This window comes from Streptomyces sp. NPDC041814 (genome assembly GCF_055590565.1).
Window position 1 is genome coordinate 339,244 of sequence record NZ_JBVJAM010000007.1, and the last position, 56,176, is coordinate 395,419.

Genomic DNA, 56,176 nt, shown 5'->3' on the forward strand with positions numbered 1-56,176 from the left:
GAGCCCGCCGACGGCGAGCGCGCCACGGACCTCGCGGAGGAACACCGGCTCCACATCTCCACCTGGTTCTACGAGTGCGGCTACGAGATGCACCGGAACCTCGGTGGGATGTACGTCGCCGATCCGCAGTTCAAGGCGTTCTACGACGCCATGCGGCCGGGCCTCGCCGAGCACCTGCGCGACGCGATCGAGGCGAACGCGCGCCGCCGGGCGTAAACGGTCACGGAGGCGGGTGGAACCCGGGGCCGCCCCGAGGCGTTGATAGCTTGGGGCGGCCACGCAGCCGCCTATCGACCTCATCCTGGAGCCCGGACCCTTGAATACGCTTGCGCTCGGACCGAGCTGGCTGGACTCGGACCACCTCATCGGACAGTTCGGGCTGGTCGGTGTGCTGGTCATCGTCTTCGCCGAGTCCGGGCTGCTGATCGGCTTCTTCCTGCCCGGCGACTCGCTCCTGTTCACCACGGGCCTGCTGGTGACGACCGGCCAGCTGGACACCCCGCTCTGGCTGGTCTGCGTCCTGGTCGCGCTGGCCGCGATCATCGGCGACCAGGTGGGCTACCTCTTCGGCCGCAAGGTCGGACCCGCGCTCTTCAACCGGCCCGACTCCCGCCTCTTCAAGCAGGAGAACGTCGAGAAGGCCCACGAGTTCTTCGAGAAGCACGGCCCGAAGTCGCTGATCCTGGCCCGCTTCGTGCCGATCGTGCGGACGTTCACCCCGATCATCGCGGGCGTCAGCCGGATGAACTACCGCTCGTTCATCGTGTTCAACGTGATCGGCGGCGTCCTCTGGGGCGTCGGCGTGACCCTGCTCGGCGCCGCCCTCGGCAACGTCGAGTTCGTCCACAAGAACATCGAGGCGATGCTCATCCTGATCGTGCTGATCTCGGTGGTCCCGATCGCCATCGAGTTCCTGCGCGCCCGGAGCAAGGCCAAGAAGGAGGGCCCCGCCGACGGGAGCGGCGAGGTCCCCCCGCAGGACCCGTCCGCCGGCCGTCGCGGACGCCACGCCAAGCGCTGAGCGCCGTACGCCCCCGAGGTCAGAAGCCGCGCGTCCGCTTGGCCGCGCGGCGGTTCGCCCCGCCCACCGCGCCCGGCACCCGCATGAACAACCGGGAGATCTCGCTCCCCAGGTTCACCCCGATGGCGATGGCCAGCGCCGTCGCCACCGCCGTGGACAGTGAGGCCAGGCCCCGGTCCAGCTCGTTCTGCGCGACGCCCAGCAGCCCGAAGTACGTCGCGGAGCCGGGCAGCAGCGGCCCGATCGCCGCCGTGATGTAGGGCAGCGACGACGTGTAGCGGTAGCGCGAGAACAGCTGCCCGAACAGGCCGACGAGCCCGGCGGCCGCGGCCGTCGCGGCCACCGCCGACAGCTCGCCCGTCCGGGCCATCGCCCCGTAGATGATCCAGGCCACGCCGCCGTTCAGGGTCACCGCGAGCACCGTCGCCCGCTCCTGCTGGAGCAGGATCGCGAACGCCAGGGTCAGCAGCATCGACGCGAAGATCTGGATCACCGGCCGGTCGTGCGTGATGAACCGCGCCTCCGGGTCCAGCTCCGCGCCCAGCTGAAGCCCTCCGTACAGAGCCAGCAGCACCCCGGTGACGATCGCGATGAAGAAGTACATGACCTCCAGGAGCCGCGCCGAGGCCGTGATGTAGTAACCGGTCAGACCGTCCTGCACGCCCGCCACCAGCGCCCGCCCCGGCAGCAGCGCGAACAGCCCACCGGTGATCACCGCCGACGGCCGTACGTCCGACCAGTGCGTCAGCGTCAGGGCCACGCCCATCGCGGCGGGCGGCATCGCCGCGATCACGAACTGGTAGAACTCCGGCAGCCCGCGCCCCGCGCACAGCCAGGCCAGCCGGTCACCGAGCATCGCGCCGAGCGCGGCGATCACGAACACCAAAGGACCACCGCCGACCAGCACGGACGCCGCCCCGGCCAGCCCTCCGGCGGCCAGCGTGAGCACCCAGCCGGGATACGGGTGCCGGTTGCGCCGGATCTCCGCCAGCCGCCGGTACGCCTCCTCCAGCGACACCTCGTCGTCGGCCGTGGTGATGTCGTCGATCAGCCGGAAGACCGCCGCGAGCCGCGTGTAGTCGGTGCCCCGGCGGCGTACCGTACGGCTCGCCGTCACCGGGTCGTCCACCAGCGACGGCTGGTGCGAGATGGACAGCAGGGTGAACGTCACGGTCGGCTCGCAGCGGTCGAGCCCGTAGCTCCGCATCACCGCGAACATCGCCGCCTCGACGTCCTCGGCGCCCTCGCCGCCCGCGAGCAGCAGCTCCCCGATACGCAGCGTCAGGTCGAGCACGCGCGGAACCGGGGGCCCCGCCTCCTCGTCGTGCCGCTGGACCGGCTCCGTGGCCGGGCGCTCGGCCACCGGCATCCGCAGCATCGTGCGCATCCGGTCCTGCCAGGGCGCCTCCTTGGTCAGCCGGACCATCGGCACCCCGTACGCCGGGGTGAACGCGGGCGGGGAGTCCCGGAAGCTGTACGTGCTCGGCGTCGCGAACGCCGAACCGGTCGTCTCGGACCCGGAAGCGGAACCCGTACCGGAACCGGAGCCCGGGGCCGGCGGCTCGGGCGTCACGCCCTCCGGAAGGGCGAACTCCGACGTCGGGTGGTCCTCCTCCGGCGGCGCCGCCGGTTCGGTCCCGACAGGCCACGAGAAGGCGCTGTGCGCCTCGTCGGACTGGGGCTTCTCGTCATCGGGCCCGCCCGGTTCCGCCACCACTCGACCTCGCTCCTCCTCGGCTGCGCGTCCTCGGGCGCACTCCTGCCCAGTATGGCCACGCCCAAGGGAGGGCACACGGAACGGGCGGCACACCCGCGTGGGTGTACCGCCCGTTCTCAGGCCCGCTTACCGGAAGCGGAACGTCAGTGCGCGCCGCCCTGCGCCTCAAGGCGCTTGCGGGAGGCGACGATCTCGGCCTCGGCCTCGGCGCGGCCGACCCAGTCGGCGCCCTCGACGGACTTGCCCGGCTCCAGGTCCTTGTAGACCTCGAAGAAGTGCTGGATCTCCAGGCGGTCGAACTCCGACACGTGCTGGATGTCCTGAAGGTGCTCCACCCGGGGGTCGGACGCCGGGACGCACAGCAGCTTGTCGTCGCCGCCGGCCTCGTCGGTCATCCGGAACATGCCGATCGCGCGGCACTTGATGAGGCAGCCGGGGAACGTCGGCTCCTCCAGGATCACCAGCGCGTCCAGCGGGTCGCCGTCCTCACCGAGGGTGTCCTCGACGAAGCCGTAGTCCGCCGGGTAGCTGGTCGAGGTGAAGAGCCGACGGTCCAGACGAATCCGGCCGGTCTCGTGATCCACCTCGTACTTGTTGCGCGAACCCTTCGGGATCTCGATAACGACGTCGAACTCCACGGGTGGCTCCTCCATGATCAACACATACGACTGGTGGTTAAGTGTCCCTCACGCAGATGTGTGCTCGCGAAAGGGGCTGGTCAACGGTGGCCGAGCCGGTGGAAAGACCGTCGACGGAACCGCCCGGCACGCCCGGCGGCAGTATCGCGGCCCGCCTGGGCGTACGCGGCGGAGTGAACGACTGGCGGTTCACGGCCGTGTCCGCCGTCGTCGGACTGGCCCTCGCGGCCGGCGCCGTCCTCGCCGCCGGACCCTGGGACTCGGGTCAGCGTAAGGCCGAGCGGGACCGGGCGACCGCCGCCGAACGCACAGGTGGCGCACATCACGACGCGGGCGACCCCGACGGTCCCGCACCCGCCCCCAGCGCCCCCGCCGTCCTCGCCGCCCTGTCCCCCACCGGCACCGGCACCAAGAACGCCCCCGCCGGCGCCGACCGCGACCTGCGCACCGTCCTGGACCCGCTGCTGAGGAACGACGCGCTGGGCACCCGGCGCGCCGCCGTCGTCATCGACACCGCCACCGGCGAACGGCTCTACGGCAAGGGCGCCGACGCCCCCATGACGCCCGCCTCCACCGTCAAGATCGCCACCACCGTCGCCGCCCTCGGCGCACTCGGCCCCGCCCACCGCATCCCCACCACCGTGCGCGCCTCCGACGACCTGCGCACCGTCACCCTCGTCGGCGGCGGCGACCCCACCCTCGACAAGGCGGCCCTGCGCGCCCTGGCCACCGAGACCGCCCGCGCCCTCAAGACCGCCGACGCCCCCTCCGTACGCCTGCGCTACGACGCCTCCGCCTACTCGGGGCCCACGCACCACCCGATCGGTCCCAACGAGAACATCGCGCCCATGAGCGCCCTGATGCTGAACGAGGGCCGCCAGGACGGCTCCGCCAAGGGCCCCGCCCCGCGCACCGAGGACCCGGCCGGCGACGCCGCCCGCGCCTTCGCCGGCTACCTCGACAAGGCCGGCGTCACCACCAAGGGCGCACCCGCCCCCGGCCGCCCCGCCAAGACGTCCCGCACCGTCGCCACCCACCTCTCCGCCCCCCTCTCCGGCCTGGTCGAACGCGCCCTGACCAACAGCGACAACGACGTCGCCGAGGCGCTGGCCCGGCAGACCGCCATCGCCGCCGGGCAGCCCGCCGACTTCAAGGGCGGCCGACGGGCCGTCACCGCCCGCCTGAAGAAGCTCGGCCTGCCCCTCAAGGGCGTGAACATCGCCGACGGCAGCGGGCTCGACCGCGAGGACAAGGTGACCGCGGCCCTGCTCGCCGGACTCCTCGCCCGGGCGGCCGACCCCGCCCACCCCGAACTGCGGCCCGTCCTCACCGGCCTCCCCGTGGCCGGGTTCAGCGGCACGCTCAGCAGCCGCTACACCAGCGCGACCGGCGGCACCGGCTTCATCCGCGCCAAGACCGGCACCCTCACCGGCGTCAACAGCCTCGCCGGAACGGTCGTGGACACCCGGGGCCGGCTCCTCGCCTTCGCCTTCCTGGCCTCCGGCACCACCGCCCCCACCGAGGCCCAGAAGGCCCTCGACGAACTCGCCACCGCACTCGGCGCCGGGAAGCGGTGAGCCCGTCAACACCGCACCGCATCAAGGACGAAGCACGTACGGTTGACGCATGACGAGCATCGGTGGTGCAGGGATGGTCGACTGGAACCTCGCGGTCGCGACCGCGACCCGGCTTGTGCGGCCGGGCCCCGAGATCAGCCGCGAGGAGGCCCGCGAGGTCGTCGCGGAGCTGCGCAGGCACGCGAAGGCGGCGGAGGAGCACGTCCGCGCCTTCACCCGGATGATCCCCGAAGGCACCGAACCGGAGGACACCCCCGTCCTCGTCGTGGACCGCACCGGCTGGATCAGGGCCAACGTCGCCGGCTTCCGCGAACTGCTGCGCCCCCTCCTGGAGAAGATGGAGGAACGGCGCTCCGGCGGCGCGGGCGGCGCCGTGCTCGGCGCGGTCGGCTCCAAGGTCACCGGCGTCGAGGTCGGCATGCTGCTCTCCTTCCTCGCCTCCCGCGTCCTCGGCCAGTACGAGACCTTCGCCCCCGCCACCCGCGAACTCCCCGCCTCCGCCGACGGCGGCGGCCGCCTCCTGCTCGTCGCGCCGAACATCGTCCACGTCGAACGCGAGCTGGACGCCGACCCGCACGACTTCCGGCTCTGGGTCGCCCTCCACGAGGAGACCCACCGCACCCAGTTCACCGCGGTGCCCTGGCTCCGCGACCACCTCCAGGGCGAGATCCAGTCCTTCCTGGACGAGACCGACGTCGACCCGATGACCTTCCTGGAGCGGCTGCGCGAGGCCGCCCAGGCCCTCGCCGGCGGCCGGCCCGAGGGCGAGTCCGGCGAGGACGGCGGCCGCAGCCTGGTCGAGCTCGTCCAGACACCCGCCCAGCGCGAGATCCTCGGCCGCCTCACCGCCGTGATGTCCCTCCTGGAAGGACACGCCGACTACGTGATGGACGGCGTCGGCCCCGAGGTCGTGTCCTCCGTCGCCGCGATCCGCGAGAAGTTCCAGCAGCGCCGCGCCCAGGGCGCCGGCCGCCTCGACCAGGCCCTGCGCAAGCTGCTCGGCCTCGACGCCAAGCTGCGCCAGTACCGGGACGGCGAACGCTTCGTGCGCGCCGTCGTGGACGAGGTCGGCATGGACGGCTTCAACCGGGTGTGGACCTCGCCCAACACCCTCCCCACCAAGGCGGAGATCGCCCGCCCCGCGGACTGGATCGCGAGGGTGCACCGTAAGGCAGAGTCGTGATCAAGGTCCCCGGTACGAAGGCAACGCGCCGGTAATCACCCATCCGAGGGACCGTAGGGGCATGGGAAGGCGTGCAATGCTCGATGAACGGCATTGCTCTGTCACCATCGACGCACTCTGAGTGACGGCACTCCTTCCCGTCCCGGCACTCCGAGACACCCCTGAAGAACCTCACGAAGGGCACCGGACATGGGTCCCCATCCTGCGGTCGCGGCGATACGCCTGGCGGTCCGCCGCGTACTCCACGACGTCATCGCCGAACACGCCGAACAGACCGAACGCGCCGGGCACGCCCCGCACCCCGAGCTCGCCCGGGCCGGTGCGGGCAGCCGCCTCGGCACGCTCCCCGACCGCCCCGGCACCCCCCTGGTGCTCGTGGCCTGCTCCGGCGGCGCCGACTCCATGGCGCTCGCCTCCGCCCTCGCCTTCGAGGTCCGCAAACTCCCCGTCCGGGCCGGCGGCATCACCGTCGACCACGGCCTCCAGGACGGCTCCGACACCCGCGCCGCCGAGGTCGCCGCCCGGCTCACCGCCATGGACCTCGGACCCGTCGAGGCCGTCGCCGTCCACGTCGGCCGCGACGGCGGACCGGAGGCCGCCGCCCGCGACGCCCGCTATGCCGCGCTCGACGCCGCCGCCGAACGCCACGGCGCCGCCGCCGTCCTCCTCGGCCACACCCGCGACGACCAGGCCGAGACCGTCCTGCTGGGCCTCGCCCGCGGCTCCGGCATCCGCTCCCTGTCCGGCATGGCCGCCTCCTCCGGCCCAGCGGGCCGCTACCGCCGGCCCTTCCTCCAGCTCGACCGCCAGACCGCCCGTACCGCCTGCCTCGCCCAGTCCCTGCCCGTCTGGGACGACCCCCACAACATCGACCCCGCCTACACCCGCTCCCGGCTGCGCCACGAGGGCCTGCCCGCCCTGGAGAAGGCCCTCGGCAAGGGGGTGGTCGAAGCCCTCGCCCGTACGGCCCAGCTCTCCCGTGACGACGCGGACGCGCTCGACACCTGGGCCGCCGCCGCCGACCGTGACGTACGCGACGACGCGGGCCGCCTCGAGTGCGCCAAGCTGTACGCGCTGCCCCCCGCCGTACGGCGCCGGGTGCTGCGCCGGGCCGCCATAGAGGCGGGTTCCCCGGCCGGTTCGCTCTTCGCCCGGCACATCGAGGAAGTCGACCGCCTGGTCACGGGCTGGCGCGGCCAGCAGGCCATCAACCTCCCCGGCCGCGTCGAAGCCCTGCGGCAGGGTGGCAGACTGGTCATCCGGCAGAGCTGACGCACGAGCGGCTGACACGCAGGGCGAGCGGCCGCGCAGGCCCGGGGCTCCACCCCCGGACCCGGCAGGCACAGAAAGAGACGCGGGTGAACGAGAAGGACATGGGCACCGACCTCCAGTCGGTGCTCCTCACCAAGGAAGAGATCGACGCGAAGCTCGTGGAGCTGGCCGCGAAGATCGACGCGGAGTACGCCGGCAAGGACCTGCTCCTCGTCGGCGTCCTCAAGGGCGCCGTCATGGTCATGGCGGACCTGGCGCGCGCGCTGTCCACCCCCGTCACCATGGACTGGATGGCCGTCTCCTCGTACGGCGCGGGCACCCAGTCCTCCGGTGTCGTCCGGATCCTCAAGGACCTGGACACCGACATCAAGGGCAAGCACGTCCTGATCGTCGAGGACATCATCGACTCCGGCCTGACGCTGTCCTGGCTGATGTCGAACCTGGGCTCGCGCGAGCCCGCCTCGCTGGAGATCTGCACCCTCCTGCGCAAGCCGGACGCGGCCAAGGTCGCGCTCGACTGCAAGTGGGTCGGCTTCGACATTCCCAACGAGTTCGTCGTCGGCTACGGCCTCGACTACGCGGAGAAGTACCGCAACCTCCCCTTCGTCGGGACCCTCGCCCCGCACGTATACGGAGGCTGAGGGCCCGCGGACCCGCAGCAGGGCCCGCCGGGAACCCTCACGGGCCGCCCGCCGTTGAGCCTTCGAGGCGCGATTGCCGGACGTCCGAGGCGGACGCCGGTGACCATGCTGGGGTACCGTCCGAAGAACAGTCTTTACTCACAGCAGCATTTACCTACGGGCAGGAGGGACGGGGCGTCTTCGCCTCGTATGGATGGACGTGAAGCGATACTTCCGTGGGCCGGTCATGTGGATCGTGCTGGCCGTCCTCGCCGTGGTCGTGTTGATGAATGTCGTCGGCTCGGGCGGCGGCTACAAGACGGTGGACACCGGACAGGTGATCCAGGCGATCAGCAAGAACCAGGTGGACCAGGCCAAGCTCACCACCGGTGACGATCACATCATCAAGATCGAACTGAAGGACGGTCAGAAGCTGTCCGGCGAGTCCGGCAGCAAGTTCCAGGCGAGCTACATCGGCAACCAGGGCGTCCAGCTCGCCGACATGCTCCAGAAGAAGTACGAGAGCGGCGACATCAAGGACGGGTACACCGTCTCGCCCTCGAAGCAGTCCCCGTTCGTCTCGATCCTCTTCTCGCTGCTGCCGTTCGTCCTCATCGTGGTCGTCTTCCTGTTCCTGATGAATCAGATGCAGGGCGGCGGCTCCAAGGTCATGCAGTTCGGCAAGTCCAAGGCCAAGCTGATCACCAAGGACACCCCGAAGACGACGTTCGCCGACGTGGCGGGCTCGGACGAGGCGGTCGAGGAGCTCCACGAGATCAAGGAGTTCCTCCAGGAGCCGGCCAAGTTCCAGGCCGTCGGCGCCAAGATCCCCAAGGGTGTCCTGCTCTACGGGCCTCCCGGTACGGGCAAGACCCTGCTCGCGCGCGCCGTCGCGGGCGAGGCGGGCGTCCCGTTCTACTCGATCTCCGGCTCCGACTTCGTGGAGATGTTCGTCGGTGTCGGCGCCTCCCGCGTCCGCGACCTCTTCGAGCAGGCCAAGGCGAACGCCCCGGCGATCGTCTTCGTGGACGAGATCGACGCCGTCGGCCGCCACCGCGGCGCCGGCATGGGCGGCGGTCACGACGAGCGCGAGCAGACGCTCAACCAGCTGCTCGTGGAGATGGACGGCTTCGACGTGAAGGGCGGCGTCATCCTGATCGCCGCCACGAACCGCCCGGACATCCTCGACCCGGCGCTGCTGCGCCCGGGCCGCTTCGACCGGCAGATCGCGGTCGACCGGCCGGACATGCAGGGCCGCCTGGAGATCCTGAAGGTCCACCAGAAGGGCAAGCCGGTCGCCCCGGACGTCGACCTCGGCGCCGTCGCCCGCCGCACGCCCGGCTTCACCGGTGCCGACCTGTCGAACGTGCTGAACGAGGCCGCGCTCCTTACGGCGCGCAGCAACCAGAAGCTCATCGACAACGCGATGCTGGACGAGGCCATCGACCGCGTCGTGGCGGGCCCGCAGAAGCGGACCCGGATCATGTCCGAGAAGGAGAAGAAGATCACCGCGTACCACGAGGGCGGACACGCCCTGGTCGCGGCGGCTTCCCCCCAGTCGGACCCGGTCCACAAGATCACGATCCTCTCCCGCGGCCGCGCCCTCGGTTACACGATGGTGCTCCCGGAGGAGGACAAGTACTCCACGACGCGCAACGAGATGCTCGACCAGCTCGCGTACATGCTGGGCGGGCGCGCGGCCGAGGAGCTGGTCTTCCACGACCCGACCACCGGCGCCGCGAACGACATCGAGAAGGCCACGGCGACGGCCCGCGCGATGGTGACGCAGTACGGCATGACCGAGCGGCTCGGCGCGATCAAGTTCGGCGGCGACAACACCGAACCGTTCGTGGGCCGCGAGATGGGCCACCAGCGCGACTACTCGGAAGAGGTCGCCGCGCTGGTGGACGAAGAGGTCAAGAAGCTCATCGAGACCGCGCACAACGACGCGTGGGAGATCCTCGTAGAGAATCGCGACGTGCTGGACACCCTGGTGCTCCGCCTCCTGGAGAAGGAGACCCTGGGCAAGGAGGAGATCGCCGAGATCTTCGCTCCGATCGTCAAGCGCCCGGCCCGCCCCGCGTGGACCGGCTCCGCCCGCCGCACCCCGTCGACCCGCCCGCCGGTCCTCTCCCCGAAGGAGCTCGCCCTCACCAACGGCGCGAGCACGGCCGCCGCCCCGGTCACGGACACCGTCCCGGGCGCGGAGACCCTCCCCGAGGAGCGTCCCGAGAGCTAGTCACCGACCTGGTGTGGCCCCCGTCACGGGGTTCCCACCAGGCCCGGAATGGATGCCGCGTCCCCCAGGTTCTAGCCTGTTGGGGGCGCGGCTTTTCCGTACACCTGCGCGGATGCCCCCGCAGTGACAGCTCAAGGAACGAGGCACACATGACCGACCCGGTGACGCTGGACCCCCAGGGGCCGATCGGCGAGTTCGACGAGAAGCGTGCCGAGGCCGCCGTCCGGGAGCTGCTGCTGGCCGTGGGAGAGGACCCCGACCGCGAGGGCCTGAAGGAGACGCCGGGGCGGGTGGCGCGGGCGTACAAGGAGATATTCGCCGGCCTGTACCAGCAGCCCGAGGACGTTCTGACGACCACGTTCGACCTGGGCCACGACGAGATGGTGCTCGTCAAGGACATCGAAGTGTTCAGTACGTGTGAACACCACCTGGTGCCGTTCCGGGGGGTCGCGCACGTCGGGTACATCCCGGCCACCAGCGGCAAGATCACCGGCCTGTCGAAGCTGGCCCGGCTGGTCGACGTCTACGCCCGTCGGCCGCAGGTGCAGGAGCGGCTGACCACGCAGATCGCCGAGTCCCTGATGGAGATCCTGGAACCGCGGGGCGTCATCGTCGTCATCGAGTGCGAGCACATGTGCATGTCGATGCGCGGCATCCGCAAGCCCGGGGCGAAGACGCTGACCTCCGCGGTCCGCGGGCAGCTGCGCGACCCCGCGACGCGCGCCGAGGCCATGAGCCTCATCATGGCGCGCTGATCCCGGCGCGCTGACGAGCCGGACCCGGCACCGGCCCTACGCCGTCGCCGCGTCCGGCTTGTTGTCGTCCTTGTCGTCCGGGAGCTTGCAGACGTGTTCCAGGAAGAGGGCGGCGGCGATGACCGCGATGCCGGCGAGGACCGCGAAGGCGGCGTAGATGGCCTGGTCGCGACGGGGCGGGTTGTCCAGGGAGCCGAGCAGGAAGACGGCCGTGCCGCCGTACATGCCGGAGACCAGGGCGACGACCAGGGCGCTCGCCTGGGCGAAGACCAGGGCGCGGGCGGCCATCAGGGGCTCGACGCCCTTGGCACCGGGACGGCGTTCGCGCTGGGCGCGCAGGCGGGCGCGGATGGACAGCGCCGTGGCCAGCAGGACGACGGCGATCAGCGCGAGGACGATGGGCGCGAAGAGCGGCACGCTCGGCAGCGTGCCCAGGGAGTCCCAGAGGCGGGCGGCGCCCCAGGAAAGGACTCCGGCGGCGGCGAAGAGGCCGGCCAGGACTCCGAGCCGTAGTTGCTTCACCCCGTGAGCCGCCCTTCGCGCCTGTGTCCGTCGTGCTGTGTTCTGTGAGCCTAACGACTACTCGGGCAGCCGGAGTTCCAGGTCGGCCCGGGGGAGCACGCCGTCGCGCCCGACACCGGTCAGCAGATCGGCGACCGGGCCCGCGCCGGGCAGCTGGGCCTCGGGGTCCACGTCGTGCCAGGGGGCGAGGACGAAGGCGCGCTCGCGGGCCCGGGGGTGGGGGAGGGTGAGCACGGGGTCGTCGGAGACCACATCCGCGTACGAGACGATGTCGACGTCGATGGTGCGCGGGCCCCAGCGCTCCTCGCGGACCCGTTCGAAGGCTTCCTCGATGGCCTGGCCGCGCTCCAGGAGCGAGGACGGGGGCAGCGTCGTCTTCACGACGATCACCGCGTTGAAGTACGACGGCTGGGAGCCCGGGTCGACGCCCCAGGGCTCCGTCTCGTACACCGGGGAGACCGCCTTGACCCGGAGCCCGGGCGTGTCCTCCAGGGCGTCGATGGCGCCCTGGAGCGTCTCCAGGCGGTTGCCCAGGTTGGCGCCGAGCGAGAGCACGGCGAGTTTCGGGTTGGAGAGGGTGATGTCCGCCGCGTCCACCTGCTCGACCACGGAGGCGGGCACCGGCTGTACGGTCGGGTCGCTCTGCCCTTCGGTGGAAAATGCAGTCATGCTCGGCTCCGGGTGATGGTGATGGTGACGTCGTCGAACGGGACGGTGATGGGCGCGTCCGGCTTGTGCACCACGACCTCCACCTCCTCGACGCCGTCGTGCTTGAGGCACTGCTGGGCGATGCGCTCGGCGAGCGTCTCGATCAGGTCGACCGGCTCGCCCTGGACCACCGCGACGACCTCTTCCGCGACCACGCCGTAGTGCACGGTCTTCGTCAGGTCGTCGGTGGCTGCCGCGGGGCGGGTGTCGAGGCCGAGCACCAGGTCCACGATGAACGTCTGTCCCTCTTCCCGTTCCCGGGGGAAGACGCCATGGTGCCCGCGGGCCTTGAGGCCGCGCAGCGCGACACGATCCACGCGAATCACTCCTGCTGTCGTTGGTCCGGGGGGCACGGGGCCGCGTGCGGGCGGCCGGGTGCCCGATTTCGAATCTACCTGCGAGCACCGACAGCCCTCCCCCTTGGGGGCCGGGCCTGCGGGCACGGAACAGATAGCCGCTGATACCCCGATGCCGGCGGTTCCAATCACCCCAGGTCGGCTTTCGTGCCCGGAAGTGGCCCGGACCGGCTCAGGACGCGGGGTCTTCGTCCTCTTCCTCACCGGTTTCGGCCAGTACGGGCGACCCGTGGTGCGACCAGAGCTTCCAGCCGTCCGGAGTGCGGCGGAACACATTCGTGGCGACGACGAGCTGCCCGACGAGCGGGCCGAGCGAGGCGCCCTCCTCGGCGGGACCGCCGCTGAGGATGTTCTCGGTGCACGTCACCAGCGCGGTGTCGGCGGTCATGGAGACGCCGACGTCGGTCAGGAAGAACTGGATGTACTCGGTGTTGGCCATGATCAGCGCGTAACTGCGCAGCACCTCGCGCCGCCCGCTGAGCACCGGCCACCCGGGGTGGACGCAGGAGACCGTCAGCTCCTCGTCCGGCAGCCAGGCCGACGTCAGCGCGTCCAGGTCGCCGCGCTCCACGGCCTCGTAGTACGCGGTGTTGGCCTGCTCGACGGCGGCGATGTCGGCGGCGGCGTCCGCGTGCTCGCCGCCCGGCCCGGCCACCTCGTCGCCCGGCCCGGTCACGCGGCTCCCTCGATGGCGCGGGCGACCCGGACGGCGTCGGCGGTGGCCCGGACCTCGTGGACGCGGACCGCCCAGGCGCCGGCCCGGGCGGAGAGGGCGGAGACGGCGGCCGTGGCGGCGTCGCGCTCGCGGGCGGGCGGCGGGGCGCCGCCCTCGCGGGCCAGGACGTGGCCCAGGAACCGCTTGCGGGACGCCGCGACCAGCAGGGGGCGGCCGAGGGGGCGCAGCGCGTCCAGACCGGCCAGCAGCGCCAGGTCGTGCTGGGCGTCCTTGGCGAAGCCGAGCCCGGGGTCGATCACCAGGCGTTCCGGGGCGATGCCGCCGGCCACCACCGCGTCCATCCGGGCGCGCAGCTCGTCGGTGACCTCGGCGACCACGTCCCCGTACACCGCCCGGCTGTTCATCGACTCGCTGAAGCCCCGCCAGTGCATGACGACGAACGGCGCGCCGGCGGCGGCGACCACGGGGACCATGTCCGGGTCGGCCTGGCCGCCGCTGACGTCGTTGACCAGGACCGCGCCGGCGGCGATCGCCTGCTCGGCGACGCGGGCGCGCATGGTGTCGACGGAGACCGTGACGCCTTCCGAGGCCAGGCCCCGGACGACCGGGATCACCCGGCGCAGCTCCTCGGACTCGTCCACCCGGCTGGCGCCGGGGCGGGTGGACTCGCCGCCGACGTCCACGAGGTCGGCGCCCTCGGCGACCAGGTCGAGGCCGTGCTTGACCGCCCGCGTGGTGTCGAACCAGCGGCCCCCGTCGGAGAAGGAGTCGGGGGTCACGTTGACGACCCCCATGACCGCGCAGCGGTCCCACTCCGGCAGACCCTGGACCGTCCCGCGCAACGTACTCATATGACCAGCGTAGGCCCGTACGGGACGGCGCTATGCCGTGCGGGCGTCCTGCTCGCCCGCCTGGGGCCGCGCGTGGGCGCAGGGGCGGCGCGGGGCCGACCGGAGGGGGCGGGGGAGTGCCAGGTGCACGAAGCCCTCGGCCTGCATCGCGGCGAAGGAGATGCGGGGCAGGTCGCGGGCGGTGCGGTAGACCACGAAACGGGGCTCCCAGCGCGGCCGGAACTTGGCGTTGAACTTGTACAGCGACTCGATCTGGAACCAGCGCGAGAGGAAGATCAGCAGCCCGCACCAGACCCGCAGGACGGGCCCCGCGCCCAGCTTCTCGCCCCGGGCGAGCGCCGAGCGGAACATCGCGAAGTTCAGCGAGACGCGGCTGATGCCGAGCCGGGGCGCGGCCTGGAGGGACGCGACGATCAGCAGCTCGTTCATGCCGGGGTCGGCGGAGCGGTCGCGGCGCATGAGGTCGAGGGACATGCCGTCGGTGCCCCAGGGCACGAAGTGGAGCACGGCCTTCAGGTCGCCGTACGGGGAGTCGGCGGTCTGCTCGTCCGCCTTGTGGGCGGTGGCGACGAAGCAGTCCCGGTCGGCGGTGTCACCGATCCGGCCGAGCGCCATGGAGAAACCGCGTTCGGTGTCGGTGCCGCGCCAGTCGGCGGCGGCCCGGCGGATGCGGGCGAGCTCGGCCTCGCCGATGTCGGCCACGCGCCGGACGCGGGTCTCGTAGCCGTTCCGCTCAATGCGCTTCACCATCTGGCGTACGTTGCGCATCGCCCGCCCGGCGAGGGAGAAATCCGCGACGTCGACCACCGCCTCGTCGCCCAGTTCCAGGGCGGTGAGTCCGGTCTCGCGGGTCCAGACCTCGCCGCCGGTCTCGCCGCACCCCATGACGGCGGGGGTCCAGGAGTGCGCCCGGGCCTCGTCCATGAAGCGTTCGATGGCGCCGGGCCACGCCTCCACGTCACCGATCGGGTCGCCGCTGGCGAGCATCACGCCGGAGACCACGCGGTAGCAGACGGCGGCCTTGCCGCTGGGCGAGAACACGACGGCCTTGTCGCGGCGGAGCGCGAAGTGGCCGAGGGAGTCGCGTCCGCCGTGCCGCTCCAGCAGGGCGCGCAGCCGGGCCTCGTCGTCCTCGGTGAGCCGGGCGGCCGGGTGCTCGGGGCGGAAGGCCAGGTAGATGGTGGTGACGGCGGTCAGCAGGCCGAGGGCGCCGAGCGAGCAGCCGACGGTCCAGGAGGTGTCCCCGGAGTAGTCGACGGGCCCTTCGAAGCCGACCAGGCCGTACAGCACGTGCTGGAGGCGGTCGGCGATGCTCGGGCTGCCGACCATGCGGCGGGGATGGACGCTGACGATGACGAGGCCGAGGCCGAGCGACCCCGCTCCGAGCAGCACGAAGTTGGCCAGGGCCCGCCACCGGCTGCGCGGGTCGGGCAGGGCGGCGAACTCGCTCCGGTGGCGTACGAGCAGGTAGCACAGCGTCAGCGAGACCAGGGCACCGAGAATCGAGTGCCGGTAGCTGAACTGGGCCAGCGCGCCCGCCGGGAGCAGGACGACCGCCGCCCGCCAGGCCCGCCGCTTGTGGCGTTTGAGGCCGTGGGCCAGGAGCAGCAGCAGGACTCCGGCGCTGAGCGAGAGTGCGGCGGCGAACGGGCCGAGGGCCCCGGGAAGGACCTCGGCCAGACTGTGCATGCGGCTGTGCCGGAACCGCGGGAAGACCCCGGCGGCGACGTCGATCAGTCCGACGGCGGTGCAGGCGGTGCCGACGAGCGCGGGCACGGCCTCCGGCCGGGGGCCGCGCAGATACGTGCGTGCGCGAACCGGAACCGATCCTGATTTATCCCCATCTAGCGTGACAGACATCGCTTCCCGTGGTTCCGCGAGAGATTTCCTGGAGTCCGGCGGCCGGAGCCCTGCGGACGATGTGCGACCTCTAGGACGATCCTTCCGGACCGTGGGTTCACCGCTGCCCGGAAATTTCCTGACAGAAAGTTCACCGGTCATGGGCCTTACGGGCAAGCCGCTGCTGATCCTCGCGATCGCACTGGCCGTCGTGCTGTTCACCGTCACCGTCTGGTGCTGGCCGAGGCTCGCCCGGCGCAGTGCGCCCGCGGTGCTCGGCCGGGTGGGCATGCTGCTCGCGACCCAGGTGGCGGTGTTCGCCACGGTCGGCCTGCTGGCCAACAACAGCTTCCTCTTCTACGGCTCCTGGGCCGACCTGTTCGGCCGCAAGCAGGAGCTGGGTGTGGTCACCGACCACGCCGCCGGGACGCTGGCCGCGAAGAACATCGTCCGGGTGGGCTCACAGCGGCCGGACGTGCCGGGCGGATCGCTGCCGAGGGTGGCCGGCCGGATCGACAAGGTCGTGATCGCGGGGAAGCGCTCGGGCATCGAGAGCGCCGCGTACGTGTATCTGCCGCCGGAGTACTTCCAGCCGGCCTTCGCGCGGCGGAAGTTCCCGGCGGTGGTGGTGCTGACCGGTTACCCGGGCACCTCGGAGAACCTCATCAAGGGGCTGCGCTATCCGCGTACGGCACACGAACGGGTGAAGGCCGGACGGGCGCAGCCGATGATCCTGGTGATGCTGCGTCCGACCGTGGCGCCGCCCCGGGACACCGAGTGCGTGGACATAAAGGGCGGTCCGAAGACGGAGACGTTCTTCGCGGACGACGTGCCGCGAGCGGTGTCGGCCGGCTACCGCGTCGGCAAGCGGGCCCGCAACTGGGGCATCATCGGCAACTCGACGGGCGGCTACTGCGCGTTGAAGATCGGGCTGCACCACCCGGGCCGGTACGCCGCGAGCGCGGGGCTCTCCGCGTACTACAAGGCCGCGGAGGACCCGACGACCGGCGACCTCTTCCACGGTGACGAGGCGGCGCGGCGCCGGGCGGACCTGCTGTGGACGCTGGACAACCGGCCGCAGCCGGACTCCTCGTTCCTGGTGACGACCTCGCGCCAGGGCGAGGCGAACTACGCCGGCACGCGGAAGTTCGTGGCCAAGGTGAAGCAGCCGGCGCAGGTCTCCTCGATCGTGCTGGACAGCGGCGGCCACAACTTCAACACGTGGCGCCGGGAGATCCCGGCCGCGCTGGAGTGGCTGAGCAGCCGGCTGAGCGAGAGCTGAGCGTACGGCCCGGCCCTCTCAGAGGCCCGCCGCCCCCGCCACGCTCTCGACCTCGACCTCCGCGCGGGGCACCGCGCGGCCGTCCGCGCCGACCGACCGGCGGAGCGCCTCGTGCAGCCGGGCCGGGGTGAGCACGCCCAGGAAGCGGCCCTCGCCCGCCTCGTCGATGACGGCGATCCAGCCGGCGTCGTGCTGGAGCATGGTGGCGAAGGCCTGTTTGAGCGGGGCGCCGAGCGGAAGCCACGCCTCCATGCGGCGGGCGTGGTCGCGGACGGTGCCCTTGGCGCCGGTGCGCGCGTCGTCGGCGGGGATCCAGCCGTGCAGGTGCTCGTCCCCGTCCAGGACGACGGCCCAGCGGGCGCCCTCCGCGCGGAGGCGTTCGGTCGCGGTGGACAGCGGGTCGTCCAGGTGGACGACGGGCGGGCGGTCGAGGTCGCTCTCCTCGACGGGGGTGACCGAGAGCCGCTTGAGGCCCCGGTCGGCGCCCACGAAGTCCGCGACATAGGCGTTGGCGGGGGCGCCGAGGACGGTGGCGGGGGTGTCGAACTGCTCGATCGAGCCCTGCCCGTAAACGGCGATGCGGTCGCCGAGCCGGACCGCTTCCTCGATGTCGTGGGTGACGAACAGGACGGTTTTGCGGACCTGTTCCTGCAGCTTCAGGAATTCGTTCTGAAGGTGCTCGCGGACCACGGGGTCGACCGCGCCGAACGGCTCGTCCATCAGCAGGACGGGCGGATCGGCGGCCAGCGCCCGTGCGACGCCGACTCGTTGGCGCTGTCCGCCGGAGAGCTGTTCGGGATAGCGGTCGCCATAAACGGAAGGATCGAGTCCGACAAGGTCGAGGAGTTCCGCGGCGCGGGCGCGGCCCTTTTGGCGTTTCCAGCCGAGGAGATGGGGAACGGTGGCGGTGTTCTCCAGGACCGTCTTGTGCGGGAAGAGGCCCACTTGCTGGATCACATAGCCGATGCGGCGGCGCAGTTGGACGGGGTCGATGGCGGATATGTCGTCCCCGTCGAGGAATATCCGGCCCTCGGTCGGTTCGATCAGCCGGTTCACCATCTTCATGGTGGTCGTCTTGCCGCATCCCGACGGTCCGACGAGCGTGACCAGTTCACCCTCGGCGACCTCGAAGGAAAGGCCGTCGACGGCGGTGGTGCCGTCCGCATACCGCTTGGTGACGTGCTCGAAACGGATCATGGTTCCCCATTGTCGCGGGTGTTCTGTGAAGGACATGTTGCTGGAACACAACGGCTCCGGCGATTGTCAGTGGTCGAGGATAGGCTCGCCGGACATCAGTACGAGAAGGCGAACGGGAGGTGGGGGGACGGATGGCCGGACAGAACTGCCTGGTGACGAACGACTGGATCTGCGGGGAGTATCTCCGTTCCCGCAGCCAGGAGTTGACGGACGCCACCGTCCAGCACATCTGGATCACCGCCGTCTCGGTCGCGATCGGTGTCGCCGTCGCCTTCCCGCTGGCGCTCCTCGCACGCCGGGGCCGCGGATTCGCCGGACCGGTCCTCGGGCTGACGACGGTCCTCTACACGGTGCCGTCGCTCGCGATGTTCTCGCTCCTGCTGCCCCTCTTCGGGCTCTCCGCCGCCCTGGTGGTCACGGGGCTCGTGCTGTATTCGCTGACCATCCTCGTGCGCAACATCCTGGCGGGCCTGGAAGCGGTGCCCGAGGAGGCGAAGGAGGCCGCGCACGGCATGGGCTACGGGCCGCTCCGCCTGCTGTGGGAGGTGGAGCTGCCGCTCGCGCTGCCCGCGCTGATGGCGGGGATACGGATCGCCACGGTGTCCACGATCGCGCTGACCACGGTCGGCTCCATCGTCGGCCGGGGCGGCCTGGGCAATCTCATCGAGGACGCGCTGCCGAGCTTCTTCAAGGCCCAGGTGCTGGCCGCCTCGGTGCTCTGCGTGCTGCTCGCGGTCGTCGCGGACCTGATGCTGCTCGGGGTGCAGCGGCTGCTGACGCCCTGGACGCGCCTGCGTGCCGCGGCGGCGCCCGGACGGGCGAAGGCGGAGGCGGTCTGACATGGGAGTTCTCGGGGACGCCTGGACCTGGCTCACCACCGGTGCCAACTGGTCGGGGGAGAGCGGTGCCGCCCACCGGCTGAGCGAGCACCTGTACGTCAGCGGGGTCGCGCTCGCCCTGGCCTGCGCCGTGGCCCTGCCCCTCGCGCTGTACCTGGGCCACATCAGGAAGGGCGGCGCCCTCGCGGTCAACCTGGCCAACGTGGGGCGCGCGGTGCCCGTCTTCGCGGTGCTGGCCCTCTTCATGGTCTCGCCCCTGCGCAACGCGGGGTACATACCGACGATCATCGCCCTGGTGCTGTTCGCCGTGCCGCCGCTGCTGACCAACGCCTACGTGGGCATGACCGAGGTGGACCGCTCGGTGGCGGAGGCGGCGCGCGGGATGGGCATGTCGGGCGGTCAGCTCTTCCTGCGCGTCGAGCTGCCCCTCGCGTACCCGCTGATCATGACCGGGCTGCGGTCGGCCGCCGTCCAGGTCGTGGCCACGGCGACCATCGCGGCCATGGTCGGGCAGGGCGGCCTCGGCCGGATCATCACCGCCGGTTTCAACACGTACGACACCGCGCAGGTGGTGGCGGGGGCCCTGCTGGTCGCCGTGCTCGCCCTGCTCGTGGAAGCGGTCCTGGTGGCCGTCGACCGCCTGCTGTCCCCGCTGCGCCGCCGCCGGCCGGCCTGAGCCCCGGCCCACCCGACTCGTCACACCTGTCGCACATCCACCACTTGTCGCATACGGCCTCGCCGCCGTGGACGGAGAAGAACATGACCAGGACCTCACGCGTGGCCGGCGCCGTCATCGGCATCCTCGCGCTGGCGGGCTCGCTCGCCGCGTGCGGCGGCGACAGCCTGGAGGAGGACAAGGGCGCCCCGGCCGGGGGCCAGGACTCCGGCAAGAAGGGCTCGCTCGTCGTCGGCGCCGCCGCCTTCACCGAGTCCAAGGTGCTCGCCGAGCTGTACGCGCAGATCCTCGGGGACGCCGGGTACAGCACCTCGGTCACCACCGTGAAGAACCGCGAACTGTACGAACCCTCCCTGGAGAAGGGCGAGATCGACGTCGTACCGGAATACGCGGCGACGATCGCCGAATTCCTCAACGCGAAGGTGAACGGGGCGAAGAAGGCCGAGGCGGATCCGGTCGCCTCGGGCGACGCCGCCGCCACCGTCGCCGCCCTGAAGAAGCTCGCCGAGCCGCGCGGACTGAAGATCCTTCCGGCGGGGAAGGCCGTCGACCAGAACGCGTTCGCGGTGACCAAGGAATTCGCCGGCAAGCACAAGCTGAAGACCCTTTCCGATCTCGGCGCCGCGAAGATCGGCGTCAAGGTCGCGGCGGGCGACGAGTGCGAGGTGCGGCCCTTCTGCGCACCCGGACTCAAGAAGACGTACGGCATCGACGTCACCGGAATCGACCCCAAGGGCGTCGGCACCCCGCAGTCCAAGCAGGCGGTGAAGGACGGCAAGGACCAGCTCGTCCTGACCACCACCACCGACGCCGTCCTCGACACCTATGACCTGGTGTTCCTGGACGACGACAAGAAGCTCCAGAACGCGGACAACGTCCTGCCCGTCCTGAACGCGAAGGACGCGGGCGACCCGGAGATAGCCGACGCGCTCGGCAAGCTCACCGGCGCACTCACCACCGAGGACCTCGCGCAACTGAACCGCAAGGTCGACGCGGAGCGCGCCAAGCCGGCGGATGTGGCCCGTGAATACCTCCAGTCGAAGGGCCTGATCAAGAAGTAACGGGGCGCCCGGAGAACGGGCAGCGGGAGCCGCCGGGTAACTTGCCGGGCACAGATTGCCGGGCGGCTCCCCAAGTACGCCGCGCACACGGTAAATTTCGGGCCATGCCCCGTGGACGCCATCGCCATTCGCCGCCACTGCACAGAATCCTTCCGCCCTCGGCCGTCGCCGGAGCGTCGGTGGCCTGTGCGGCGGGAGCCTGGCTGCTGACCGAACCCATGGTCCTGCGCGCGCTGGTCGCGGCCGCGGCGGCGGCCGCCGTCACCGGCGCCGTCCTCATGCGCGGCTGGGACCGCGAGGCGGGCCGTCGTGTCGCCGAGCTGACGCGCGCCCGCGCGAGCGACGAGTGGCGCGCCGAGGAGCGCGCGGCGGAGCTCGAAGCGGATCTGGAGGAGGCGCGGGAGATCCGCGCCCGCCTGGAGACCAAGCTGCGCCGCAAGCGCGTCGAACTGGCCGGGCTCCGGGGCGAACACGCCGCCCTGCTGCGGCGGTACGCCAACGCGGAGACCGAGCGCGCCAGCGTCCTGGAGAGCCGGCGGCAGCTCGCGATCGAGGCGTCCGCGCCCGCCCGCGCCCTGCCGCCCGCCCGCTCCACGCCCACCCCGGACTCCTACGCGCGCGCCGCCCGGGCGCTGGCCGACCTCCCGCGCAACGCGGCGCTCCAGAAGGCCCGCCGGATCGCCGAACAGGCGCAGCGGGATCGCGCGGAGCGCGCCCGGGAGGAGGAGCAGGCGCAGGCCGCCCTGCCCGCCACCCGGCCCGCCGTCCAGCCGCCCGCCATGCGCCCGGTCCCGGCCGCCAGCGCGGTCGTCCCGTACGCGGCGTCCCGCCGCCATCCGGTGCCGCAGGGCAGCTTCGACTTCTTCGGTACGCAGAAGGCCGTGCCCGCCGCCGCCGAACGCGCCGCCATCGAGTCCGTGCAGAACGAGGACCTGGCCGACGTGGTGGGCGCGGAGGTCCTGGCGGCGCACCGCCCGGACGCGCCGGAGGACCGCGCCGTCGGCAAGGTCATCGACCTCACCGCGCACGACGAGACGGAGCAGCTGGACGTCGCGGAGCTGCGCAGCGCGATCTCGTAACGCGCCGGCGTCCGCCGGCGCCTACTTGTCGATGTCGCCGACGACGAAGAACAGCGAGCCCAGGATCGCGACCATGTCGGCGACCAGCGTGCCCGGCAGCAGTTCGGTGAGCGCCTGGATGTTGTTGAACGACGCCGAGCGCAGCTTCAGCCGGTACGGGGTCTTCTCGCCCTTGGACACCAGGTAGTAGCCGTTGACGCCGAGCGGATTCTCGGTCCAGGCGTACGTGTGGCCCTCGGGGGCCTTGAGGACCTTCGGCAGCCGCTGGTTGACGGGCCCCGGCACGAGGTCCGCCATCCGGTCCAGGCAGGCGTCGGCGAGGTCCAGGGAGTTGTGCGTCTGCTCCAGCAGGCACTCGAACCGGGCCAGGCAGTCGCCCTCGGTCCGGGTGACGACCTTCAGCGTCTCCGCCAGCTCCCCGTACGCGAGATACGGCTCGTCGCGCCGCAGGTCGAAGTCGACTCCCGAGGCGCGGGCGATCGGCCCGGACACCCCGTACGCGTGCACCGCGTCGGCCGACAGCACGCCGACGCCCCGGGTGCGTCCGCGGAAGATCTCGTTGCCGAGGACCAGTTCGTCGTACACGTCCATCCGGGAGCGGACCGAGGCGACGGCGTCCCGGACGCGGCCGAGCCAGCCCGCGGGCAGGTCCTCCTTGAGGCCGCCGACCCGGTTGAACATGTAATGCATACGGCCGCCGGAGATCTCCTCCATGACCGCCTGAAGCTCCTCACGCTCCCGGAACGCGTGGAACACCGGCGTGATCCCGCCGAGTTCCAGTGGGTACGAGCCGAGGAACATCAGGTGGTTGAGGACCCGGTTCAGCTCGGCGAGCAGGGTGCGGGTCCAGACCGCGCGCTCGGGGACCTCCATGCCGAGCATCCGCTCGACGGCCATCACGACGCCCAGCTCGTTCGAGAAGGCGGAGAGCCAGTCGTGGCGGTTGGCCAGCATGATGATCTGGCGGTAGTCGCGGGCCTCGAACAGCTTCTCCGCACCGCGGTGCATGTAGCCGACGACCGGTTCGGCCTGCTGGACGCGCTCGCCGTCCAGCACGATGCGGAGGCGGAGCACGCCGTGGGTGGAGGGGTGCTGGGGGCCGATGTTGAGCACCATGTCGGTGCTTTCGGCTGCGCCGCCGATGCCGATGGTCGTCTCCGTCATGGGGCCAGTATTCCTTGCGCGCCGCTGCTGCGGGGCGCTGCCCCGGACCCCGCTCCTCAATCGCCGGAGGGGCTCAGAACCGGCCGCCGGAGGGGCTCACCGCGTGTTCCAGCCAGCCGAAGTCGCCCAGGCCGCCCCGGGCCGTCAGTTCCGCCGCCTCGCCTGCCGTCGAGAGGGCGCGGAGGTACGCGGTCGGGTCGGTCGACGCCAGGGCCAGGGGCGGGCGTCCGCCCGTGATGCCGAGGGCTGCCAGGGCCTCGCGCTGGGTACGCAGGCGCCCGCCCGGGACCGCCGCCGCGCACGCGTCCAGCGCCACGTGGGCCGTCAGGTCGCGGCTCCCGTCCGGCACGGGCCGGACCTCGCGGCCCGCGCGGAAGCCGGTGAGGGTGCCGAAGGGCGGGCGTTCCCCGCGTACGTGCGCGTAGTCCACCGCCACCGCGAGCCCGGCGGACAGCGTGGAGACCGCCGCCGCCCATGCCTCGTCGCGCGGGCGGCCGATCTCCGCCCGGCTGCCCGGGCCCGCCGACGGCCACCAGCGGCGCAGCCATTCCGCGTCCGCCCCGGTCACCGGAGCGCCCAGCCGCTCCGCGCCGTCGGCGGTGCGGACCTCGACGTACCGTTCGACGCCCTCGGCGTCCGTCTCCGCGACGGGGAGCGGCACGTTGTCCAGCCACTCGTTGGCGAAGAGCAGCCCGCGCGTCCCGGCCGGCGGCCGCGCGCACCATTCCACCCGGGGGTCCAGCCCCTCGGGGCGGTCGGCGAGCTCCACCGCGTACGCCCGCACCGCGAGGTCCGCCCCGCCCTCGGCGGGCAGCGCGGCGAGGACGCCGGTGACGAGTTCCCCGCGCCCGGCGCCCATGTCGACCAGGTCCACCCGCGCGGTGCCGAGGTCTGCCGCCGTACGGACCAGGAGCCGGGCGACGGCGGCGGCGAAAAGGGGAGAGGCGTGCACAGAGGTACGGAAGTGTCCCGCGGGGCCTTCGGGGCGCCGGTAGAAGCCCTCGTCGCCGTAGAGAGCGGTCTCCGCCGCCTCCTGCCACCCGCGCCACTCATCCGTCACGGGCCCAGTCTCCACCTTGGGGAGTATGGTCCGGGGACCCGGATCGGCCCTTCGGCTGACCCGGCAGCCCTCGGCCTTCTTTACGCTGGGTTACGTGCAGCGCCTCTACGATTTCATCCGCAGACACCCGACGGGCGTCGACAGCTTCTGGGCTGTCTTCCTCCTCGGGCTCTCCGGCATGACCATCGTGGTGGGCGACGTCGGGCACGGCGGGCGTCTCGAACGGGTCGCGGTCGTGCCGGTCGTCCTCGGCCTCTGCCTCGTCGTCGCGCTGCGCCGCCGCGCGCCGGAGAAGATGCTGCTGCTCGCCATCGCGATGGGCGTCGTCCAGCTGATCTGCGGCGTCCGGCCGACCGTCGCGAACTTCGCGATGCTCGTCATCACCTTCACCGTGGCGACCGTCGGTGAGCGCTGGGCCTCCCGGCTCGCCCTGGCGTGCAGCCTGACCGCGGCCACGATGTCCCAGCTCCGCTGGCCGACCGAAGCGGGCACGCCGCGCAACTGGGCGCAGACGCTGTTCGTCGTCGCCGTGCTGACGGTGCCCTTCGTGCTGGCCTGGGTGCTCGGCGACTCGATGCGGACCCGGCGGGCCTACTTCGACCAGCTGGAGGAGCGGGCGGCCCGTCTGGAGCGGGAGCGCGAGGCCCAGTCGAAGGTCGCGGTGGCCGCCGAGCGGGCCCGGATCGCCCGCGAACTGCACGACGTCGTCGCGCACAACGTCTCCGTGATGGTGGTGCAGGCCGACGGCGCCGCCTACGTCATGGACGCGGCGCCCGACCAGGCCCGGCAGGCGCTGGAGACCATCTCCAGCACCGGCCGCCAGGCGCTCGCGGAGATGCGGCGGCTGCTCGGGGTGCTGCGGACGGGCGATGCGCAGGAGAGCGGGGAGTACGTCCCGCAGCCCGACGTCGAGCAGATCGAGGAGCTGGTCGAACAGGTCCGCAAGGCCGGTCTGGCGGTGGACTTCAAGGTCGAGGGGACCGCCCGCCCGCTGCCCAGCGGCGTCGAGCTGACCGCGTACCGCATCGTGCAGGAGGCCCTGACCAACACCCGCAAGCACGGCGGCCCGCACGCCGGGGCCAGTGTGCGACTGGTCTACTTCGACGACGGGCTCGGCCTGCTGGTCGAGGACGACGGGCGCGGTGCCGCGCACGAGCTGTACGAGGACGGGGGCGCCGACGGCGCCGGCCACGGCATGATCGGCATGCGGGAACGGGTCGGCATGGTCGGCGGCACACTGGACGCCGGGCCGCGCCCGGGCGGAGGATTCCGGATCAGCGCGCTGCTGCCGCTCAAGGCCGCCGACCGCTGAACGAACGAGGAGAGAACAGGCCCCCATGGCGATCCGCGTGATGCTCGTCGACGACCAGGTGCTGCTGCGCACCGGCTTCCGGATGGTGCTTGCCGCCCAGCCCGACATGGAGGTGGTCGCCGAGGCCGGGGACGGCGCGGAGGCAATCGACATCCTGCGCGCCACCGCCGTGGACGTGGTGCTGATGGACGTCCGCATGCCGAAGCTGGACGGCGTCGAGGCCACCCGCCGCATCTGCGCGCAGCCCGACCCGCCGAAGGTGCTCATCCTGACCACGTTCGACCTGGACGAGTACGCGTTCTCCGGGCTGAAGGCGGGGGCCAGCGGCTTCATGCTGAAGGACGTCCCGCCGGGCGAACTGCTCGCCGCGATCCGTTCCGTGCACAGCGGGGACGCGGTCGTCGCCCCGTCCACCACCCGCCGGCTGCTCGACCGGTTCTCGCCGATGCTGCCCAGCGGCACCGCGGAGCCGCAGCACAAGGACATCGCCAAGCTCACCGAACGCGAGCGCGAGGTGATGCTGCTCGTCGCCCAGGGCCTGTCGAACGGTGAGATCGCGGGGCGCCTGGTGCTCTCCGAGGCGACCGTGAAGACGCACGTCGGCCGCATCCTGACCAAGCTGTCCCTGCGCGACCGGGTGCAGGTCGTGGTCCTCGCGTACGAGACGGGGCTGGTCCGCGCCGGCGGTGGGGCTTCCTAGCGGAGGATCCCCTCCAGGAAGTCGCTGCCGAGCCGGGCCACCACGGTCAGGTCCAGCTGGTGCAGGACGTACCGGCCCCGCCGCCGGGTCGTGACCAGCCCGGCCTTCTTCAGCACCGCCAGATGGCGGGAGACCTCGGGCGCGGTGATTCCGTTCGTGTCGGCGAGTTCACCGGTGGTGTACGGGGAACGCGCGATGTTCCGGCACAACCGCATCCGCATCGGGTGCGCCAGCGCCTCCAGCCGCAGCTGGAGCAGCTCCACCGAGGCGGGCGCGGGCAGCTCCGGCCGGTGCACCGGGTAGTGGATCACCGGGCGCCAGCCCGGGGCGTGCAGCACCATCAGGTGCGGCCAGCCGAAGCTGGTCGGGATCAGCGTGAGCCCGGGGCCGACGGCGGGGTCCGTCGCGTCGGTCGCCCCCTCGGTCAGCTTGTCGACGCTGATCCGGCCGCCGTCCGCGTCGAGCGAGAGCGCGGGCGAGACCGCCCGTATCGCCTCGGCGACCCCCTTGCGCCGCAGCAGGTCCGTCTTGTGCCGGGCGTCCGCCACCAGTTGGACGCGCGTCCGCTCCCAGGTGTCCGCGAAGAACGCCTGGTCGCAGTCCTCGAACAGGCGGCGCAGCCAGCGGCGTACGGGAGCGGGGTCGGCCAGCAGCCGCTTGGTGAACTCGACCTGGCGCGGGCCTCGCGCCGCCGCCATGTCCAGCGCCCGGGCGCGCGCCTCCGCGTCGCGCAGCGGGGAGGCCGCGCCGGTCCCGTAGAACGTGGCGCAGGTGAACTCCAGGGCGGCCGAGACGAACCGGTCGTCGTCGAGGCGGTCCAGGATGTCCAGGTCGGCGGCCAGGCTGTGGCCCGTCGCGCCGTCGCCGCCGACGACCCCCGCGAACGGCATGAAGATGTCCGAGAAGGTGTTCCGCCAGAGGAACTCCGCCTCGTGCAGCCGGTCGGCGAGATCGGGCTCCAGGGCCGTGGCGGTGGCCGTCGCCCAGCCGTGCAGGCCCGGGTGGTGCCCCGGCTCGGCGAGGGCGTGCAGGGCGACGCCCAGCTCCACGAGCGGGGAGGTCCGGAAGACGATGCGGTCGGGGTCGAGCCCCGCGATGCCGATGGTGACGCTCACCGGTCCATGGTGCCGGGTCGGTGTGACAGCCGGGACGCGGATTGACGGCGGGCGTCAATCCGCGTGCATGACCGGAGCCGTCCGGGGGACGGGCCCGCCTCAGCCCTTCCCGTCCACCCGCTCCAGAAACGCGGCCACCGCGTCCCGTACGTCCTCGGCGCTCCACTCCAGCCCGGCCGCCGTCACCGTCACCTCGGTGAACGCGACCCCCGGCGCTCCGGCGTCCGGCGTGAACCAGCGGCGGAAGAGCACCGTGCCCGTCTCCTCGGCCTGCCGCACCCCCGCCTCTGTCAGCGCGTCGGCGTCGTACGGCAGCCACACCTGGAACTGATGCGTGTGCGGCACCTCCGGATGCACCCGGAACCAGCCCGCGCCGGCCGCGTCGAAGCCCTCGGCCAGCGCCCCGGCGACCACCTTCGCGTGCGCCACGTACGACGGCAGCCCCGGCAGCTCCCGGTCGAGCCCCGCCAGGGCCGCGACCGCCGCCGGGAACTGCTGGAAGAGCTGCCCGCCGTACCGGTGCCGCCAGAGGCGGGCCTCCTCGACCAGCGAGGCGGAACCGGCGAGCACGGCCCCGGAGATCCCGCCCAGGGACTTGTAGAACGACACGTACACGCTGTCCGCGAGCGCGGCGATCTCCGGCAGCCCGCGCCCGAAGTGCGTCGCGCACTCCCACAGCCGGGCCCCGTCGAAGTGGACGACGGCGTCCCGTTCCCGGGCGGCGGCCACCACGGCCTCCAGCTCCTCCCAGGCGGGCAGCACGAAACCGGCGTCCCGCAGCGGCAGCTCCAGCATCAGCGTGCCGAACGGCTCCGGGACGTCGCGGACCTCATCGGCGGTCGGCAGCCTCGGCTCGGTCGTCGGGTGGACCGTGCGCAGTCCGCTCACCGCCCCCAGGGCGCCGCTCTCGTGCACCTCCGGGTGGGCGAGCGGGTGCAGGGCGACGACGGGGTTGCCGGTGCGGGCGGCCCAGCAGCGCAGCGCGACCTGCTGGGCCATCGTCCCGGTCGGGAAGAACACGGCGGCCTCCGTGCCCAGCAGCCCGGCCACCCGCTGTTCCAGCTCGGCGACGACCCCGTCCCCGTAGATGTCCGCCGGGAGCCCCGGGTCGGTGACCGTCCCGGCGTCCGCCGCCAGGGAGGCCAGCTGCTCGCCGAGCGTGCGGTCCTGCGGGACACGGGACAGCGTCCGCGCGGCCCCCCGCCACGCGGTGAGCCTGCGCAGCCGCAGCGCCTCCTCGCTCCCCGGCTCCGCCGTCGCGTCCGTCACCTGCGTGTTCATGTCTGCCATGGGACGATCATCACGCAGAACACCGGACCTGCCCACCGCGTTTCCGGGGCCCGGCCGCAGCGGTATCCACAGGCTGTGGACAAGCCGGGAGGGCGGGGCGGCCGCTGGCGTAGCATGCAAGGGAATCGTCCGGTACCCCCCGCGGACTGGAACGGAAGGCCCGCAGTGTGAACGCAACAGCTCCCAAGGACCCGCTCGACGCCAGGGACCGCCCCGCCCGGCTCACCGTCGGCGTGGTGGGGGCGGGTCGTGTCGGCCCCGCCCTGGCCGCGTCCCTCGCCCTCGCCGGGCACCGCCCGGTCGCCGTCTCCGGGGTCTCCGACGCCTCGCGGCGGCGCGCCGCCGACCTCCTCCCCGACGTACCGCTCATGACGCCCGCCGACGTCCTCGCGCGGGCCGAGCTCGTCCTGCTGACCGTCCCCGACGACGCCCTCCCCGGGCTGGTCGAGGGGCTGGCCGAGACCGGGGCGGTCCGCCCCGGACAGCTCCTCGTCCACACCTCCGGTCGGTACGGGACGAAGGTGCTGGACCCCGCGCGCCGGGCCGGCGCCCTGCCGCTCGCGCTGCACCCCGCGATGACGTTCACCGGCAGCTCCGTGGACGTCCAGCGGCTGGCCGGCTGCTCCTTCGGCGTCACCGCGCCCGACGAGCTGCGGCTCGCCGCGGAGGCGCTGGTCATCGAGATGGGCGGCGAGCCGGAATGGATCGCGGAGGAGTCCCGCCCGCTCTACCACGCGGCCCTCGCCCTCGGCGCGAACCACCTGGTCACCCTGGTCGCCCAGTCGATGGAGCTGCTGCGCACCGCCGGGGTCACCGCCCCCGACCGGATGCTCGGCCCGCTGCTCGGCGCCGCCCTCGACAACGCCCTGCGCTCCGGCGACGCGGCGCTCACCGGCCCGGTCGCGCGCGGCGACGCCGGCACGGTCACCGCGCACCTCGGCGAGCTGCGCGCCCACGCCCCGCAGACGGTCGCCGGTTACGTGGCGATGGCCCGCGCCACGGCGGACCGCGCCCTCGCCCACGGCCTGCTCAAGCCGGAGCTTGCCGAGGACCTGCTCGACGCCCTGGCAGACGGCGGCTCCGGCCCGTCGCGGCCCGGCGGCCCGGACCCTTCCGGCGACACCGGCACCGGACCGGAGGAGTCCCGATGACCACCACATCCACCACGCCGGTCCTGCTCGACACAGCCGCCGAGCTGCACGCGTACGCCCCCGAGGGGCGGCGGGCCGTCGTCATGACGATGGGCGCCCTGCACGAGGGCCACGCCTCGCTCATCCGCGCCGCCCGCGCCCACGCGGGCCCCGCCGGGCAGGTCGTCGTCACCGTCTTCGTCAACCCGCTCCAGTTCGGCGAGGCCGCCGACCTCGACCGCTACCCGCGCACCCTCGACGCCGACCTCGCGGTGGCCGGCGCGGCCGGCGCCGACGTCGTCTTCGCGCCGTCCGTGGACGAGGTCTACCCGGGCGGCGAGCCACAGGTCCGGATCTCGGCGGGCCCGATGGGCGAGCGCCTGGAGGGGGCCTCGCGCCCCGGCCACTTCGACGGCATGCTCACGGTCGTCGCCAAGCTGCTCCACCTCACCCGGCCGGACACCGCGTTCTTCGGGCAGAAGGACGCCCAGCAGCTCGCCCTGATCCGGCGCATGGTGCGCGACCTGAACTTCCCGGTGGAGATCACCGGCGTCGAGACGGTCCGGGAGCCGGACGGCCTCGCGCTGTCCAGCCGCAACCGCTTCCTCGACACGCACGAACGCCGCACCGCACTCGCCCTGTCCCGGGCCCTGTTCGCGGCCCGTGACCGGCTCGCCGCCCAGGCCGCCCTGCACGCCCGCGCGCAGGCCACCGGCGCCACCGAGGACCGGGCCGCCGGGCTCAACCGGCTCGGCGAGGCCCGCCTCGCGGCCGACGCCCAGGCGGTGGCCCGGGCCCGCCCGGACGCCGGACCCGCCGCCGTGCGCGCCGCCGCCCGCACGGTCCTGGAGGAGGCGGAGGCCGCGAACCCGCCGCTCGCCCTGGACTACGTGGCGCTCGTGGACCCGGCCGACTTCACCGAGATCCCCGACGACCGCGCGGCCGGTGAGGCGATCCTCGCCGTCGCCGCCCGGGTCGGCGCCACCCGCCTCATCGACAACATCCCCCTCACCTTCGGAGCGACCCCGTGACCGGTATACGGCTGACAGCCCCCGCACCCGGCTGGTCCATCGACGCCGACGTGGTGGTCGTCGGCTCCGGCGTCGCCGGGCTCACCACCGCCCTGCGCTGCGCCGCGGCGGGCCTCGCCACGGTCGTGGTGACCAAGGCCCGCCTGGACGCGGGCTCCACCCGCTGGGCGCAGGGCGGCATCGCCGCGGCCCTCGGCGAGGGTGACACCCCCGAACAGCACCTGGACGACACCCTGGTCGCCGGGGTCGGCCTCTGCGACGAGTCCGCGGTACGCGCCCTGGTCACCGACGGCCCGGGCGCGGTGCGCCGGCTGATGGAGACCGGCGCCCGCTTCGACACCGACGGGGACGGCTCCGTCGCCCTCACCCGCGAGGGCGGCCACCACCGCCGCCGCATCGTCCACGCGGGCGGCGACGCGACCGGCGCCGAGGTCTCCCGCGCCCTGGTGGAGGCGGTCCGCGCGGCCGCCCTGCACACCATCGAGAACGCCCTCGTGCTCGACCTGCTCACCGACGCCGAAGGCCGTACCGCCGGGGTCACCCTGCACGTCATGGGCGAGGGCCAGCACGACGGCGTCGGCGCGGTCAACGCCCCGGCCGTGGTCCTGGCCACCGGCGGCATGGGCCAGGTCTTCTCCGCCACCACCAACCCCTCGGTCTCCACCGCCGACGGCGTGGCGCTCGCGCTGCGGGCCGGTGCGGAGGTCTCGGACCTGGAGTTCGTCCAGTTCCACCCCACCGTCCTCTTCCTCGGCGCCGGCTCCGAGGGCCAGCAGCCGCTGGTCTCCGAAGCGGTACGGGGCGAGGGCGCCCACCTGGTCGACGCCTCCGGTACGCGCTTCATGCTCGGGCAGCACGAGCTGGCGGAGCTGGCCCCGCGCGACATCGTCGCCAAGGGCATCACGCGCCAGATGCAGCTCAAGGGCACCGACCACATGTACCTCGACGGCCGTCACTTCGGCGCCGAGATGTGGGAGAACCGCTTCCCGACCATCCTGGCCGCCTGCCGCTCCCACGGCATCGACCCCGTCACCGAGCCCATCCCCATCGCCCCCGCCGCGCACTACGCGTCCGGCGGCGTCCGCACCGACCTGCGCGGCCGTACGACCGTCCCCGGCCTGTACGCCTGCGGCGAGGTCGCCTGCACCGGGGTGCACGGCGCGAACCGGCTGGCGTCCAACTCGCTGCTCGAAGGACTCGTCTTCGCCGAGCGCATCGCCGCCGATATCGTCGCCGACCGCCCCCGCGCCGGCGAGTCCGTCGAGTCCGTCGGGGCCCCCGTCCCGCTTCTGGCCCCCGAGACCCGGCTCGCCGTCCAGCGCACCATGACCCGGGGCGCCGGAGTGCTGCGCTCCGCCGAGAGCCTGGCCACCGCCGCAGGGGAGCTGGAGGAGCTGCGGCCCGGCGCCCACGGGGCCGAGGCGAAGCCCGCGGTGCCCGGCGTCGAGGCGTGGGAGGCCACCAACCTGCTGCTCGTCGCCCGGGTCCTGGTCGCCGCCGCCCGCGCCCGCGAGGAGACCCGCGGCTGCCACTGGCGCGAGGACCGGCCCGAGCGCGACGACGCCGAGTGGCGCCGCCACCTCGTCGTACGGCTTGGCCCGGACGGAGGTCTCGTCCTCCGTCGGACGGATACCGAGGCGTTCGGGCCCGTGGACGCGTCCGGGGCACCAGACTTCGCAGCGACGAGCACCACCCACCCCACCCCCGAGGAGCCGTAACCGTGAGCACGCCCGAAGAGAATCCGCGCCCCACTCCCGTGGACGTACCGCTGATCCGGGTCGGCGCGCCCGCCCCCGCCGCGGGCGGCTGCGGGGACGGCTGCGGCTGCGGCGGCGACGAGGAGTACGAGGAGTGCGGGCTCGACCCCGCGCTCGCCCAGCTCCTCGCCGAATCCGGCCTGGACCCCATCCAGGTCGAGGACATCGCGCACCTCGCCATCGCCGAGGACCTGGACGGCGGGGTGGACGTCACGACCGTCGCCACGGTCGCCGAGGACGCCATGGCCACCGGTGATTTCACCGCCCGCGAGGCCGGGGTGGTGGCCGGGCTGCGCGTGGCGGAGGCGGTCCTGTCGATCGTCTGCACCTCCGAGTTCGAGGTCGAGCGGCACGTCGAGGACGGCGACCGCGTCGCCCCCGGCCAGAAGCTGCTGACCGTCACCACCCGCACCCGCGACCTCCTCACCGGCGAGCGCAGCGCCCTCAACCTGCTCTGCCGGCTCTCCGGCATCGCCACCGCCACCCGCGCCTGGGCCGATGTGCTGGAGGGCACCAAGGCCGAGGTCCGGGACACCCGCAAGACGACGCCGGGGCTGCGCGCCCTGGAGAAGTACGCGGTGCGCTGCGGCGGCGGCGTCAACCACCGGTTCTCGCTGTCCGACGCCGCGCTCGTCAAGGACAACCACGTCATCGCGGCGGGCGGGGTCGCCGAGGCGTTCAAGCGGGTCAGGGAGGAGTTCCCGGAGCTGCCGATCGAGGTCGAGGTCGACACGATGGACCAGGTCGCCGAGGTCCTGGAGGCGGGCGCCGACCTGATCCTGCTGGACAACTTCACCCCGGCCGAGACCGCCGAGGCGGTCGCCCTGACCGGCGGGCGCGCCTTCCTGGAGTCCTCCGGCCGGCTCACCCTCGACTCGGCCCGCGCCTACGCGGAGGCCGGGGTCGACTACCTGGCCGTGGGCGCGCTGACCCACTCCTCGCCGATCCTCGACATCGGCCTGGACTTCCGCGACACCGACGGGGCCGGCGCCTGATGCTGCTCACCATCGACGTCGGGAACACCCACACCGTCCTCGGCCTGTTCGACGGCGAGGAGATCGTCGAACACTGGCGGATCTCCACGGACGCCCGACGCACCGCCGACGAGCTCGCCGTGCTGCTCCAGGGCCTCATGGGCATGCACCCGCTGCTCGGCATGGAGCTGGGCGACGGCATCGAGGGCATCGCGATCTGCTCCACCGTCCCGGCCGTGCTGCACGAGCTGCGCGAGGTGACCCGGCGCTACTACGGCGACGTCCCCGCCGTTCTCGTGGAGCCCGGCATCAAGACCGGGGTGCCGATCCTGATGGACAACCCGAAGGAGGTCGGCGCGGACCGCATCATCAACGCGGTCGCCGCCGTCGACCTGTACGGCGGTCCGGCGATCGTGGTCGACTTCGGCACGGCCACCACCTTCGACGCGGTCTCGGCCCGGGGCGAGTACACCGGTGGTGTCATCGCGCCCGGCATCGAGATCTCCGTCGAGGCGCTGGGCGTCAAGGGCGCCCAGCTCCGCAAGATCGAGCTGGCCCGGCCGCGCAGCGTCATCGGCAAGAACACCGTCGAGGCCATGCAGGCGGGCATCATCTACGGCTTCGCGGGCCAGGTCGACGGGGTCGTGGAGCGGATGAAGAAGGAGCTGGCGGCCGACCCGGACGACGTCACCGTCATCGCGACGGGCGGCCTCGCTCCCATGGTGCTGGGCGAGTCCTCCGTCATCGACGAGCACGAGCCCTGGCTGACCCTCATCGGGCTACGCCTGGTGTACGAGCGCAACGTGTCGCGGCTGTAGGGGGGCCTGCCGCTCAGGGCCGGGTCCGCGACGCCTGGCGCGGGACCTCGCCGCGTTGCCGAAACATCGGCACGGCTCCGCCATCGGGGTGCTCCGGCGGCTTGCGATGCACCGCACCGGACGCCGCGGCCCGACCGGCCCTCGGCGGCAGGACACTCCTGGCGCAGGGCCCTGACCGGCGGCTCCGTGGGCGGCGACGCTCCGGGGCCGCCGCGCCACCGACGACCAGTTAAGCCGATTTTGTCCCTTTAGCACGTATTGTCGCGTCATGCCCACGCCCTACGGATCACGCGGCGGTATGGCCTTCAGCGCGGACGAGCTGCGAGTGCTCCGACGCGCCCTCGCCTTCGCGCTGCACCCCGCGCCCCTGCCCGACGAGGATGTCCAGGACTGCCTGCGGCTGGCGGGCAGCGTGGACGAGGCCGTCTCCGAGGCCGGACGGCTGCGCGCCTTCCTCCTCGCCGACCTCGTCCGCTACCGCGACGCCCTCCCCGGCTCCCTCACCGGCTATCTGGAGCTGCTCCAGGACGCCCTGGCCGCCGGATACGACCCGCTCCCCGAGGACCTGGCCGCGCTGCGCGCCCTGCGCGGCGGCCCGGTCGCCGCGGCCCTCCTGGAGCGCTGCCAGATGATCGCGGAGCGCTCGGTGCGCGCCCGGCTCGCCGGACGCGCCGTGCCCGCGACCCGCAGCAGGCTGCTCGCCCTGCCCGGCGGGCGCGCCGCCGAGCCGGACAAACCGAAGGCGCCGCCCGCCCCGGCCCGCCCCGTACCGCCGTCCGAGCGGCCGGCCCCGAAGCCCTCCGAGGTCTTCCCGCCGCGCCGCCCCGCCCCGCAGCCGCCGCAGCGCCGCGCGGGGTAGGGCCTCTCCGGGGGCGGGGAGGCGGCTCGCTACTCTGGAGGGCATGGACTACGTATCCGCGCTCGTGCCCCCCGTGGTGATGGCCGCCTTCTTCATCGGCCTGGTCGTGACGATCGTCAAGAGCCAGGGCGGCCCCAACAAGGCCAAGGAGGACGCGGCCGTGGACGCGGCGATCAGCCGCGCCGAGTCGGTTCAGCAGACCCCGCGCACCGAAGGGGCCTGACCCCCCCGGGGTGCGCCAGGCGCTCCCGTATACGAAAGGGCGTACGACTCCCGAGGAGTCGTACGCCCTTTTGTTGTGTGAATAGCTACGCATTCCAGACATCTGGCACTAAGGTGACGCTGTGCCCCGTCAATTGGGAGAGCTCGAAGACGCCGTGATGACACGGGTCTGGGAATGGAACCGTCCGGTCACTGTGCGGGAAGTCCTGGAGGACCTTCAGCAGGAGCGGTCCATCGCCTACACCACCGTCATGACGGTAATGGACAATCTCCATCAGAAGGGCTGGGTCCGCCGCGAAGTGGAGGGCCGCGCATATCGATATACGGCCGTCTCCACCCGTGCCGCATACGCCGCCGCCCTGATGAACGAAGCCTGGTCGCTCAGCGACAACCCGGCGGCCGCGCTCGTCGCGTTCTTCGGGATGATGTCGGCCGAGCAGCGCGAGGCGCTGCGCGACGCGATGCGGATCGTTCTGCCCGCTCTTCCCGGTGAGGGCGCGGCCCCGGCGGGCGAAGCCGGGGATGCCGAAGCCGGTGAAGCGGCCGATGGAGCGCAGCCGGAGACCGGGCGATAGCGTCTGCGTATGTCCTCAGAGTCTCCGCAAACCGATTCCCAGACCGAACCGTCGGTTATAAACGTGGCCATCACCGTCCGGCGCGCACGGACGAGCGATGTGCCCGCCGTCCGCCGTCTCCTCGACGGCTACGTGCGGGAAGGCATCCTCCTCGACAAAGCGACGGTGACGCTTTACGAGGACATCCAGGAGTTCTGGATCGCCGAACGCGACGAGGACGCCTCGGTCGTCGGCTGCGGCGCGCTGCACGTCATGTGGGAAGACCTCGCCGAAGTCCGTACGCTCGCGGTCGACCACGGCCTCAAGGGCGCCGGAGTGGGCCACCAGGTCCTCGACAAGCTGCTGCGGACCGCCCGCTGGCTGGGCGTCCGCCGGGTTTTCTGTCTCACCTTCGAAGTCGACTTCTTCGCGAAGCACGGGTTCGTGGAGATCGGGGAGACGCCCGTCGACGGAGATGTCTACAGCGAGCTGCTGCGTTCCTATGACGAGGGAGTCGCGGAGTTCCTCGGTCTCGAACGAGTGAAGCCGAACACCTTGGGCAACAGCCGGATGCTTCTGCACCTCTGAGCGTGCGAAGAGCCGGAAGAGGGCGGCGCGCCCCTATGTCCGAATCGCGCACGTTTCCCGTCTCCTTGAGCTGCTGAACCTCTCCCGGGGGTTTGTGTTTTCCGGGGAAAAGCGGTTTCCTTTCCGCGTACTCCATTTTCGATGAAAGGAAATCCGGTGGCACAGAAGGTTCAGGTCCTTCTTGTTGACGACCTCGACGGTGGCGAGGCGGACGAGACGGTGACGTTCGCGCTGGATGGCAAGACGTACGAGATCGACCTCACCACCAGCAACGCGGACAAGCTGCGTTCCCTTCTTGAGCCCTACGCGAAGAACGGCCGGCGCACCGGTGGCCGTGCGGCGTCGGGACGTGGCAAGGGCCGCGCCGTCTCCGGTGGCAACAAGGACACCGCCGAGATCCGTAAGTGGGCCCGCGAGAACGGCCACAATGTGAATGACCGCGGCCGCGTTCCCGCCGAGATCCGCGAGGCCTACGAGAAGGCCAACGGCTGAGTCACGGGCTCTTCGTGGAACAAGCCCGCCCGGGCGCGCGCCAGTCGGGCCCGGTGGCATTCCGTCGCCACGGCGTCCACGAGCCGGACGAGGTCGGGAGCATCACCGCGCTTGCTCCCGAAGCCGGAGAAGGCCGGGAGAACCGGCGCTTCGTCCTGTTCCCGTGACGGCCTGGGGGGCCGCAGCCAGGAGGCGGCCCCCGGCTCCGCCGGACGCCCCGGCGGCGGCGGAGCGGTGATCCGCCCGCCCGCGCCCAGCCCGGTCAGGGAGAGCGCGACCCCGCCCCACTCCAGCCAGTTGAGCAGCCCCGGCAGCTCCTCCGCGCTTCCCGGCGCCACCAGCAGGCTCATCCGCAGCCCCATGAGCGCCACCGGCCCCGTCGGGCCCACCCGCCGCAGCGCCGCGTGTCCGGCCACGGCGGGGACGACGAGCACGTCGAACCGCAGCCCGGTCAGCAGCCGTACCGGCGCACCGCCCGCCGTGGCCCAGCCCAACTCCCGCTCGTACCACCGGGCCCAGCCGTCCCAAGGCTCGCCCCGGGCGTCACCGCCCTGCTCGACGGCGGGCGGGACACGGGGTGGCGGGACGGTGAGGGTCATGACGGAACAACCCCCGACCGGCCCCGCAGGTTACGTACCGCGTACGCGCGACCGCGTAGGGTGTCCGGGTTGGGGGCGTACGGGCGCATTCAGGAGTACGAAGATGTTCGCCCGTAGCGGAGGGAACCCGCGTACGCCGCATGGACTGTCTGTAATTGCGGGTAAGACATCCCTAGTGGGGAGGGGCGACACGCAAGCCATGCATGTCTCACGTTCGCCATCGGCGTACTGGCGACTGGGGTATTGGCCTGGCCTGCGGGAACATCGTCTCGCACCATCGGGTTGGAGCAGTTGTCGGCGTTCGGGGCGGGCGATCCCCCGGGAAGCAGGGCCGGGTGTCGGCAGTTGAAATGAGCGGTCCCCGCTTGCGGGACTAAGCTGCGGAAGGACAGGGAGGGGACCGACCCCTTACTGCCTGACCGCTCTGAGGAGCGATTAACGATGTTCGAGAGGTTCACCGACCGCGCGCGGCGGGTTGTCGTCCTGGCTCAGGAAGAAGCCCGGATGCTCAACCACAACTACATCGGCACCGAGCACATCCTCCTGGGCCTGATCCACGAGGGTGAGGGTGTCGCCGCTAAGGCCCTGGAGAGCCTCGGGATTTCGCTCGAGGCGGTCCGCCAGCAGGTGGAGGAGATCATCGGCCAGGGCCAGCAGGCCCCGTCCGGTCACATCCCCTTCACGCCCCGGGCCAAGAAGGTCCTGGAGCTGTCGCTCCGCGAGGCCCTCCAGCTCGGCCACAACTACATCGGCACGGAGCACATCCTGCTCGGCCTGATCCGCGAGGGCGAGGGCGTCGCCGCCCAGGTCCTCGTGAAGCTCGGCGCCGACCTGAACCGGGTGCGCCAGCAGGTCATCCAGCTGCTGTCCGGTTACTCCGGCGGCAAGGAGGCGGCCACCGCAGGCGGCCCCGCGGAGGGCACGCCCTCCACGTCGCTGGTGCTCGACCAGTTCGGCCGCAACCTCACGCAGGCCGCCCGCGAATCCAAGCTCGACCCGGTCATCGGGCGCGAGAAGGAGATCGAGCGGGTCATGCAGGTGCTCTCCCGCCGGACGAAGAACAACCCGGTGCTCATCGGCGAGCCCGGCGTCGGCAAGACGGCGGTGGTCGAGGGCCTTGCCCAGGCCATCGTCAAGGGCGAGGTGCCCGAGACCCTGAAGGACAAGCACCTCTACACCCTCGACCTCGGCGCCCTGGTCGCCGGCTCCCGCTACCGCGGTGACTTCGAGGAGCGCCTGAAGAAGGTCCTCAAGGAGATCCGCACCCGCGGCGACATCATCCTGTTCATCGACGAGCTCCACACCCTGGTGGGTGCGGGCGCCGCCGAGGGCGCGATCGACGCCGCGAGCATCCTCAAGCCCATGCTGGCGCGAGGCGAGCTGCAGACGATCGGTGCGACCACCCTGGACGAGTACCGCAAGCACCTGGAGAAGGACGCCGCGCTGGAGCGCCGCTTCCAGCCGATCCAGGTCGCGGAGCCGTCGCTGCCGCACACCATCGAGATCCTCAAGGGCCTGCGCGACCGTTACGAGGCCCACCACCGCGTGTCCATCACGGACGAGGCGCTGGTCCAGGCCGCGACGCTGGCCGACCGGTACATCTCGGACCGCTTCCTGCCGGACAAGGCGATCGACCTGATCGACGAGGCCGGATCCCGGATGCGCATCCGCCGGATGACCGCGCCGCCGGACCTCCGCGAGTTCGACGAGAAGATCGCGGGCGTGCGCCGCGACAAGGAGTCGGCCATCGACTCCCAGGACTTCGAGAAGGCGGCCTCTCTCCGCGACAAGGAGAAGCAGCTGCTGGCGGCGAAGGCCAAGCGCGAGAAGGAGTGGAAGGCCGGCGACATGGACGTCGTGGCCGAGGTCGACGGCGAGCTCATCGCCGAGGTCCTCGCCACCGCCACCGGCATCCCGGTCTTCAAGCTGACCGAGGAGGAGTCCTCCCGGCTGCTGCGCATGGAGGACGAGCTCCACAAGCGCGTCATCGGGCAGAAGGACGCCATCAAGGCGCTCTCGCAGGCGATCCGCCGTACGCGGGCCGGTCTGAAGGACCCGAAGCGCCCCGGTGGCTCGTTCATCTTCGCCGGTCCGTCCGGTGTCGGTAAGACCGAGCTGTCCAAGACGCTCGCCGAGTTCCTGTTCGGCGACGAGGACGCGCTGATCTCCCTCGACATGTCGGAGTTCAGCGAGAAGCACACGGTCTCGCGTCTCTTCGGTTCGCCCCCCGGCTACGTGGGCTACGAGGAGGGCGGCCAGCTCACCGAGAAGGTGCGCCGCAAGCCGTTCTCCGTCGTCCTCTTCGACGAGGTCGAGAAGGCCCACCCCGACATCTTCAACTCCCTGCTCCAGATCCTGGAGGACGGTCGCCTGACCGACTCCCAGGGCCGGGTCGTGGACTTCAAGAACACGGTCATCATCATGACGACCAACCTCGGGACCCGGGACATCTCCAAGGGCTTCAACCTGGGCTTCGCCGCCCAGGGCGACGTCAAGACGAACTACGAGCGGATGAAGGTCAAGGTCAACGAAGAGCTCAAGCAGCACTTCCGGCCCGAGTTCCTCAACCGTGTCGATGACACCGTCGTCTTCCACCAGCTCAGCCAGGAAGACATCATCGAGATCGTCGACCTGATGATCGCGAAGGTGGACGAGCGGCTCAAGGACCGTGACATGGGCATCGAGCTCAGCACGGAGGCCAAGAAGCTGCTCGCGAAGAAGGGCTACGACCCCGTGATGGGCGCCCGGCCGCTGCGCCGGACGATCCAGCGCGAGATCGAGGACGTCCTCTCGGAGAAGATCCTCTTCGGCGAGCTGCGCCCCGGCCACATCGTGGTCGTCGGCAGCGAGGGCGAGGGCGACGACGAGAAGTTCACCTTCCGCGGCGAGGAGAAGTCGGCGCTGCCCGACGTCCCGCCGATCGAGCAGGCGGCGGGCGGCGGCCCGAACATGACGAAGGAAGCGTGACAGGCGCCTTCTGCCTCTCCCGGCAGTAGCGTCCGAGGGGCGGCCCCGACCGGTTTCGACCGGCCGGGGCCGCCCCTTTTCGCGCCGCGGACACGGTGACAGCGGCGTCACAGGAACGTTCCGGTCGCGTTCGCTACGCGCGTGGACCAAAAACCCCTGGTTAATCTGGCCCCGCCTCGGGCGATCGGCCCGGGCGGGGCTTCTCGATTGCGAACGAGGGGCCGGGATCGCGCAGTGAAAGAGGGGGACGGGCACGCCATGGGCAGAGGCGATGTGTCGCGCAGGCGGATGATCAGGCTGGCCGGAGCCGGGGCGGGGCTGGCCCTGCTGGGCGCCGGAGCCGCGGCCTGCGGCCCGGTCGAGGAGCCGGTCGAGGGCGGCGGCTCCGGTTCGCCGAAGCCGGGGGAGTCCGGGAAGCCCGGGGGCGACGTCTCCCAGCCGGGCGGGAAGCCGAAGCCGGCCTGGCAGCACGCCACCACGTACGACGGGCTGGCCTGGATATCCGCGGTCGCCGTGGTCGACAACGTGGTGCTGGTCTCCGGTGACCCGCTGGTGGCCCGCGACCTGTCCACCGGCAAGGAGCTCTGGTCGCGCGCCGAGGTGACCACCCCGGGCGCGAGCATGCTGATCGGCGGCGGGACGCTCTACCTGGCCAGCGCCCGCTACGACGGAAACGTCATCGGGCTCGACCCCAAGACGGGCAAGGACACCTGGCGCAGCCGGCTGGGCGACAAGGAGTACTCCCAGCCCCGGGTCATCGCCGCCGACACCAACCACGTCTATGTGGTCGCCGGGATCCTGGACAAGAACTTCCGGACCCCCGACAACGTGATCGCCGCCATCGACACCTCCTCGGGCAAGGTCGTCTGGCGCGAGCAGCGCGACCACGGCACCGAGTCGAACGGCCTCACCGCGCGGGTCTCCGGCAAGCGCCTCGTCTACACGGACTTCCGCGAGAACCTCACGGTCCGCGACACCGCGACCGGCCGCCAGGTCTGGACGAAGAAGATCGGCCGCACCAGCAACCGCGGCTTCGAGGTCCACGAGGGCCTGGTCATCATCGCGACCGGCGACAGGATGCGCGCCTTCGACCTGGAGACGGGCGCCGAGCGCTGGTCCTTCGCGACGGAGAAGTACAGCCGGTTCAACGACCCGGCCGTTCTGGACGGCGTCCTCTACGTGTCGGACACCGTCCACGCCCTGTGGGCGGTCGATCCGGCGACCGGGAAGCGGCACTGGCACAACCCGGAGACGTTGGAGATCGCGGCCCCCTGGCAGTTCGCCAAGGTGGGCGGCGTTCTCTACGGCGCCACCCAGTTCGACAAGAACGGCGGCATCCACGCCTTCGACCCGGCCGACGGCAAGCTGCTCTGGACGTACAACGACGGCTCCGGCGACATCGACCGCTGGTATCTGGCCTCGGGTGGCAGGCAGCTGGTCGCGCTGCACGCCAAGAAGGTGACCGGGCTGCCCGTCGGGTAGTTCGCGGCACCGTGCCGAAGGTCCCGAAACGGACGGCCTTCGGTCCCACCGCCGGTGACAAGGCGCACAGGCCATTCGGGGCCTACTAGCCGCCTTAGGAGCAACGGGCCCGATCCGTCGGGGGCCTTTCGGCCCTGCGGCGGTCGGGCCCTCGGCGCGTGCGGGGACGTATGCCCGTCCAGAGGGCGTATGTCCGGTTAGGGCGGTTTGGAACTGGTCCTAAACCTTGTTCCGCGGAGGACTTTCGAGGGGTTCCGGAGGGGGGCGGGAAAGGGCTCGCCGGGCGAATTCCCGGGGTGCGCTCTACGGCTTTTGATCGTAGATGGGGTGTTTGAGCACCGGCCGGGGTGCGGGTTACCAAGGTATGGCCAGCCCGGCACACCGCCGGGTCCAGTCATCTCCGGAGGATTTCCGCTTATGTCGAAGCGCGTTACGTTCCAGTCCCGCCGCCCGTCCGTGTCCCGTATGCGTGGCGCCGTGGTGGCAGCCGGTCTGGGGACGTCGATGGTTCTCGGTGCGGGTGCTGCGTTCGCGGCCGGCACTGCGGACGCCCCCCAGGCCCCCGCCCTGGTCTCCTCGGCCACCGCGGACTCGGTCGCCCAGCAGGCGACCGCGCAGGGCAAGGCCGCGGCCAAGCACGAGGCCGAGAAGAAGGCCGACGCGGCGAAGAAGAAGGCAGCCGCGAAGAAGAAGGCCGCCGCCAAGAAGAAGGCCATCGCCAAGCTTCCGTGGGAGGCCCCGGTCAGCCACTACGAGCTGAGCGCCAGCTTCGGCAACGACGGCAGCCGCTGGTCCCACAAGCACTCCGGCCAGGACTTCGCCGTGCCGATCGGCACCAAGGTCGACGCCGCCCACAGCGGCACGATCGTGAAGGCCGGCCCGAACGGCGGCGGCGACGGCCCCGCGTACGGCAACGCCATCGTGATCTCGCACGGCAACGGCACGTACTCGCAGTACGCGCACCTGTCCAAGATCGACGTGCACATCGGCCAGCACGTGAAGAAGGGCGAGAAGATCGCCCTGTCCGGCAACACCGGCAACTCCAGCGGCCCGCACCTGCACTTCGAGATCCGGACCACCCCGAACTACGGTTCGGCGGTCAACCCGGTCAACTTCCTGCACAAGCACGGCATCAACGTCTGATCCGGCCCGTGCGTCCCGGCCCCCCGGCCCCCGCTTTCCAGCGGGGTCACCGGGGGGTTTCCGGTTCGTGGGCCCGGGTGACCAGCTCGACGGCGACTTCGAGAGCGGCCTTGCGCTTCTCCTCCGGGTCGCCTTCGACGTCCTTCAGCGCGAGCATCCCGGCGTGCAGGGTGAAGAGCGCGCTGAAGCACCGCACCTGGTCGGTGAGCGGCGCGCCCGGCTCCTTGATCAGGTCCACCAGGCCCAGGACCCGGTGCTTGATGGTCTCGCCGATGCTCAGGTCCCGTACGGTCGCCTGGTTCTCCTGCATGAAGCGGAAGAGCGGGGCCGCGTGTGCCAGCGCGTCGCTGTAGCGGCGGAGAAGCTCCGTCTTCGTCTCCAGGGTGCGCGGCTGCGTCTCACCCCAGGCGATCAGCTCCTCCACCGGGCGGTTCAGGTCCTCGAAGATGCTGACGAGGATGTCTTCCTTCGTCTTGAAGTGGTAGTAGAGCGCCGCCTTGGTGACGTCCAGCTTCTCGGCGATCTCCCGGAGCGAGGTCTTCTCGTAGCCCTGCTCGGCGAAGAGCTCCAGGGCGACGTCCTGGATGCGCTGGCGGGTGTTGCTCCGGCGCGGCTGCGGCGTGCTGCCCATGGTGCTCTCCCAAATTAACTTACTTGACGCCCGGCTAGTTACGGGTCTACCTTCCTCCAGTGTAAGCAACTAGCCGGGCGGCAAGTAAGGGCCCGGTGGCAGGGTTGACTGGGGAGTTGGGGAAGATGGCGGACCTGATCAAGACGGCGGACGGGAAGGCGGGAGGCCCACCGGCCACCAAGGCGGAGCCACCGGCTCCGCCGCAGCGCAGCGTCCGGGTGGTGGTGCTGGCCCTGATGATCGCCATGCTGCTGGCGATGCTGGACAACCTGATCGTCGGCACCGCGATGCCGACCATCGTCGGTGACCTCGGCGGCCTCGAACACCTTTCGTGGGTCGTCACGGCCTACACCCTGGCCACCGCCGCGTCCACGCCCATCTGGGGCAAGCTCGGCGACATGTACGGGCGCAAGGGCATCTTCCTCACGTCCATCGTGATCTTCCTGATCGGCTCGGTCCTCAGCGGCATGGCCCAGGACATGGGCCAGCTGATCGGCTTCCGCGCCGTCCAGGGCCTCGGCGCCGGCGGTCTGATGGTCGGCGTCATGGCGATCATCGGCGACCTCGTGCCGCCCCGCGAGCGCGGCAAGTACCAGGGCATGATGGCCGGCGTGATGGCCATCGCCATGATCGGCGGACCGCTGGTCGGCGGCACCATCACCGACCACCTCGGCTGGCGCTGGAGCTTCTACATCAACCTCCCGCTCGGCGCCGTCGCGCTGATCATGATCACCGCGGTCCTGCACCTGCCCAAGCGGGAGCGGACGAAGCGGAACGTCGACTACCTCGGCGCCGCCCTGCTCACCGTCGGCATCACCGCGATCGTGCTGGTCACCACCTGGGGCGGTTCCGAGTACGACTGGAACTCCGCGGTCATCATGGAGCTCATCGCGATCGGCGTCGCCTCGCTGGCCGGCTTCCTCTTCGTCGAGACGAAGGCAGCCGAGCCGATCATCCCGCTCCACATATTCCGCAACCGCAACTTCACGCTCATGTCCGTGGTCGGCTTCATGGCCGGGTTCGTGATGTTCGGCGCGGTGCTGTTCCTGCCGCTCTACCAGCAGTCCGTGCAGCACGCCTCCGCGACCAACTCGGGGCTGCTGCTCCTGCCGATGCTGCTGTCCATGATGGTCGTCTCGCTCATCGCGGGCCGGGTCACCACCAGCACCGGCAAGTACAAGGTCTTCCCCATCGTGGGATCGATCCTCATGGTCATCGGCCTCTTCCTGCTCGCGCAGATGGACACCGGCACCAGCCGCTTCACCTCCGGGCTGTACATGGCGGTGCTCGGGGCCGGCATGGGCTTCCTGATGCAGATCACCATGCTCGTCGCGCAGAACAGCGTCGAGCTGAAGGACATGGGCGTCGCCTCCTCCTCGACCACCCTGTTCCGTACGCTCGGCAGCTCCTTCGGCGTCGCCATCATGGGCGCGCTGTTCACCGGCAAGGTCCAGGACGAGATGGCTTCCCGCGGCGGCGGCGGGGCCACCGCGCACTCCGCCCAGCTGGACGCGGCGAGCCTGGCCAAGCTGCCGGTGCCGGTGCGCGAGGCGTACGAGTTCGCGGTGTCGTCCGGCACCCACATCGCGTTCCTCGTCGGCGCGTCCGTCGGCCTGGTCGCGGTCGTCGCCTCCTTCTTCGTCAAGGAGGTCCCGCTGCGGGGCGCGGGCCCCGAGGCCAAGCCCGCCCCGGCGGTCGCGGAGGTCTGACCGGCACGGCCGTACGCGGAGGGCTCCGGGGGCACACGCCCCGGGGCCCTCTCCCGCTTTCAGACCCGCTTCCCGTCCTCCGACTCCGCCGGACCGCGCTGCTCGGCGAACTGGAGCATCGGATAGCTGCCCGTGGCCGTCGGCGCGTGCTCGGGCAGCCACAGCACCGCGACCGCCCCGCCGCTGCCCTCCGCCGCGCCCTCCGGCGCCGCGTTCCGGAAGGTCAGCCGGGCCCCGAGCACCCGCGCCTGGCCCGCCGCGATCGTCAGCCCGAGACCATGTCCGTGCCCGGCCCGGTCGGTCGACCCGGTCCGGAACCGGCTCGGCCCCTCCCGCAGCAGCGCCGCCGGGAAACCGGGCCCGTGGTCGCGGACCCGGACCACCCGGCCCTCGACCGTGACCTGCACCGGGGTCGACCCGTGCTTGGCCGCGTTGCCCAGCAGGTTGCCGAGGATGCGCTCCAGTCGTCGCGGGTCCGTATTGACCCACGAGTCGTGGACGACCTGGACCCGGACCTCCGGGTCCAGCAGCGCCACCCGACGGCTGACGAACTCCCCGAGCGCGATCTCCTGGAGCTCGGCCCGCTCCGAGGCGCTGTCCAGCCGGGCCACCTCCAGCACGTCCTCCACCAGCGTGCGCATCGCCTGGGCCCGGTCGCGCACCAGCTCGGTCGGGCGGCCCGGCGGCAGCAGCTCGGCCGCCGTCAGCAGCCCGGTCACCGGCGTACGCAGCTCGTGCGCGATGTCCGCGGTGACCCGGCGCTCCGCCTCGATCCGCCCGTTCAGCGCGTCGGTCAGCGCGTCCACCGCGCCGGCCAGCTCGTCCGTCTCGTCGCGCACGACACCGCCGACCGCGTCCCTGACCCGGACGTCCGTGTTGCCCTGGGCGACCTTCCCCGCCGCCGCGGCGGCCTTGCGCAGCCGGCGCGAGAGCTGGCCGCCGATCAGCACGCCCAGCGCCGAGCCGCCGAGGACCACCGAGACCGAACCGATGATCAGGGCCCGGTCCAGATCGCCCATGATCGTGGTCGAGCGGTCCGCGAACCGGGTGTGCAGCGACAGCACGTTCCCGTTGCCCACCGGCACGGCAGCCCAGACGTCGGGCACCCCGCCGGAGTCGTCCACATGCGTGGCGCGGCGGTTGCGCCGGACCTCCTCGCGCAGGCTCTTCGGCATCGTCGGGTCGTTGAGCTTCGCCCCGAACCGGGGGTCGGCCTTCTTGGTCTTCTTCGCCTCGTACAGCAGCTGCGCGTAGGTCAGCCGCTCCAGCTGGACCTCGCGGGCGTTCTCCAGCATCGAGACGCGGGCCGCGTTGTGCACCACCAGGCTCAGCGCGACCGCGATCAGCGCGCCGACCGCCGCGATGGCGATGCTGATCTTCCAGCGGACGCCCGTCCGCAGGGCGGGCCGCCTCATGCCCGCAACTTGTAGCCGAAGCCGCGGACCGTCTCGATCCGGTCCTGGCCGATCTTCGTGCGCAGCCGCTGCACATGGACGTCCACGACCCGGGTGTCCCCGCCCCAGCCGTAGTCCCAGACCCGTTCGAGCAGCTTGTCGCGGGAGAGCACGGTGCCGGGTGCCGAGGAGAACTCCAGGAGCAGCCGCATCTCGGTCGGCGTCAGCCCCACCTGCGTACCGCCCCTGCGGACCTCCATGCCCTCGGTGTCGACCTCCAGGTCACCGAAGACCAGCACCCCGCCGACGGCCTCAGGCTCCGGCTGCCCGCCGCCGTCCCGGCCGCCCGACGCATGGCCGAAGCGGCGCAGCACCGCCCTGATCCGGGCCACCAGGACCGCCCCGTCGAAGGGCTTGGTGACGTAGTCGTCCGCGCCGGCCTCCAGGCCGAGGACCACGTCGATCGAGTCGGCCCGCGCCGACAGCATGATCACGGGGACCGTCGACTCGTCCCGGATGCGGCGGCACAGGCTGACGCCGTCCAGACCGGGGACCATGACGTCGAGCAGCGCGATGTCGGGCCGGTCGGCCCGGAACGCCTCGAGGCCGGCCAGCCCGTCGGGCACCGCGGTGACCGCGAAGCCGACCCGTTCCAGCGCGAGCTGGGTGGCCTCGCGGATGACGTCGTCGTCCTCGACGAACAGCACATGGGTCTCGGCCATCGGACAGCTCTCAGTTCCTGGACGGTTCCGTGGGCTCGGGAAGGTCCCCGTCGCCCGCGCCCACGGCTCGGTTGAAGTCGTTGCGCACCCGGTCCTCCTCGTTGAACCGGCCGTTCGCCCAGCGGTACGTGATCACCTCGTCGCCCGAGGGATAGGCGACCGAGTCCTTCTTCTCGTACACCTGGGTCGTCACGACCAGGTCGCCCCGGTCGATGGTGCCGTAGACGGCGGGCTGCTCGACGGCGAAGACGTTCTCGTACGTGCCGTCGGTGCGCGGCCGGTAGACGTAGGTGCCGACCCCCACCGAATCGCCGCAGGTCATCACGTTCACCACGACGTCGGCGGACGGGCCGCCGGTGATCCTGCCGTACGAGGTGTCCACCGGGTACTCGTCGCCGCTGCACGCCTTCAGGTCCATGCGGACCCGCCCGCTCACCTTCGGGTCCGCCTTCAGCAGCGCCACGGCGTCCACCCGCGGCGCGGGCTTCGCCGTGGCGGCGGCCGTCGTGCTCGGGGTGACCTGGACGACCGGCTCGGCGCCCGCCGGACCCTCGTCCCGGGTGCCCGTGCCCCCGGTGGAACAGCTGACGGCGAACAGCCCGAAGGCGGCGAGGCCGGCCAGTGCCGCGCTGCTCGCCGCCCAGCCGGTCAGCAGGCGTCTGCTCGCGCCCGGCCTCCCCCCGCCGGTCGTGCCGATGACCGTGTCGTCGTCATCGCTGCCTGTCAGGCCGCGCACCGCTCCCGCCCCCGCTCTTCGGCGAGCCGGGCATCCCGGCTCGCCGCTTCCCTGTTCTCCAGCTCCTGGCGCAGCCGCGCCAGCGCACGGTGCAGCGTGCTCTTCACCGTACCGGCCGACATGCCGAGCGCCGCGGCCGTCTCCTCCGTGCTCATCTGCTCCCAGTGTCGCAGGACGACGACACTGCGCTGCTTGGGAGCGAGCACGCCCAGGATGTCCATCAGCAGGGCGCGGTCGGCGCGCTGCTCGGTGCCGTCCTCGATGCTGGCGTCGGGCAGCTGCTCGGTGGGCACCTCGTCCAGCTTGCGGGCCCGCCACCACTCGGTACGGGTGTTGATCATGACGCGGCGCAGATAGGCGTCGGCGAGGGACTTGTCCTCGATGCGGTCCCAGCGGCCGTAGGTCCGGGCCAGCGCGGTCTGGAGCAGGTCCTGCGCGTCCACGGGGTCCGGGACGAGCCGGCGCGCACTGCGCAGCAGCGCCTCCTGCCGGGTCCGTACGTACTCTTCAAAGCCGAGCACCTCGCCCTGCGCCATCACAACCGCCTCCATCCCCGTGGATCCCCGTGGACCGCTCGTACCGCTGTCCGCCGGTGGTCGTTCCGGCTGACGTCGCAGACGCTACGGAGCGGTTGTCACGAGGCTGTGCGGGGCAGCCGTAGGCGGGCGCACGGCTGTCCATCGGTTGTGTAACAGCGCGGGGAGGAGACCGGACAAACGAGCCCGCGCCGGACGCGCGAAAGGCCCGCCCACTCCGTCATTGTCACGGAGCGGACGGACCTTGTCCGCCGTTGTTACGAAGGCGGGCGGACGCTGTTACGCGGGTGGGACGGCCCGGCCGCTCAGGTCAGCGGCAGCCGGTAGCGGCCGCCGGCCAGCGGCTCGACCAGACCGTCGGCGACCAGCCCGTCCAGAGCCCGGGCGCGCTGCACCGGCTCGTCCCAGACCGTGTCGAGCGCCGCCTGCGGCACCGGGCCGACCGCGTCGCGCAGCACGGCCAGGAGCCTGCCGCGCACCTGCCGGTCCGTGCCGGCGTAGGTCTGGCCCCGGCGCGGCGGCCCCTGGTGCGCGGGCTTCCCGGCCAGCCGCCAGGCGCACTGCTCCGCGATGGGGCAGCGCGAGCAGTCCTCGTTCTTCGCGGTGCAGACGAGGGCGCCCAGCTCCATCGTGGCCGCCGCCCAGCGGGCCGCCCGCTCGTCCTCGTCGGGCAGCAGCTCCCGGGCGAGCCTGCGCTCGGCGGCGGTCGTCGCGTTCGGCGGGTACTGGATGCCGGTCGCGGCCCGTGCGAAGACCCGGCGGACGTTGGTGTCGAGGACGGCGTGACGCTGCCGGTACGCGAACGAGGCCACGGCCGCCGCCGTGTACTCGCCGATGCCGGGCAGGGCGAGGAGCTGGGCGTGCTCGCTCGGTACGTCTCCGCCATGGCGTTCCGTTATCGCCTGGGCGGCCCCGTGCAGGCGCAGCGCGCGGCGCGGGTAGCCGAGCCGGCCCCAGGCGCGGACGGCTTCGCCGGGCGGCTCGGCCGCGAGATCGGCGGGGCGCGGCCAGCGGGCGAGCCACTGCTCGTACACCGGCAGGACCCGGCTGACGGGGGTCTGCTGCAGCATGAACTCGCTCACCATCACGCCCCAGGCGCCCGCTTCGGGGCGGCGCCAGGGCAGATCGCGGGCGTGCTGGTCGAACCAACCGATCACGGGGGCGTGGAGGGAGGCGGGGGGCGTCTGTGTCGCAGTCGTGGCAGTCATCGCACCATCGATCCTGACACGGCGTTCCGGTCACAGGCCCCACGCCCCGCGAGCCGTTGCGGCAACTGGCCGATGGGCCGTTTTCCGCCCGTCCGGAGCCGTTGACCATGAGTAAACGTTTCGTCGCACAAGGTCATTTCGGGCGCGTCCGGTGGCCGAACTGGCCCTCGCGGAATGATGATCCGCAAAACTTGGGGATCAAGGCGGCGGGTGGGGCGGGAGTTGGGCCGGATCTCTCGTACAGTTTGCGCCGTGGGATCTCTGCGCAATCCGATCGGTCCGCTACCCTCCAGCATCTACTGGCGACGGAGGGCGGTCGCGGCGGCCCTGGTCGTGCTGATCGCGCTGCTGATCGCATGGGCCGTCACCTCCGGTGGCGGCAGCGGGGATCACCACGACGACTCCAAACCGCCGGGCTCCGGCCCCGCGGGCTCGATCACGCCCGGACCTTCCGGTTCCGGCCCCGCGATCACCGAACAGCCCGGCGGGGGCGGCGAGTCGGACGGCTCCGGCGGCAGCGGCGGTGACGAGCACGGCAGTTCGGGCGGCGGTTCCGCCGGTACGGGCGGCTCCTCGGACGCCAACGGCGGCGGCCAGGACACCGGTTCGGGTTCTGCTTCCGGTTCCACCGGCTCCGGCACGGGGGAGGGGGTGCAGGCAGCGCGTCCGGTGCCGGCCGGCTCCTCGCTCGCCGACTGCGCCGCGGGGACGATCCGGATCGGCCTGAAGACCGAACTCAGCTACGCCCCGGACGAGAAGCCGAAGTTCCGGCTGTTCGTCACGAACACCTCGTCCACCGCCTGCAAGGCCGACTTCGGGCCGAAGAGCGTGGTGCTCACCGTCACCGAGGCGGGCGGGGAGGACGACGAGGTGTGGTCGTCCAAGGACTGCCCGCGCGACCCGAAGCCCGTACTGATCGAGGTGCCCGCCGGGAAGACCGTCGTGCACACCGTCGAGTGGGACCGCGACCGCAGCGCTCCCAAGTGCGCGACGCCGCCCTCGGGCAAGGCCAAGCCGGGCACGTACCTCGTGGAGGCGAAGGCACCGGGCCGGCCCGTGCAGCGCGCCTCGTTCGTCCTCGCGAAGGACTGACCGCCGGGGCGGCGCCCCGGGGGGAGCGCCTGGGGCCTACACGTACCGTTCGAGGATCGAGGACTCGGCCAGCCGGGACAGGCCCTCGCGCACGCTGCGCGCCCGGGCCTCGCCGACGCCGTCCACCGTCTGGAGGTCGTCCACGCTCGCCGCGAGCAGCTTCTGCAGACCGCCGAAGTGCTCCACGAGCCGGTCGATGATCGCGCCGGGCAGCCGCGGCACCTTCGCCAGCAGCCGGAAACCGCGCGGCGACACCGCCGAGTCCAGCGTCTCGGGCGAGCCGCTGTAGCCCAGCGCCCGCGCCACGACCGGGAGTTCGAGCAGCTCCGTGTGGGTCAGCGAATCCAGCTCGGTCAGCGCCTCCGCCACCGTGCGCGAACGCTTCGCCGTCGGCTCCGGCACGTAGTCCCGCACGACCAGCTCGCGCTCCGGCTCCACGCCCGCGATCAGCTCGTCCAGCTGGAGCGACAGCAGCCGCCCGTCCGTGCCGAGCTCCACCACGTACTCCGCGATCTCCGTCGCGATCCGGCGGACCATCTCCAGGCGCTGGGCCACCGCCGTCACGTCCCGGACGGTCACCAGGTCCTCGATCTCCAGCGCGGAGAGCGTCCCGGCGACCTCGTCCAGCCGGAGCTTGTACCGCTCCAGTGTGGCCAGGGCCTGATTGGCGCGGGAGAGGATCGCCGCCGACTCCTCCAGGACCCGCCGCTCCCCGTTCACGTACAGCGCGATCAGGCGCATCGACTGGGAGACCGAGACCACCGGGAAATTGCACTGCTTGGAGACCCGGTCGGCCGTGCGGTGCCGGGTGCCGGTCTCCTCGGTGGGGATCGACGCGTCCGGGACCAGCTGGACACCGGCGCGCAGGATCTTCGTCATGTCCTTGTCGAGGATCAGGGCACCGTCCAGCTTGGCCAGCTCCCGCAGCCGGGTCGCGGTGAATTCCACGTCCAGCACGAAGCCGCCCGTGCACATCGACTCGACGGTCTTGTCCATGCCGAGCACGATCAGACCCCCGGTGTTGCCGCGGAGAATGCGCTCCAGGCCGTCCCGCAGGGCCATTCCGGGCGCGACGGCGCTCAACGAGGCGCGCATCAGCGCCTCGTTGCCCGTGGTTTGGCCGGACTTTCCGGGCGATGCTGCCCGGTCGCTGGCTGCCACTGCACTCCTCCGGTCACAGGTTTGTGGTGCCCTCGTGGCCTGTCGCTACGGAGCAGGCCCAATCCAATCGAAGGACCCGGGGAGTGTCCGACACATCCCCTGGTCCCTCGTACCGTTCGTACGGACGGGCGAGACCAGGGCAAAGTCTACCGGCGCGCGTCGTCCTCCCGGGGGGCCTGTGCGCGGGTCCGGCGCGGGAGCGCCCTGAGCGCGTCGCCCATGTCGGCCACTTCCGTCACCTTCATACCGGCCGGGACCTTGCCCGGATCCGTCGGGACCAGGGCGTGCGTGAACCCCAGCCGGTGCGCCTCGGCCAGCCGGCGCTGCACCCCCGTGACCCGTCTGACCTCGCCCGCGAGCCCCACCTCGCCGATCGCCACCAGGTTCTTCGGCAGGGGTGTGTCGCTCGCCGCGCTCGCCAGGGCCAGCGCGATCGCCAGGTCGGCGGCCGGCTCCGACAGCTTCACCCCGCCCACCGTCGCGCTGTAGATGTCCCGCTTGCCCAGCGAGCTGATCCGGCCGCGCTGCTCCAGGACCGCGAGCATCATCGACACCCGGGAGGTCTCCAGGCCCGAGGTGGTCCGCCGGGGGGACGGGATCTGCGAGTCCACCGTCAGCGCCTGCACCTCCGCGACCAGGGGCCGCTTCCCCTCCAGCGTCACGGTCAGGCAGGTGCCCGGGACCGGCTCGTCGCGCCGGGTGAGGAACAGCCCGGACGGATCGGCGAGACCCGTGATCCCCTCGTCGTGCAGCTCGAAGCAGCCGACCTCGTCGGTCGCCCCGTACCGGTTCTTGACGCCGCGCACCAGGCGCAGCCGGGCATGGCGGTCGCCCTCGAACGACAGCACCACGTCCACCAGGTGCTCCAGGAGCCTGGGCCCGGCGATCGCGCCCTCCTTGGTGACGTGGCCCACGAGCAGCGTCGACATCCCGCGCTCCTTGGAGGCCCGGATCAGCGCCCCCGCCACCTCGCGGACCTGCGCCATCCCGCCCGGCGCGCCCTCGATCTCCGGCGAGGCCACGGTCTGCACCGAGTCGAGGATCAGCAGCGAGGGCTTGACCGCGTCGAGGTGGGCGAGCACCGCCGACAGATCGGTCTCCGCCGCCAGATACAGGTGGTCGCTGATCGCCCGGATCCGGTCGGCGCGCATCCGGACCTGGGACGCGGACTCCTCGCCCGTCACATACAGGGTGCGGTGCTCGTCGGTCGCCGCCTTGGCCGCGACGTCGAGCAGCAGCGTGGACTTGCCGACGCCGGGCTCGCCCGCGAGCAGCACGACGGCCCCGGGCACCAGACCACCGCCCAGCACCCGGTCCAGCTCGCCGACGCCGGTCGGCCGGGCGGTGGCCTGCCGGCTGTCCACCTGGCCGATGGGCAGGGCGGCGGCGGAGACCCGCCCCGCGGCCGTGGTCCGGATGGCGGGCGCGCCGCCGAACTCCTCGACCGTCCCCCACGCCTGGCACTCGGGGCAGCGGCCGAGCCACTTCGCGGTGGTCCAGCCGCATTCGGTGCAGCGGTAGGACGGCCGGTCCTTCGCGGATTTCGTACGGGCAGCCATGGCGCCACCGTATCGGTGCGGTCTGACAGCGGGGCCGGGAACGCCCGCCCCTTATCGCGCGATACGTTCACCCGTAAGGGTTAAATCCACGCAAGCGGCGCGAGCGGGGGAGGGCGCCGCGCCTACGGTCGCAAGGTGACGAGCAGCAGACTGGAGACTCCGAGAAACACTCCCGGCGCGCACCGGGGACAGCACCGCGCGCCCCACCCCTCGCACACCGCACCGAAGAAGCCGCCCGCCCGTTACGAGCCGCATCTCGACGGCCTCTTCACCTACTGCCTCTCCGTCCTCTGCGACCACGACGCGGCCACCGAGGCGCTGGGCGGCGTCCTGGCCCTGGCCGAACGGCAGGGCTCGCGCTGCCCGGCCGACGAGGAGGAACGTAAAACCTGGCTGTACGCCCTGGCCAGGTGGACGTGTCTGCGCCGGCTCGGCGAGCAGCAGCGGGGCCGCCGCGCCCACCGCCGCCCCGACCCCGCCCGCCCCCCGCACCGCAGGTCCGCCGACGAGGACCGACACGTCCCGGCGACCGCCCGCCAGGCCCGCCGCACGGGTCGCCCCGCGTCGCTCCCGGCCCCGCATCCCGCAGCCGCGCCCGCCGAGAGCCCCGCCCCGGCCGAGAGCGCCCCCGCCGCCGAGGCGCACCGCCGGGAGCTGGCCCAGCTGGCCTGGCCCGAGGCGGCGGGCACCACGCCGGAGCAGCGCGAGGCCCTTGAGCTCGCCGTCCGGCACGGGCTGGCCCCGCGCGCCGTGGCCGCCGTCCTCGGCCTCGACCCCACCGCCGCCCGCGAGCTGCTGGCCGGTGCCGCCTGCGAGGTCGAGCGGACCCGGGCCGCCCTCGCCGTCGTGGAGACGGGCAACTGCCCCACGGCCGGCCGGCTCACCGGCGACCACCGCGCGCTGCTCTCGCCCACGCTCCGCCGCGAGCTCGTCCGGCACGTGGACGACTGCCCGCGCTGCCGCCGCGCCGCCGAGCGCGCCGGTGCCGAGGGGCCGTGGCCCGGGAAGACGGTGGCCCCGGCCGCCGTGCTGCCGGTCGTGGAGGCCCCGAGACCGTCCGCGTACGTGGCCATGCTGCATGCGCAGAAGCACCAGAAGAATCGGTCCGCCACACCGCGCTTCGACCGCACCGGCTTCCCCATGGACCCCAAGGACCACGCCGCGCGCCGCGACCGGCTGCGCTCCCGGGTCATGACGACGACGGTCGTCGCCACCGTGGTCGCCGCCCCGGTCATCGCCCTGTGGTCCGCCTACCGGGGCGCACCCCTGACCGGCGAGGGCCGCGACGGCTCGGCGGTCAGCGCGGCCGACAACGAGACCGGCGGCGCCGAGACCCCGTACGCCCCGTACGAGAACGCCGGCAACGCCCGCCCGGACACCGGCTCCCGCTTCACCGGCAAGGACTCCCTGCCGGAGGTCTCCGCGGAGATCATCAGCAAGGGCGCCGACCCCTCCCGCGACCCCGCCGCACCCGGCGAGGGCCGGCTCACCGTACGGACCAGCACCGTCGGCTCCGCGACCCTGATCACCCTCACCGCGTCGGAGGCCGGACCGGTCTCCTGGTCCGCCGCCACCGACCGGTCCTGGGTCAGCCTGAGCCGTACCTCCGGGAAGCTCCCGGCCGGCGGCAGCGTCACGATCCGCGCTCTCGTGGACCACGCGCGGCAGCCCGCGGGGCCCTGGACCGCCCACCTCACCGTCGCCCCCTCGGGCGCGGTCATCGCCCTGCACGGCTACGGGGCCAAGGCGCCCACTCCCGGCGCCTCGCCGCGCGGTCTCCACCCGCGTCCGGCCAGGCCGAGTGCCGGTTCGCCGGACCCGACGCCCACGCCGGACCCGTCCACGCCGACGCCGGATCCGACGGACCCCACGCCCACACCGACGGAGACCGACCCGGGCCCGACCCCGGACCCGACCGGCTCGTCGGAACCGCCCGCCCCGCCGAAGGGCCCGAGCACCCCGCCCCCCGCGGACTGACCGTGCGGCCGGATCCGGAGAAGGGGCCCTACGCCGGGTCCGCCGGGTGCGGGGCCATCGGCAGCAGCGAGGCGAGCCGCTGCTCG

General features: G+C 72.2%; 54 protein-coding genes (2 of these 54 running past the window's edge). 31 read left to right on the forward strand and 23 right to left on the reverse strand.

The genetic code is table 11. The features are described 5' to 3' along the window. On the forward strand, positions 1-216 hold the 3' portion of the coding sequence (locus ACZ6C6_RS20200) for a MerR family transcriptional regulator (RefSeq protein WP_469204596.1). It extends 543 nt beyond the left edge of the window; the window shows 216 of its 759 coding nt (coding positions 544-759); its start codon lies off the left edge, out of view; its stop codon occupies positions 214-216. Positions 217-316: 100 nt separating this feature from the next. Continuing rightward, the gene (locus tag ACZ6C6_RS20205; protein WP_469204598.1) at positions 317-1,021 is read left to right on the forward strand and encodes a DedA family protein; all 705 of its coding nucleotides are present in this window, start codon (positions 317-319) and stop codon (positions 1,019-1,021) included. 19 nt (positions 1,022-1,040) lie between these two features. Here ACZ6C6_RS20205 and ACZ6C6_RS20210 read toward each other — a convergent pair whose 3' ends face one another. Together ACZ6C6_RS20210 and ACZ6C6_RS20215 are read right to left on the reverse strand one after the other, a co-directional pair. Continuing rightward, on the reverse strand, positions 1,041-2,738 hold the full coding sequence (locus tag ACZ6C6_RS20210) for a threonine/serine exporter family protein (protein ID WP_469204600.1): 1,698 nt from the start codon (positions 2,736-2,738) through the stop codon (positions 1,041-1,043). 143 nt (positions 2,739-2,881) lie between these two features. Beyond that, on the reverse strand, positions 2,882-3,376 hold the full coding sequence (locus ACZ6C6_RS20215; protein WP_018520452.1) for an inorganic diphosphatase: 495 nt from the start codon (positions 3,374-3,376) through the stop codon (positions 2,882-2,884). Positions 3,377-3,462: 86 nt separating this feature from the next. Between ACZ6C6_RS20215 and dacB the strand changes: the two genes are divergently transcribed. From dacB to folE, 6 genes are all read left to right on the forward strand, one after another. Beyond that, on the forward strand, positions 3,463-4,953 hold the full coding sequence (gene dacB / locus ACZ6C6_RS20220) for a D-alanyl-D-alanine carboxypeptidase/D-alanyl-D-alanine endopeptidase (RefSeq protein ID WP_469204602.1): 1,491 nt from the start codon (positions 3,463-3,465) through the stop codon (positions 4,951-4,953). A 49-nt stretch (positions 4,954-5,002) separates the two neighbouring features. Beyond that, the gene (locus ACZ6C6_RS20225; RefSeq protein WP_469204604.1) at positions 5,003-6,136 is read left to right on the forward strand and encodes a zinc-dependent metalloprotease; all 1,134 of its coding nucleotides are present in this window, start codon (positions 5,003-5,005) and stop codon (positions 6,134-6,136) included. Positions 6,137-6,325: 189 nt separating this feature from the next. Next, positions 6,326-7,408, forward strand: coding sequence for a tRNA lysidine(34) synthetase TilS (gene tilS / locus ACZ6C6_RS20230; RefSeq protein WP_469204606.1), 1,083 nt, complete (start codon positions 6,326-6,328; stop codon positions 7,406-7,408). A gap of 101 nt (positions 7,409-7,509) precedes the next feature. Next, positions 7,510-8,049, forward strand: a complete 540-nt coding sequence (hpt, locus tag ACZ6C6_RS20235; protein ID WP_037777945.1) for a hypoxanthine phosphoribosyltransferase — start codon at positions 7,510-7,512, stop codon at positions 8,047-8,049. Positions 8,050-8,242: 193 nt separating this feature from the next. Further along, a complete protein-coding gene (ftsH, locus tag ACZ6C6_RS20240) occupies positions 8,243-10,267 on the forward strand; it encodes an ATP-dependent zinc metalloprotease FtsH (protein WP_469204608.1) in 2,025 nt (674 codons plus the stop codon). A 149-nt stretch (positions 10,268-10,416) separates the two neighbouring features. Next, on the forward strand, positions 10,417-11,022 hold the full coding sequence (gene folE, locus ACZ6C6_RS20245; RefSeq protein WP_073864155.1) for a GTP cyclohydrolase I FolE: 606 nt from the start codon (positions 10,417-10,419) through the stop codon (positions 11,020-11,022). 36 nt (positions 11,023-11,058) lie between these two features. Here folE and ACZ6C6_RS20250 read toward each other — a convergent pair whose 3' ends face one another. The 6 genes from ACZ6C6_RS20250 to ACZ6C6_RS20275 all read right to left on the reverse strand — a co-directional run bounded on the left by ACZ6C6_RS20250 (position 11,059) and on the right by ACZ6C6_RS20275 (position 15,995). Next, a complete protein-coding gene (locus tag ACZ6C6_RS20250) occupies positions 11,059-11,544 on the reverse strand; it encodes a DUF3180 domain-containing protein (protein ID WP_469204612.1) in 486 nt (161 codons plus the stop codon). Positions 11,545-11,601: 57 nt separating this feature from the next. Beyond that, positions 11,602-12,213, reverse strand: coding sequence for a 2-amino-4-hydroxy-6-hydroxymethyldihydropteridine diphosphokinase (gene folK / locus ACZ6C6_RS20255; protein ID WP_073966344.1), 612 nt, complete (start codon positions 12,211-12,213; stop codon positions 11,602-11,604). Continuing rightward, positions 12,210-12,569: a dihydroneopterin aldolase gene (gene folB, locus ACZ6C6_RS20260; protein ID WP_073966343.1), complete on the reverse strand. Its 360-nt coding sequence runs from the start codon at positions 12,567-12,569 to the stop codon at positions 12,210-12,212. The genes folK and folB overlap by 4 nt, the downstream gene beginning before the upstream one ends. Before the next feature lie 211 nt (positions 12,570-12,780). Continuing rightward, on the reverse strand, positions 12,781-13,284 hold the full coding sequence (locus ACZ6C6_RS20265) for a nuclear transport factor 2 family protein (protein WP_469204615.1): 504 nt from the start codon (positions 13,282-13,284) through the stop codon (positions 12,781-12,783). Continuing rightward, a complete protein-coding gene (gene folP, locus ACZ6C6_RS20270; protein ID WP_469204618.1) occupies positions 13,281-14,135 on the reverse strand; it encodes a dihydropteroate synthase in 855 nt (284 codons plus the stop codon). The genes ACZ6C6_RS20265 and folP overlap by 4 nt, the downstream gene beginning before the upstream one ends. Before the next feature lie 30 nt (positions 14,136-14,165). Further along, positions 14,166-15,995 (reverse strand): phosphatidylglycerol lysyltransferase domain-containing protein, encoded by a 1,830-nt coding sequence (locus ACZ6C6_RS20275; protein WP_469204620.1) that lies wholly within the window; start codon positions 15,993-15,995, stop codon positions 14,166-14,168. Positions 15,996-16,134: 139 nt separating this feature from the next. Here ACZ6C6_RS20275 and ACZ6C6_RS20280 point away from each other — a divergent pair, with 139 nt between their 5' ends. Continuing rightward, positions 16,135-17,256, forward strand: a complete 1,122-nt coding sequence (locus ACZ6C6_RS20280) for an alpha/beta hydrolase (RefSeq protein ID WP_469204622.1) — start codon at positions 16,135-16,137, stop codon at positions 17,254-17,256. Positions 17,257-17,274: 18 nt separating this feature from the next. On the opposite strand, the gene ACZ6C6_RS20285 is transcribed toward ACZ6C6_RS20280, so the two are convergent. Beyond that, entirely contained in the window at positions 17,275-18,453 is a 1,179-nt protein-coding gene (locus tag ACZ6C6_RS20285; protein WP_469204624.1) for a betaine/proline/choline family ABC transporter ATP-binding protein, read from the reverse strand. Positions 18,454-18,584: 131 nt separating this feature from the next. On the opposite strand from ACZ6C6_RS20285, the gene ACZ6C6_RS20290 reads away from it, so the two are divergent. From ACZ6C6_RS20290 to ACZ6C6_RS20305, 4 genes are all read left to right on the forward strand, one after another. Next, positions 18,585-19,292, forward strand: a complete 708-nt coding sequence (locus ACZ6C6_RS20290) for an ABC transporter permease (protein WP_469204627.1) — start codon at positions 18,585-18,587, stop codon at positions 19,290-19,292. A gap of 1 nt (position 19,293) precedes the next feature. Next, complete coding sequence (locus tag ACZ6C6_RS20295) at positions 19,294-19,968, forward strand: ABC transporter permease (protein WP_469204629.1); 675 nt, start codon at positions 19,294-19,296, stop codon at positions 19,966-19,968. An 83-nt stretch (positions 19,969-20,051) separates the two neighbouring features. After that, complete coding sequence (locus ACZ6C6_RS20300) at positions 20,052-21,029, forward strand: ABC transporter substrate-binding protein (protein WP_469204631.1); 978 nt, start codon at positions 20,052-20,054, stop codon at positions 21,027-21,029. 218 nt (positions 21,030-21,247) lie between these two features. Next, the gene (locus tag ACZ6C6_RS20305) at positions 21,248-22,108 is read left to right on the forward strand and encodes a hypothetical protein (protein ID WP_469204700.1); all 861 of its coding nucleotides are present in this window, start codon (positions 21,248-21,250) and stop codon (positions 22,106-22,108) included. A gap of 21 nt (positions 22,109-22,129) precedes the next feature. Here ACZ6C6_RS20305 and ACZ6C6_RS20310 read toward each other — a convergent pair whose 3' ends face one another. Together ACZ6C6_RS20310 and ACZ6C6_RS20315 are read right to left on the reverse strand one after the other, a co-directional pair. Then, a complete protein-coding gene (locus tag ACZ6C6_RS20310) occupies positions 22,130-23,272 on the reverse strand; it encodes an NADH-quinone oxidoreductase subunit D (RefSeq protein WP_469204634.1) in 1,143 nt (380 codons plus the stop codon). A 73-nt stretch (positions 23,273-23,345) separates the two neighbouring features. After that, the gene (locus ACZ6C6_RS20315) at positions 23,346-24,332 is read right to left on the reverse strand and encodes an SAM-dependent methyltransferase (RefSeq protein WP_469204638.1); all 987 of its coding nucleotides are present in this window, start codon (positions 24,330-24,332) and stop codon (positions 23,346-23,348) included. Positions 24,333-24,426: 94 nt separating this feature from the next. On the opposite strand from ACZ6C6_RS20315, the gene ACZ6C6_RS20320 reads away from it, so the two are divergent. Both ACZ6C6_RS20320 and ACZ6C6_RS20325 read left to right on the forward strand, forming a co-directional pair. Then, positions 24,427-25,644, forward strand: coding sequence for a sensor histidine kinase (locus tag ACZ6C6_RS20320; RefSeq protein ID WP_469204640.1), 1,218 nt, complete (start codon positions 24,427-24,429; stop codon positions 25,642-25,644). Between the two features lie 25 nt (positions 25,645-25,669). After that, positions 25,670-26,344 (forward strand): response regulator, encoded by a 675-nt coding sequence (locus ACZ6C6_RS20325; protein WP_469204643.1) that lies wholly within the window; start codon positions 25,670-25,672, stop codon positions 26,342-26,344. Here the strand turns inward: ACZ6C6_RS20325 and ACZ6C6_RS20330 are convergent. Together ACZ6C6_RS20330 and ACZ6C6_RS20335 are read right to left on the reverse strand one after the other, a co-directional pair. Further along, the gene (locus ACZ6C6_RS20330) at positions 26,341-27,459 is read right to left on the reverse strand and encodes a DUF5937 family protein (RefSeq protein ID WP_469204645.1); all 1,119 of its coding nucleotides are present in this window, start codon (positions 27,457-27,459) and stop codon (positions 26,341-26,343) included. The genes ACZ6C6_RS20325 and ACZ6C6_RS20330 overlap by 4 nt on opposite strands. Before the next feature lie 99 nt (positions 27,460-27,558). Next, on the reverse strand, positions 27,559-28,749 hold the full coding sequence (locus ACZ6C6_RS20335) for a threonine aldolase family protein (protein WP_469204647.1): 1,191 nt from the start codon (positions 28,747-28,749) through the stop codon (positions 27,559-27,561). A gap of 167 nt (positions 28,750-28,916) precedes the next feature. Between ACZ6C6_RS20335 and ACZ6C6_RS20340 the strand changes: the two genes are divergently transcribed. From ACZ6C6_RS20340 to ACZ6C6_RS20385, 10 genes are all read left to right on the forward strand, one after another. Beyond that, positions 28,917-29,900, forward strand: a complete 984-nt coding sequence (locus tag ACZ6C6_RS20340; RefSeq protein ID WP_469204650.1) for a Rossmann-like and DUF2520 domain-containing protein — start codon at positions 28,917-28,919, stop codon at positions 29,898-29,900. Further along, positions 29,897-30,910 (forward strand): pantoate--beta-alanine ligase, encoded by a 1,014-nt coding sequence (gene panC / locus ACZ6C6_RS20345; protein WP_469204653.1) that lies wholly within the window; start codon positions 29,897-29,899, stop codon positions 30,908-30,910. The genes ACZ6C6_RS20340 and panC overlap by 4 nt, the downstream gene beginning before the upstream one ends. After that, positions 30,907-32,628, forward strand: coding sequence for an L-aspartate oxidase (locus tag ACZ6C6_RS20350; RefSeq protein WP_469204655.1), 1,722 nt, complete (start codon positions 30,907-30,909; stop codon positions 32,626-32,628). Before panC ends, ACZ6C6_RS20350 begins: the two co-directional genes overlap by 4 nt. 2 nt (positions 32,629-32,630) lie before the next feature. Continuing rightward, complete coding sequence (nadC, locus tag ACZ6C6_RS20355) at positions 32,631-33,662, forward strand: carboxylating nicotinate-nucleotide diphosphorylase (RefSeq protein WP_469204658.1); 1,032 nt, start codon at positions 32,631-32,633, stop codon at positions 33,660-33,662. Next, positions 33,662-34,459, forward strand: coding sequence for a type III pantothenate kinase (locus tag ACZ6C6_RS20360; protein WP_018102267.1), 798 nt, complete (start codon positions 33,662-33,664; stop codon positions 34,457-34,459). The genes nadC and ACZ6C6_RS20360 overlap by 1 nt, the downstream gene beginning before the upstream one ends. Before the next feature lie 298 nt (positions 34,460-34,757). Continuing rightward, positions 34,758-35,318 carry a hypothetical protein gene (locus tag ACZ6C6_RS20365; RefSeq protein ID WP_469204701.1) on the forward strand — a complete coding sequence of 187 codons (561 nt, stop codon included), beginning with the start codon at positions 34,758-34,760 and terminating at the stop codon, positions 35,316-35,318. Positions 35,319-35,361: 43 nt separating this feature from the next. Next, positions 35,362-35,541, forward strand: a complete 180-nt coding sequence (locus ACZ6C6_RS20370) for a hypothetical protein (RefSeq protein ID WP_018102269.1) — start codon at positions 35,362-35,364, stop codon at positions 35,539-35,541. Between the two features lie 121 nt (positions 35,542-35,662). Further along, the gene (locus ACZ6C6_RS20375; RefSeq protein WP_469204661.1) at positions 35,663-36,115 is read left to right on the forward strand and encodes a BlaI/MecI/CopY family transcriptional regulator; all 453 of its coding nucleotides are present in this window, start codon (positions 35,663-35,665) and stop codon (positions 36,113-36,115) included. A gap of 9 nt (positions 36,116-36,124) precedes the next feature. Continuing rightward, on the forward strand, positions 36,125-36,682 hold the full coding sequence (locus tag ACZ6C6_RS20380; protein ID WP_469204663.1) for an amino-acid N-acetyltransferase: 558 nt from the start codon (positions 36,125-36,127) through the stop codon (positions 36,680-36,682). A 156-nt stretch (positions 36,683-36,838) separates the two neighbouring features. Then, positions 36,839-37,174 carry a histone-like nucleoid-structuring protein Lsr2 gene (locus ACZ6C6_RS20385; RefSeq protein ID WP_018102272.1) on the forward strand — a complete coding sequence of 112 codons (336 nt, stop codon included), beginning with the start codon at positions 36,839-36,841 and terminating at the stop codon, positions 37,172-37,174. On the opposite strand, the gene ACZ6C6_RS20390 is transcribed toward ACZ6C6_RS20385, so the two are convergent. Then, entirely contained in the window at positions 37,153-37,773 is a 621-nt protein-coding gene (locus tag ACZ6C6_RS20390; RefSeq protein WP_469204666.1) for an SCO3374 family protein, read from the reverse strand. The genes ACZ6C6_RS20385 and ACZ6C6_RS20390 overlap by 22 nt on opposite strands. A 441-nt stretch (positions 37,774-38,214) precedes the next feature. On the opposite strand from ACZ6C6_RS20390, the gene ACZ6C6_RS20395 reads away from it, so the two are divergent. The 3 genes from ACZ6C6_RS20395 (at position 38,215) to ACZ6C6_RS20405 (ending at position 43,365) form a co-directional block, all read left to right on the forward strand. Continuing rightward, entirely contained in the window at positions 38,215-40,740 is a 2,526-nt protein-coding gene (locus ACZ6C6_RS20395) for an ATP-dependent Clp protease ATP-binding subunit (RefSeq protein ID WP_018102274.1), read from the forward strand. 288 nt (positions 40,741-41,028) lie between these two features. Beyond that, positions 41,029-42,222: a PQQ-binding-like beta-propeller repeat protein gene (locus ACZ6C6_RS20400; RefSeq protein ID WP_469204702.1), complete on the forward strand. Its 1,194-nt coding sequence runs from the start codon at positions 41,029-41,031 to the stop codon at positions 42,220-42,222. A gap of 417 nt (positions 42,223-42,639) precedes the next feature. Beyond that, positions 42,640-43,365 carry a M23 family metallopeptidase gene (locus ACZ6C6_RS20405; protein WP_469204668.1) on the forward strand — a complete coding sequence of 242 codons (726 nt, stop codon included), beginning with the start codon at positions 42,640-42,642 and terminating at the stop codon, positions 43,363-43,365. 46 nt (positions 43,366-43,411) lie between these two features. Here the strand turns inward: ACZ6C6_RS20405 and ACZ6C6_RS20410 are convergent, their stop codons facing one another. Further along, positions 43,412-43,996, reverse strand: coding sequence for a TetR/AcrR family transcriptional regulator (locus ACZ6C6_RS20410; protein WP_469204670.1), 585 nt, complete (start codon positions 43,994-43,996; stop codon positions 43,412-43,414). Positions 43,997-44,121: 125 nt separating this feature from the next. Between ACZ6C6_RS20410 and ACZ6C6_RS20415 the strand changes: the two genes are divergently transcribed. Continuing rightward, the gene (locus tag ACZ6C6_RS20415) at positions 44,122-45,705 is read left to right on the forward strand and encodes an MDR family MFS transporter (protein WP_469204672.1); all 1,584 of its coding nucleotides are present in this window, start codon (positions 44,122-44,124) and stop codon (positions 45,703-45,705) included. A gap of 59 nt (positions 45,706-45,764) precedes the next feature. Here the strand turns inward: ACZ6C6_RS20415 and cseC are convergent, their stop codons facing one another. The 5 genes from cseC to ACZ6C6_RS20440 form a co-directional block, all read right to left on the reverse strand. Next, positions 45,765-47,120: a two-component system sensor histidine kinase CseC gene (gene cseC, locus ACZ6C6_RS20420; RefSeq protein WP_469204673.1), complete on the reverse strand. Its 1,356-nt coding sequence runs from the start codon at positions 47,118-47,120 to the stop codon at positions 45,765-45,767. Then, positions 47,117-47,821 (reverse strand): two-component system response regulator CseB, encoded by a 705-nt coding sequence (gene cseB / locus ACZ6C6_RS20425; RefSeq protein ID WP_469204674.1) that lies wholly within the window; start codon positions 47,819-47,821, stop codon positions 47,117-47,119. The genes cseC and cseB overlap by 4 nt, the downstream gene beginning before the upstream one ends. A gap of 10 nt (positions 47,822-47,831) precedes the next feature. Beyond that, complete coding sequence (locus tag ACZ6C6_RS20430; protein WP_469204675.1) at positions 47,832-48,557, reverse strand: hypothetical protein; 726 nt, start codon at positions 48,555-48,557, stop codon at positions 47,832-47,834. Then, on the reverse strand, positions 48,545-49,093 hold the full coding sequence (locus tag ACZ6C6_RS20435) for a SigE family RNA polymerase sigma factor (protein WP_018520495.1): 549 nt from the start codon (positions 49,091-49,093) through the stop codon (positions 48,545-48,547). Before ACZ6C6_RS20435 ends, ACZ6C6_RS20430 begins: the two co-directional genes overlap by 13 nt. Positions 49,094-49,398: 305 nt before the next feature. Further along, positions 49,399-50,301 (reverse strand): HhH-GPD family protein, encoded by a 903-nt coding sequence (locus ACZ6C6_RS20440; RefSeq protein ID WP_450824577.1) that lies wholly within the window; start codon positions 50,299-50,301, stop codon positions 49,399-49,401. Positions 50,302-50,634: 333 nt separating this feature from the next. Between ACZ6C6_RS20440 and ACZ6C6_RS20445 the strand changes: the two genes are divergently transcribed. Continuing rightward, a complete protein-coding gene (locus tag ACZ6C6_RS20445; protein ID WP_469204703.1) occupies positions 50,635-51,393 on the forward strand; it encodes a hypothetical protein in 759 nt (252 codons plus the stop codon). A 36-nt stretch (positions 51,394-51,429) separates the two neighbouring features. On the opposite strand, the gene disA is transcribed toward ACZ6C6_RS20445, so the two are convergent. Together disA and radA are read right to left on the reverse strand one after the other, a co-directional pair. Beyond that, a complete protein-coding gene (disA, locus tag ACZ6C6_RS20450) occupies positions 51,430-52,554 on the reverse strand; it encodes a DNA integrity scanning diadenylate cyclase DisA (RefSeq protein ID WP_026171409.1) in 1,125 nt (374 codons plus the stop codon). Between the two features lie 146 nt (positions 52,555-52,700). Next, positions 52,701-54,113, reverse strand: a complete 1,413-nt coding sequence (radA, locus tag ACZ6C6_RS20455) for a DNA repair protein RadA (protein ID WP_469204676.1) — start codon at positions 54,111-54,113, stop codon at positions 52,701-52,703. A gap of 135 nt (positions 54,114-54,248) precedes the next feature. On the opposite strand from radA, the gene ACZ6C6_RS20460 reads away from it, so the two are divergent. Beyond that, a complete protein-coding gene (locus tag ACZ6C6_RS20460) occupies positions 54,249-56,090 on the forward strand; it encodes a hypothetical protein (protein WP_469204677.1) in 1,842 nt (613 codons plus the stop codon). 28 nt (positions 56,091-56,118) lie between these two features. On the opposite strand, the gene ACZ6C6_RS20465 is transcribed toward ACZ6C6_RS20460, so the two are convergent. Beyond that, positions 56,119-56,176: the final stretch of a DUF3109 family protein gene (locus tag ACZ6C6_RS20465; protein WP_469204704.1), read on the reverse strand. 716 nt of this gene lie beyond the right edge of the window; 58 of the gene's 774 nt are visible here — the last part of the coding sequence; its start codon lies beyond the right edge, outside the window — the gene reads right to left on this strand; it ends in the stop codon at positions 56,119-56,121.

Excerpts from the sequence above, each read along its gene's own strand:
- ACZ6C6_RS20280 (WP_469204622.1), top strand. The coding sequence starts at position 16,135 with ATGGGCCTTACGGGCAAGCCGCTGCTGATCCTCGCGATCGCACTGGCC.
- ACZ6C6_RS20275 (WP_469204620.1), bottom strand. The coding sequence starts at position 15,995 with ATGTCTGTCACGCTAGATGGGGATAAATCAGGATCGGTTCCGGTTCGC.
- panC (WP_469204653.1), top strand. The coding sequence starts at position 29,897 with ATGACCACCACATCCACCACGCCGGTCCTGCTCGACACAGCCGCCGAG.
- ACZ6C6_RS20335 (WP_469204647.1), bottom strand. The coding sequence starts at position 28,749 with ATGGCAGACATGAACACGCAGGTGACGGACGCGACGGCGGAGCCGGGG.
- ACZ6C6_RS20300 (WP_469204631.1), top strand. The coding sequence starts at position 20,052 with ATGACCAGGACCTCACGCGTGGCCGGCGCCGTCATCGGCATCCTCGCG.
- ACZ6C6_RS20435 (WP_018520495.1), bottom strand. The coding sequence starts at position 49,093 with ATGGCGCAGGGCGAGGTGCTCGGCTTTGAAGAGTACGTACGGACCCGG.
- cseB (WP_469204674.1), bottom strand. The coding sequence starts at position 47,821 with ATGGCCGAGACCCATGTGCTGTTCGTCGAGGACGACGACGTCATCCGC.
- tilS (WP_469204606.1), top strand. The coding sequence starts at position 6,326 with ATGGGTCCCCATCCTGCGGTCGCGGCGATACGCCTGGCGGTCCGCCGC.
- ACZ6C6_RS20365 (WP_469204701.1), top strand. The coding sequence starts at position 34,758 with ATGGCCTTCAGCGCGGACGAGCTGCGAGTGCTCCGACGCGCCCTCGCC.
- ACZ6C6_RS20415 (WP_469204672.1), top strand. The coding sequence starts at position 44,122 with ATGGCGGACCTGATCAAGACGGCGGACGGGAAGGCGGGAGGCCCACCG.
- folE (WP_073864155.1), top strand. The coding sequence starts at position 10,417 with ATGACCGACCCGGTGACGCTGGACCCCCAGGGGCCGATCGGCGAGTTC.
- ACZ6C6_RS20400 (WP_469204702.1), top strand. The coding sequence starts at position 41,029 with ATGATCAGGCTGGCCGGAGCCGGGGCGGGGCTGGCCCTGCTGGGCGCC.
- ftsH (WP_469204608.1), top strand. The coding sequence starts at position 8,243 with ATGGACGTGAAGCGATACTTCCGTGGGCCGGTCATGTGGATCGTGCTG.
- ACZ6C6_RS20290 (WP_469204627.1), top strand. The coding sequence starts at position 18,585 with ATGGCCGGACAGAACTGCCTGGTGACGAACGACTGGATCTGCGGGGAG.
- ACZ6C6_RS20360 (WP_018102267.1), top strand. The coding sequence starts at position 33,662 with ATGCTGCTCACCATCGACGTCGGGAACACCCACACCGTCCTCGGCCTG.
- ACZ6C6_RS20440 (WP_450824577.1), bottom strand. The coding sequence starts at position 50,301 with ATGACTGCCACGACTGCGACACAGACGCCCCCCGCCTCCCTCCACGCC.
- cseC (WP_469204673.1), bottom strand. The coding sequence starts at position 47,120 with ATGAGGCGGCCCGCCCTGCGGACGGGCGTCCGCTGGAAGATCAGCATC.
- ACZ6C6_RS20325 (WP_469204643.1), top strand. The coding sequence starts at position 25,670 with ATGGCGATCCGCGTGATGCTCGTCGACGACCAGGTGCTGCTGCGCACC.
- ACZ6C6_RS20310 (WP_469204634.1), bottom strand. The coding sequence starts at position 23,272 with ATGACGGAGACGACCATCGGCATCGGCGGCGCAGCCGAAAGCACCGAC.
- ACZ6C6_RS20305 (WP_469204700.1), top strand. The coding sequence starts at position 21,248 with ATGGTCCTGCGCGCGCTGGTCGCGGCCGCGGCGGCGGCCGCCGTCACC.
- folP (WP_469204618.1), bottom strand. The coding sequence starts at position 14,135 with ATGAGTACGTTGCGCGGGACGGTCCAGGGTCTGCCGGAGTGGGACCGC.
- ACZ6C6_RS20395 (WP_018102274.1), top strand. The coding sequence starts at position 38,215 with ATGTTCGAGAGGTTCACCGACCGCGCGCGGCGGGTTGTCGTCCTGGCT.
- ACZ6C6_RS20285 (WP_469204624.1), bottom strand. The coding sequence starts at position 18,453 with ATGATCCGTTTCGAGCACGTCACCAAGCGGTATGCGGACGGCACCACC.
- radA (WP_469204676.1), bottom strand. The coding sequence starts at position 54,113 with ATGGCTGCCCGTACGAAATCCGCGAAGGACCGGCCGTCCTACCGCTGC.
- ACZ6C6_RS20380 (WP_469204663.1), top strand. The coding sequence starts at position 36,125 with ATGTCCTCAGAGTCTCCGCAAACCGATTCCCAGACCGAACCGTCGGTT.
- ACZ6C6_RS20370 (WP_018102269.1), top strand. The coding sequence starts at position 35,362 with ATGGACTACGTATCCGCGCTCGTGCCCCCCGTGGTGATGGCCGCCTTC.
- ACZ6C6_RS20405 (WP_469204668.1), top strand. The coding sequence starts at position 42,640 with ATGTCGAAGCGCGTTACGTTCCAGTCCCGCCGCCCGTCCGTGTCCCGT.
- ACZ6C6_RS20390 (WP_469204666.1), bottom strand. The coding sequence starts at position 37,773 with ATGACCCTCACCGTCCCGCCACCCCGTGTCCCGCCCGCCGTCGAGCAG.
- hpt (WP_037777945.1), top strand. The coding sequence starts at position 7,510 with ATGGGCACCGACCTCCAGTCGGTGCTCCTCACCAAGGAAGAGATCGAC.
- folK (WP_073966344.1), bottom strand. The coding sequence starts at position 12,213 with ATGACTGCATTTTCCACCGAAGGGCAGAGCGACCCGACCGTACAGCCG.
- ACZ6C6_RS20410 (WP_469204670.1), bottom strand. The coding sequence starts at position 43,996 with ATGGGCAGCACGCCGCAGCCGCGCCGGAGCAACACCCGCCAGCGCATC.
- ACZ6C6_RS20295 (WP_469204629.1), top strand. The coding sequence starts at position 19,294 with ATGGGAGTTCTCGGGGACGCCTGGACCTGGCTCACCACCGGTGCCAAC.
- ACZ6C6_RS20225 (WP_469204604.1), top strand. The coding sequence starts at position 5,003 with ATGACGAGCATCGGTGGTGCAGGGATGGTCGACTGGAACCTCGCGGTC.